Below are 56,526 nucleotides of genomic sequence, written 5' to 3'. Positions count from 1 at the left end.
CGGGGATCACCTTGGTGTTGTTCAGCACCAGACGGTCGCCGGGGCGGAAGATTTCCACCAGGTCGCGCACATGCAGATCGCAAATCGCCTCCCCCGTCGCCAGCAGCAGCCGCGCCGATGTGCGCGGTTTTGCGGGCCGCGTCGCGATCAGGTCTTCGGGAAGGTGGAAATCGAAATCGGAAAGTTTCATTCGGCCAGCCGTGGCGGAGGATTGCGGAAAATCTCGCGGAAGGCACCGGGGGTCAGCAGCGACAGCGGGTTGACCGAGACCTGCGGATCGTCCGCCGTCCCCGACAGGCGATAGTTGAAGCCGAAAAGCCCCTCGCCCCGCTGCGAGACAAGCTCGCCGATCCCGTTCAGCAGATAGATCGGAGAGATCACGCCCTGCATCATGAACCGCTTGTCCGCCATCCCGTAAACCCCGGCCAGCGACACCCCAAGCGAGGCACCGACCGCAGCGCCCCTCGTGACCTCGATCGCGGCGGGGGTCAAGCGGAACTCGGCATCGACGTTCTGGAACAGGATGCCCGAGCCGTTCAGCTGCTCCAGCAGCCCGACGACAGACACTGCGTTCAACAGCGCAGCCAGCACCGGCACGTTCTGCACCCTCACGCCGCTGGCCCGTGCCCGGCCCCGGTAATATCCGTCACGCCCTTCCGGCTCCAGCACGACATCCAGGGCGCCGCCGCGTGCGTTCGGGAACAGACCCGCCGAGGCGAGGACCTGCCCCGCATCCGCAGCCGTCAGTTTGACGCCGGTGCCGCCCTTGACCGGGCCGACGATACCGCTGACCGGCGCGCCGCCGTTCACCAGCCCCGAGAACCGCCCGTTGAACCCGTCCCGTGTGTTGAAATCGCCCGAAACCCCGGTCAGGGCCAGCTTCTCGCCGATGCGCAATTCGTCCAGCCGCAGCCGCACCGGGGTCGGATCGCCACCACCGCCCGACCCCGACGCGCCAAGCTTCAACTGCCGCAGGTCGATCCGCCCGCCATTCACGTTGACCTGCGGCGAGCGCCCCTGCCCGCGACCCGAAAGCGTCACCGGCGCATCGAGCCAGCCGTTCAGCCGCACCCGGTCGAACCGCGCCGCCTCCAGCCCCGTATCGGTCAGCGACACGCTGCCCGCAGCGGTCATCCCGCCGCCCTCGACCTCCAGCCGCTGCACGGCAGGTGGATCGGACAGGGTCGCCCCGACCGATAGCCGCCCGGCGGCGCCCGGCGATTTCTGCCAGCCGATCGCGGGCAGTGACACCCCAACGCCCCGCAGATCGGAAGACAGCGTCAACTCCGGCGGCACCCCCTTCGCCAGATCGATCCGCGCCCGCCCTTGCCCTTGCCCCGAGATCATCCCGGCGGGCAGGCCCAGCCGAAACTCCTCGACCGCCGCTTCGGACAGCACCACGTCGCCTTCGACGAAGGCGCGGCCCTGATCCTCGCGCTTCAGAGAAAGCTGATAGGCGCCGTCGAAGCCGACCTGGCCGAGCCGTCCCGGCCCGCCGATCCGCAGACGGTCCGGGTCCGCCGTCAGGTGCAACTCGTCCGAGGACAGCGCCCGCCCCGGCACCAGCACATCGGACGAAAAGTCCCGGATCGTTCCCGCCACGTCGAAATCGACCTGATCGACCTTGATCCCGCGCACCAGCGGGACATGCAGGGTGGCCGCGACCTCGGCCTGCCCGGTTCCCACATGGACCGAGCGCCCTGCCTTGGTCATGAAGCCAAAGGGCGGCTGGTCCAGCAGCGACAGGGCGGCGGTGACGGAACTGCGGGTGCGCAGACGTATCTCGGCCATGGTTGGCTTTTCGCGGATGTCGCGCACCAGAAACACCGAGTCCGCCGCATCGACCGCGCCGCCTTCGGGCGGCATCACGCGCCCCCGCTCCAGCGTCATGGAATAGCGGTCACGGTCGATGGAGGCATAGCCGCGCCCATCCTCGATCGGAGGCAAGGTGCGCAGGAACCGCGCCTCGGCCCCGTCGAACTCATAGCCCAGCGAAAGCTTCGGCTCCTGCCCCGGATCGAGCCGGATGACGGCATCGACGTTGCGCAGATCCGCCTCCAGCACGTTTTCCGACAGCCATTCGCGGGTGCGGGGAACCAGAGCCACCGGCCAAAGCGCCAGCAGATCGCTCCGCTCGATCTCGTTCAGCGCGGTGTCGAAGGCGACGCGCCAGCCGCCCGGAGCCGCCTGCACATGACCATGGCCGCGCAGGTGCCGGTCGCCCTCGACCAGCGCCAGCTGGCCTATGTCCACGGTGAACGGGTTCAGCCGCAGCCGCGCATCCAGCCAGCCGCCGGAAAAGCGCACCGGCTCGGTGAACAGCCCCTCGGGATCGACCGAGATGTCGGCAAAGCGGATCTGCCCGATCACCGTCTCGGGCAGCCCGCCACGCAGATCCTTCAGATAGGAATGACCCGTCGCCTTGACCCGCAGCGTCTTGCTGTCGACCGTCATATCCACCAGCGACACCTTTTGCGCCGATGGGTCATAGGTCAGCGCCATCGACGCCGCATCGAAGGCGATGGGCCGCGTCTCCTCGGTCGGGGAAAGCGCGCCGGGGCCGAGGTTCAGCGAGGCGGCGAATTGCGACAGCACCCCCTCCGCATCCACCCCCGCCGTAACGTGCCCCGAGACATTGGCATCCAGAACCGCCAGCGGGGCCAACGGGGCGGCCTGCTCTGCAATGTCGGCGGCGGCAATATCCTCGACCATCGCGGTCATGCGGGTTTCGGTCGATCCGCGCTGCGTCAGGAAGGTCATGCCGATGCGGCCTTCCTCGCTGCCATGGACGCGGGCGGACAGGCCCGCCTCGATCTCGGCATCGCGCACCTCGATCTTCAGCGCGCCCTCGTCCAACTCCCACGTGCGTTGCGCGCGGGCGTCCTGAACGGTCAGCGTCAGATCCTCCGCCTCGACCCGGCGCAGGCTGGACAGGGCGGGCAGCGTGAACAGCCGGTCGATTTCCGCCATGGCGGCGGAATAGCTGTCGATCCGCGTGCCGCCGGGATTGACGCCGAAGGCCAGATCGAAGCTGCCATCCTCTTGCCGCCGCGCGAACAGTTTGGCCCCCGACAGCAGCACCAGACGCGGACGCGGGACCAGATCCCACGGGTTCGGGCGGTCGAAGGCGACGCGCAGTTCGGGCAGGATCAGCATCGGCGTGCCCGAAGCCTCCAGCAGCCGCAGATCGTAAAGTCGCAGGCGCGGCATCAGGCGGCGGTCGATCACCAGCCGCACGTCGCCGATGCTGACCTCGGCGCCGACGGTTCCGGCGGATTGCAGCGCGCGGTTGGCTCGCGCCTCCGCCTCGGCCAGAATCCATCCCGGCATCGGCAGCGCAGTGCCCGTCATCGCCAGAAACCCGACGCCCCCGGCGACCACAGCGACCGGAATCCCAAGCGCAAGCCAGATTTTCCTCACGCGCCGCCTTTCCTGCTCCATCCCCGGGGCTTGCCTTTATCCTGCCGCGAAGGCAACAAAAACCCGATCCGCAAAAGGAAGGAATGGCCATGTCCCGCCCAAGCCCCGATTTTACCCTGCCCTCGACGGAAGGCGAAATCACGCTTTCGGCGCTGCGCCCGCAGGTGGTGGTGCTTTATTTCTATCCCCGCGACGACACGCCCGGCTGCACGCTGGAGGCGCAGGATTTCAACCGCCTGAAGCCCGAATTCGACGCAGCGGGCGTGCGGGTGATCGGCATCTCCAAGGACAGCCTCGCGGCGCATGAGAAGTTCTGCGACAAGCACGGGCTGGGGATCACGCTTGCCTCGGACACCGGCACCGTGGCCGAGGATTACGGCGTCTGGGTCGAAAAGAACATGTATGGCAAGAAATCCATGGGCATCGAACGCGCGACCTTCCTGATCGACGGAAGCGGCGAGATCGTTCGCGATTGGCGCAAGGTCAAGGTCGCGGGGCATGCCGAGGAAGTTCTGGCCGCGGCGCGCGGGCTGTGACGCTTTCGGAAATGGCCGTCGCGGTGCTGAATACTGCGGATGGGCGGGCAAAGACGGCACTGTCGCGGCGTTATGCGGCGGAATGGTTCGCCTCGCGCGAGGCGGGGCGCCCGCTGGCCATCGGCTCCGCCCTGCCGCCCGAACAGCCCGCACGGCCGGATCGCCCGGAATTGCTGGCCCCGCGCGACGTGCCGAGGCGTGGGCCGGGAACGCCTGCGGGGCGAATCGCCCTTCTCCATGCGGTCGCGCATATCGAGTTGAACGCCGTGGACCTGCATTGGGACATCGTCGCGCGCTTTGCCGACGTGCCGATGCCGCTTGGCTGGTTCGATGACTGGGTGAAGGCGGCGGACGAGGAATCCAAGCATTTCAATCTGATGTGCGACTGTCTGGAAGCCGAGGGTTCGCATTACGGCGCGTTGCCCGCCCATGCCGGGATGTGGCGTTCCGCCGAGGAAACCGCAGGCGATCTGATGGGCCGTCTTGCCGTGGTGCCGATGGTGCTGGAGGCGCGCGGGCTGGATGTAACGCCCGGAATGATCGAAATTTTCCGCAAGGCGAAGAACGTAGACGCGGTTTCCGCGCTGGAAACGATCTATGCCGAGGAGGTCGGCCACGTCGCCTACGGGTCCAAATGGTTCAACTTTTTGTGCGGGCGGCAGGATATGGACCCGAAAGAAGTGTTCCACGGCCTCGTGCGCCGATATTTTCACGGATCGCTGAGACCGCCGTTCAACGACGAGAAACGTGCAGAAGCCGGACTTCCCTTGGATTTCTATTGGCCGCTCGCCGACGGCAAAACCTGAAGTTGTGCTCACTGCGCGAAAATCCGCTCATACAGGCAGGGTTTCGCCGCAGGACCGGAACCCGTCCCCAAACGGGTTGCCCCGGACGCCCCCGCTGCCGTAATCAGACTGTGGGACAGGAAACGACGAGTCAGGCATCTGCCGCACGTCGATGACCGTGCGGCCGCTTCCGGTCGGGCGACCCCGATCTTGGAAACAACGAACGGAAAAACAACCCGTGCTGACCCGTCTGACCTATCGGCTCAACACCTCGCTGGAACGCTGGCTGCCCGAGCAGCGCCTGTTCCTGAAATCCGGCAGTCAGACCCGCTTCATCCGTATCAGGCCGCTGACGCAGATCGCGCTGCTGACAGGGTCGGTCGCGGTTATCGGCTGGACCATCGTCGCATCCTCGATCGCCATGATGGACGGGGTTTCGACCGGATCGGGCAAGGTTGCCGCCGCCCGCCAGCAGGCCCTGTTCGAGACGCGCCTGAACGCGCTGTCCGCCGACCGCGACCTGCGGGCCGAGGAAGCCGCCCGCGCGCAGGATCGCTTCAGCCTCGCCCTTGCCGAAGTCTCGCAGATGCAGGAACGCCTGCTGAAATCCGAAGACCAGCGACGCGAGATGGAAACCGGGATCGAGGTGATCCAGAACACCCTGCGCCGCACCATCGACGAACGCGACGAGGCCCGCGCCGAAGTGGACCGCGTGACGCTTGCCATGGCCGGGCAAACGGGTGGCGACAATGCCGACGCAGGCGAAACGCTGGAGATGGTGACCGAAGCGTTGAACGCCACCGCCCGTCAGCGCGACGATCTTGCCGAAGCGGCCCTTGTTGCCAAAGCGGAAACGGAGCGGGTCATCCAGGAGAAGACCGCGCTGGAGGCCCGCAACGACGTCATCTTCTCGCAGCTTGAAGATGCGGTATCCGTGTCGATGGAACCGCTGGACAAGATGTTCGCCGCAGCCGGTTTGAACACCAACGATCTGCTGCGACAGGTGCGCCGCGGTTACTCCGGCCAGGGCGGCCCCCTCGCCCCCGTCAGCCTTTCGACCATGAGCGGTGCGGCCTTCCCCGAGGAATCGCGTGCGAACGCGATCCTCGAAGGGCTGGACCGGATGAACATGTATCGCCTTGCCGCCGCCAAGGCGCCGCTGGCCATGCCGGTCACAGATCGCTTCCGCTACTCCTCCGGCTTCGGGTATCGCCGCGATCCCAAGGGCGCGGGACGCCGGATGCATTCGGGCATCGACATGGCCGCCCCGATCGGAACGCCGATCCTCGTGACCGGCGACGGCGTAGTGACGCAGGCGGGCTGGGCGAACGGATATGGGCGCATGATCACCGTCCGCCATGACTTCGGGATCGAAACCCGATATGCGCATTTGTCGAAAATCGATGTCAGCGTGGGCGATAGGGTATCGCGCGGGGATCATATCGGTGATATGGGCAGTTCGGGCCGTTCCACCGGCAGTCATCTTCACTACGAGGTGCGCATCGGAGGCGAATTCGTCAATCCGATGACCTTCATCAAGGCGGCGAAAGATGTTTTCTAAAAGCAGAGTTAATGAACCCGGACCGAAAGCCGAGGGCGACAAGCCCCGCAGCGAATTTACCGCGCCGACTACGGATACAGCAATGAATACCCCCAAAGGCAAGGCCACGACCTCGATCCTGTCGTCGGACCTGACGGTGACCGGCAACCTGAAGACCTCGGGCGACATTCAGGTCGAAGGCACGGTCGAGGGTGATATCCGTGCCCATCTGCTGACGGTCGGCGAAAGCGCGACCATCCGGGGCGAGATCGTGGCCGACGACATCGTCGTGAACGGCCGCGTCATCGGTCGTGTCCGCGGGCTGAAAGTGCGCCTGACCTCTACCGCGCGGGTCGAGGGTGACATCATCCACAAGACCATCGCGATCGAATCCGGCGCGCATTTCGAAGGCTCGGTCCAGCGTCAGGACGATCCGTTGCAGTCGGGCCGCACGGGTGCCCCGCCGGTTCCGCAGCCGGTTGCCAAACCGGCAGACGTTTAAGAAAGGGCGCCTCCGGGCGCCTTTTTCATTACTCGGACTGCGGCCCAGATCACGATGGCAATTTCGACTGCGAAAGCCAGTGGTGGATAAAGCTCCAGACCCACCAGTCATGGCGCGCGGGAATCTCGATCAGGTTCACTGTCTGGTCGGAAAACGGGGCCAGCGAGATGACATGGCCCGCGACGCTGTTGAGCGCGAGATGCAGCAGCAACGAAGCCAGCGCCATCCAGAACAGCGGCCAGTGGAATACGAAGTCGTGGTGGAGGTTCTGGCAGTCGTTGACGAAATGGAACCAGAACATATCCAAATCGGGCAGGACGGCAGCGAACATCCCTGCCGCGATCAGCGCCCTTCGATCCGAACGCGCGCGTGAAAGCCCACCTTCCAGCAGATACTCCGCTGGAAGATGGGCGAGCGGTGTTACTCGGCGTTGGCTTCGGCGCGGCTTTTGCCCGCCACGTCCTGCGCAAGCGTTGCGGCCATGAACTTGTCCAGATCGCCGTCCAGCACGCCTTGGGTGTCCGAGGTTTCGACGCTGGTCCGCAGGTCCTTCACCATCTGGTAGGGTTGCAGCACATAGGAGCGGATCTGATTGCCCCACCCCGCATCGCCCTTGCTTTCATGTTGGGCGTTGATGGCCGCGTTGCGGCGGTCCAGCTCCAGCTGATACAGGCGCGATTTCAGCGCGGCCATACAGTTGGCGCGGTTCTGGTGCTGCGATTTTTCCGAACTGGTCACGACGATGCCAGTCGGAATATGCGTGATCCGCACGGCCGAGTCGGTGGTGTTGACGTGCTGCCCGCCCGCGCCCGACGAACGGTATGTGTCGATACGGATGTCGCGGTCGGGAATGTCGATCTCGATATTGTCGTCCACGACCGGATAGACCCAGACCGAACTGAACGACGTATGCCGCCGCGCCGCCGAATCATAGGGCGAGATGCGGACCAGACGGTGAACGCCCGATTCCGATTTCAGCCAGCCATAGGCGTTCAAACCCGAGATCTTGTAGGATACGGATTTGATCCCCGCCTCCTCGCCCTCGGACAGTGACTGCGTTTCGACCTTGTAGCCTTTCTTCTCGGCCCAGCGGACATACATCCGCGCCAGCATCGAGGCCCAATCGCAGCTTTCCGTGCCGCCCGCGCCCGCGTTCACTTCCAGGAAGGTGTCGTTGCCATCAGCCTCGCCATCCAGAAGCGCCTCCAGTTCCTTCGCGCGGGCCAGTTCTACCAGTTCGCGGATCGCGTTCTCGGCCTCGGTCACGATCTCGGCGTCGCCCTCGGCCTCGCCCAGCTCGATCAGCTCGGCATTGTCGCGCAGCCCCGCGTCGATCAGGTTGTAGGTCGAGATCTGGTCCATCAGCGCCTGACGGTCGCGCATCAGCTTCTGCGCCTTGGCCGGGTCCGACCAAAGATCGCCATCCTCGATCAGCGCGTTGAACTCCTCCAGCCGGTGATCCGCCGTTTCGCGGTCCATGCGCTGTGCCAGCAGCGCAAGCGTCTTGCGGATCGATTCGACATGGTGCTGGATTTCGGTACGCATCTTGAACCTCGGGGTATCTCAGGCGGCGGTGATAACCGTTCCGCGCGAACGCTTCAAGGCGGGCCTAGTAAAGCCCGCCAGAGCTGAGCGTCCCGAAGGCCGCATTGTTCTTGGGAATGACGCGCACCTCGCCCGACGACGTGGTGACTTCCTGCCCTTGATCCGTCTCGCCGCGTGCGAACAAGGGGAGGTTTTCGCCCACCGCGAAACCACCATCGACGAAGGCGCCAAACATCGGCTCCACCCCGTCACGGAAGTATTCGGCGATCACGTTGGGGCCAGAGGCGTCCTGCGGCAGACGTGCGCCGGTGAAGCGGTCGATTTTCAGGAAATAGCCGCCCGGCGGCACCTTGAAGGCCGATCCGCCATATTCCTTCACCGCCTGCTCCATGAAGCTCTGGAACACCGGAACGCAAAGCGTGCCGCCATAGGCAGATGCGCCCAGCGTGCGCGGCTGGTCGAAGCCGATATAGCAGCCCGCAACGATGTTCGAGGAATAGCCGATGAACCAGACGTCCTTTGCATCGTTGGTCGTGCCGGTCTTGCCTGCGACGGGAACCGGCAGGTTGACCCCCGTGGCCGATCCGCGCTGCACGACGCCTTCCATCATCGAGGTCAGCTGATAGGCCGTGATCGGGTCCATCACCTGTTCATGATCCGCGACGATGCGCGGCTCCTGCCCCGCACCCAGCGTGGGCAGGGTGCAGTTTTCGCAGTTGCGCTGATCGTGGCGATAGATGGTTCGCCCGAAACGGTCCTGCACGCGGTCCACCAGCGTCGGCTCCACCCGCTGCCCGCCATTGGCGAACATGGCATAGGCCGACACCATCTTCAGCAGCGTCGTCTCCTGCGCACCAAGCGAGTTGGCAAGGAAGGTGCTCATCGGGGAATAGACGCCGAACCGTTCGGCATAGCCGGCGACGACATCCATCCCGACCTCTTGCGCCAGACGGACGGTCATCAGGTTCCGCGACTGTTCGATCCCGGTCCGCAGCGGCGTCGGCCCGTAGAAGCGGTTGGAGGCGTTCTTGGGCGTCCACAGCCCCTGCGGCGTCTGCACCTCGATCGGGGCATCGACGACGATGGTGGCGGGGGTGTAACCACTGTCCAGCGCGGCGGCATAGACGAAGGGTTTGAAGGCGGAACCCGGCTGGCGCTGCGCTTGCGTTGCACGGTTGAACACGCTGTCCTGATAGGAGAACCCGCCCTGCATCGCCAGAACGCGACCGGTGTTCACGTCCATTGCCATGAAGCCGCCCTGCACCTCGGGCACCTGACGCAGGCTCCACCGAACGAAGCTGCCGTCGCTGTCAGAGGTGACCGCGCGCACCATGACCAGATCGCCGGTCGCAACCAGATCGCCCGGCACCTGTGCCTTGCGGCCCAGCGTCCCGTCCGCATTTCGCTTGCGCGCCCATGTCACGTCGTTGGCCGGAAGCGTGCCCGTGCCTTCCTCGCCCTCGATGCCAAGGGTGGCGGTGTCGCCGTCCGCTGCCAGCACCACGGCGGGTTTCCAGCCGGGAATGTCGCGCGGAAGGCCCGAGGCCCCAAGCGCCGCGCGCCATTGCTCCTCGCTCGCCATATCTTCGGCGGGCACGGTCTTGCCGGTGCCGCGCCAGACGCCCTGATTGCGGTCGAACCGCTCCAGCCCCGCGCGAAGCGCCTCGGCGGCTTCGGTTTGCAGGTCGGGATCGACGGTCGCACGAATGCTCAGCCCGCCGCCGAAGAACTGCTCCTCGCCAAAGGTGCCGGACAGCTGGCGGCGGATTTCGTCGGTGAAATAGTCGCGCGGCGGCAGCGTTTCGCGGAAGGGCTCGTAATCGCCGTTCTGCACGCTGCGCAGCGGTTCGGCGATCGACGCCTCCATCGTCGGCTGGTCGATATAGCCGTTATCCTCCATCTCGCGCAGGACATAGTTCCGGCGCTCCGTCACCCGCTCCTTGGCGGTAACGGGGTGATAGCGGCCCGGCGCTTGCGGCATCGCAGCCAGCATCGCCGCCTCGGCTGGGGACAAGTCCGCCAGCGACTTGTTGAAATAGGTCTGCGCCGCCGCCGCGACGCCGTAGGAATTCTGGCCGAGGAAAATCTCGTTCAGGTAAAGTTCGAGGATCTTGTCCTTGGGCAGCGTGTCCTCGATCCGCGTCGCGAGGATCAGTTCCTTGATCTTGCGCTCGCCCGTCCGGTCCGACGACAGCAGGAAGTTCTTCATCACCTGCTGCGTGATCGTGGACGCACCGCGCACATTCTGCCCGCGCGAACGCACCGCCTCGACCGCCGCCGCAATGATCCCGCGCGCATCATAGCCGTGATGGGTATAGAAGTTCTTGTCCTCGGCCGAGATGAAGGCATCCTTCACCAGATCCGGGATTTCCTCGATCGGGACGAAGATGCGCCGTTCATGCGCGAATTCGTCCATCATCCGGCCTTCGCCGTTATAGACGCGGCTGATGGTCGGGGGCGTATACTGCGCAAGGCTTTCGTGGCTGGGCAGGTCGCGCGAATACATCCAGAACACCGCGCCGATGACCAGCGCGCCGAACAGGATGCCAAGCGTGATCGCGGTGAAGATCGCCCCGATGAAGGAGCCGATGAACCTGAACAATGAAAACCCTCGCTGGCCTTAGGCGTTCCATATACGCCCAAGGGGGGCCAAGGTCAAAAAGTCGCGCCTGACGATTGCGCGATTATCGGCGCAAGAGCGGACGCAGCGCCGCATCCTCGGCCGCCCATGCCTTGAGCCCGTCGCGGATCGCGCTGGTCATCCACGATCGCCAGCCGGGATCTTGCAGCCGCCGCAGATCGCCGGGGGACGACATGAAGCCCAACTCGATCAGGATCGACGGGATTTCCGGCGATTTCAGGACCGAGAAATTGGCAGATTGGCGCGGCCGCGGATGCATCGTGATCCCCCGCGCGCCCATCGCCCGTTCCAGCGACAGCGCCAGCCGCTCGTTGCGCGGCCCCGTCTCCTGCCGCGCGATGTCCATCAGCACCGAGGCCACGATGTCGTCCTGCCCCGTCAGATCCACCCCCGCCAGAAGATCGTCGCGGTCGTGCCGTTCGGCCAGCGCCTGCGCGGCCTTGTCGGACGCCTCCTCGGCCAGCGTGTAAAGCGTCGCACCCGTCGCCTGCCCCTCGGCCAGCGCATCTGCGTGAAGCGAGATGAACACCGTCGCCCCCGCCTCGCGCGCCATGGTCAGGCGGGTTTCCAGCGGCACGAACACATCGTCGTCGCGGGTCATCGCCACGCGGAAGATGCCGTCGCGCAGCAGTTCTTCCTTCAACTGCCGTGCGAAGGACAGCATCAGCGTCGCCTCGTTGGTGCCGCCCCGTTCGGCGCCCGGATCGATGCCGCCATGGCCGGGGTCCAGCATGACCGTCAGCGGCCCGCGCCCTTCCGGCTGGGGCAGATCGGCGGCAGGCGGCAGCGACCAGCCGGGCGGCTCGGGGCGGCTTGCCTGCGCGGCGAAATTGGCATCGCCAGCGCGTTCCACCCGCACCGAAATCCTTGTGCCGTCCGCCGTGTCCATCCCTGCGCGCGCGATCACATACGGCCCGTCCAGCCCCAGAACCAGCCGCGACCAGCCCGCACGCACGCTCCCGGCGCGCAGCGAAGTGACGCGCTTGCCGGGGGTCACGCCCTCGATCCCGGCGAAATCCAGCTCGCGGAAATCCAGCACCAGACGCGGCGGGTCGGCCATCACCCGCGCCCGCCACGGCACGGGCTGCGAGATGGTCAGGTCCATCTCCACCGCGCCCCAGCGGTCGATGATGCGCGACTGCGCCGGGTCCAGCCGGGCAAGCCCCGACAGATCCTGCGCCGACGCCGCGCCACAGATCAGCAGAAGAAACGCGATCAGCCGGATCATCGCGCGGCCATGAAGGCTTGCAGCCGCGCCAGCCCCTCGCGGATGTCGTCGGTGCCGCGGGCATAGGAAAACCGCAGCCACCGCGCGCCGCGCACCGGGTCGAAATCCAGCCCCGGCGTCACCGCCACCCCCGCGCCATGCAGGATTTCCGAGGCAAAACGCAGGCTGTCATCGGTCAGGTCCGACACCTCGGCATAAATGTAGAACGCCCCGTCCGGCGGCGCGATCCGGGTGAACCCCGCGCGCGGCAATCCCTCCAGCATCAGGCGGCGGTTCTCGGCATAGACGGCGCGGTTCGCCTCCAGTTCCGGGATGCAGTCCAGCGCGGCAAGCGCGGCGATCTGGCTGGCATGGGGCGGGCAGATGAACATGTTCTGCGCCAGCCGTTCCACAAGCCGCACATGATCGGGCGGCACGACCATCCAGCCGATCCGCCAGCCGGTCATCGAGAAGTATTTGGAGAAGGAGTTGATGACATAGACGTCGTCCGACACCTCCAACGCCGACACGGCGGGGGTGTCGTAATGCAGCCCGTGATAGATCTCGTCCGAGATGAAGGCGATGTCGCGCTGTGCCGCTTGATCGATCAGAGCCGCCAGCGCCTCGCGGTCCAGCATCGTGCCCGAAGGGTTGCCCGGGGACGCCACGATCAATCCCCGCAGATCGTCCGGCAGGTCGGCGGGAACGGGTCGCAGACGGTTCGCCTCGGACGCCGGAATGCCCACCGGGTCCAGGCTCAGCGCCTTGAGGATCTGGCGGTAGGAGGGATACCCCGGCTCGCCCAGCCCCACCCGGTCGCCCGCGTCGAACAGCGCCGAGAATGCCAGCAGGAACGCGCCCGACGATCCGTTCGTGACGATCACGCGCGACGGGTCCAGATCGACGCCATACCAGCGCCGGTAAAGCGCGGCGATCCCGGCGCGCAGCTCCGGCAGGCCCAGGGCAACGGTATATCCGAGCGGGTGCTCCAGCGCCTTGCCCAGCGCGACACGGGCACCTTCGGGAGCGCCGGTCCCCGGCTGGCCGACCTCCATGTGGATCACCCGCGCGCCCGAGGCTTCCAGCAGCCGCGCCTGTTCCATCACATCCATCACGATGAAGGGATCGACCGCCCCACGCCTTGAAACCCGCATCGTATCCCCTCACTCTGCCGATGGCTTTCTGTCGGACACATGGCGGCAGAGGTCAATGCTTGCCATTCCACCCCGAACCGTGTTGCTTGCCTGCGCATACAGGAGCCTTTCATGACCCGCCTCGCCCTCGCGCTTGCCGCCACCCTCGCCCTTCCCGCCGCCGCGCAGGAGATGACCGAGCCTCAGCGCGAGGCCTTCCGCGCCGAGGTCCGCGCCTATCTGCTGGAACATCCCGAGGTTCTGATGGAATCGTTCCAGGTGCTGGAAAGCCGCCAGATGGAACAGCAGGCCGATGCCGACCTGAAGATGCTGGAAGACAACCGCGCCGCGCTGACCGAAGACCCGGCAAGCTGGGTCGGCGGCAATCCCGAAGGCGACGTGACGGTGGTGGAATTCGCCGACTACCGCTGCGGCTATTGCCGCCGCGCCTATTCCGAGGTCGAGGATCTTGTGGCGAAGGACGGCAATATCCGCCTGATCCGCAAGGAATATCCGATCCTCGGGCCGCAATCGGTGCTGTCGTCGCAATTCGCCATCGCCGTGCTCCAGACCGCCGGGGCCGAGGCTTATGACAAGGTCCACGAGGCGCTGATCACCATGCGCGGCGAGGCCACCAACGATTCGCTGCGCCGTGTCGCGGTTGATCAGGGACTGGATGCGGATGCGATCATGGCCAAGATGAACTCGGCCGAGGTGGCGCAGGTCATTCAGGCGAACCATGCGCTGGGCCAGACGCTCCAGATCAACGGCACCCCGACCTTCGTGATCGAAAAGACGATGGTGCGCGGCTATGTCCCGCAGGATTCGATGGCCCAGATCGTGGCCGAGATGCGCGCTAAGTGATCGAAAGCCATTCGGTCGGCTGGCCATCCACCAGCCGCCAGTAATGCCCCTGCCCGGGCTGATCGTCATCGCGAGAGATCGGCAGCCCGGCCAGATGACAGCGCAGAAGCGTGCCGACCGCACCATGTGCGACGATGGCGACGTCTTCGCCTTGGATGTCCCGAAACGCAGCTACGACGCGATCCTGCGCCGCACGCGCCGTCTCCCACCCGCGAAAGCTCAGCTCCGGTTCGGCGAAGAACATGTCCGCTGCAGCCTCGAACTCTGGCGGAGGCAGAAAGCCGGCGGAGGACCGGTCGTTTTCGCCCAGCCCCGGATGAACGCGGATGCCGCATCCCTGCGCAGCGGCAAGGATGCCCGCCGCTTCGATCGCCTTGGTCTCGGCGCTGGCCCAGATCGCGCGGAAGGGCGGCGCGGTTTCGGCAAAGGTACGCATCCGGGCGATGCCCTTCTCCGACAGGCGCCAACGCGTCACCGGGCGGTCGGGATCGACCTCGACCTCCGGGTGGGTGATGAAGATCACTCGGCGGCCTGCGCGGAGGCCTCGATCTCGGCGGCCTTTGCTTCGACCATCTCGACGATGTGGTCGATCATCTTTTCGTTGCCCAGCTTGTGAATCTGCTTGCCGGCCTGATAGACCATGCCGCTGCCCGCCCCGCCGCCGGTGAAGCCGATATCGGTCATCAGCGCCTCGCCCGGCCCGTTCACGACGCAGCCGATGATCGACAGGCTCATCGAGGTGGTGACATGCGCGAGCCGATCCTCCAGCGTCTGCACGGTCTTGATGACGTCGAATCCCTGACGCGCGCAGCTTGGGCAGGAGATGATCGTGACGCCGCGATGGCGCAGGCCCAGCGATTTCAGGATCTCATACCCGACCTTCACTTCCTCGACCGGATCGGCGGACAACGAGACGCGGATCGTGTCGCCGATCCCCATCCACAGAAGGTTGCCCAGACCGATTGCCGATTTCACGGTGCCGGAAACAAGCCCCCCCGCCTCGGTGATGCCAAGGTGGATCGGGGCATCGGTCACCTCGGCCAGCGCTTGATAGGCCGCGGCCGACAGGAACACGTCCGACGCCTTCACGCTGATCTTGAATTCGTGGAAATCGTTGTCCTGCAGAATCTTGATGTGGTCCATGCCGGATTCGACCATCGCATCGGGGCAAGGCTCGCCGTATTTCTCCAGCAGGTGCCGTTCCAGCGAGCCGGCATTCACGCCGATGCGGATCGAGCAGCCATGGTCCTTGGCCGCCTTGATGACCTCGGCCACGCGTTTCGCATCGCCGATATTGCCGGGGTTGATCCGCAGGCAGGCCGCGCCCGACTCCGCCGCCTCGATCGCGCGTTTGTAGTGAAAGTGGATGTCGGCCACGATCGGCACCGGGCTTTCGGCGGTGATCTGCTTCAGCGCACGGGCCGATTCCTCGTCCGGGGTCGAAATCCGCACGATGTCCGCACCCGCCGCCGCCGCGGCCTGAACCTGCGCGATGGTCGCCTTGATGTCGGTGGTGATCGTGTTCGTCATCGTCTGCACCGAGATCGGCGCATCGCCCCCCACCGGCACGTTGCCGACCATGATCTGGCGCGACTTGCGACGGTAGATGTTCTTCCAGGGGCGGACGTGGTTCAGCGACATGGGACGGCTCCGGCTTGCGTCATCGCCAAGATAGGCGCAGCGGGCGGCAGGGGCAACCTGACGCGCCGATCATTCGCCCGCGTCCGCCGTCACATAACGGGCAAGATCGGCATCGCCCGTCAGATCCGCGACCGCGTATTTGCCGGTCAGCGCATCCGGGGTCAGTGCGACGTTCTTGACCACCTGCGCGCCGCTGGCGGCGGGGCCGTAAGCCTTGCCGTTCACCGCGAAATAGACCGATCCGGAATTGCCCGCACGCAAGACCGCCGGGGCCTCCATCTGCGGAACCTCGTAACGCTCGCCCGCTTCGAGGATCTTCTCGAACAGCACCGTGCCATCTGCCGACTGGACGCGCACCCAAGACGGGCGGACGGCCAGAATCTCCACCGCCGGGGCGGCGGCGGCGACGACCTGCGGCACCTCCATCCCCTCGGGCATATGTGGGCCGAACATCTCGGCCTCGGCCAGTTCGACCGGATCGCCCGCGCGTTGCAGGGCGGAACCGGGGCGGCGCGGGTCGATGGCCGCGATCGGCCCGTCGCGCGCGACCAGCACCGGCACGTCCAGCGCCTGCGCCTGCGGGCGATAGAGGCGCCCCATCAGGTCGCCCTGCGGCTTCTCCGGCTCGACGATGGCCAGACCGCCGCCCGCCTCGACGCTGGAAAGCGGGTCCATCTCAGCCACCACATCCGGCGCCTGGTTGACGGGTGCAAGCTGCACGCGCTGCACTTCTTGCAGCACGGACCAGCCGCCGTAACCGATGCCGCCGATCAGTGCTGCCAGCACCAGCACCGAGCCCACGGCGCGCAGGTCGATCTCGGCCCCGAAGCGTTTGCCGCGCGGGATGAACTTGGCGTTCGGATCGGCCAGCGGATCGCGGAACTCGGAACCCCGCTTGGGCACAGGACGCTGTGGCGAGGCACCAGCCGACATCCCGTGATGCAGGGTGAAATTCGCCTCGGCGCAGAACTTCTGATAGGCCCATTCCGGGTCCATTCCCAGATAACGGGAATAGGACCGGATGTAGCCCGCGATAAACCCCTGACTTTCGAAGGCGGACGTGTCGCAATTCTCGATCGCGGCGATATAGGTCGCCTTGATCTTCAGCTCGCGCTGCACGTCCAAAAGCGACTTGCCCAGCGTTGCACGTTCGCCGCGCATCAGGTCGCCAAGGCGCAACTCGAAATCGTCGAAACCCTTGGGTTTATCGACTTCGGCCGTCGAAGGTGCGTTCCTCCGCCAGATCATGCGTGTTGTCTTCCTGCCCCAGAATGCCCGAGCCGTTCTGACGACGACTCATGGCTGCCTATTCGCCGAAGCCTTACCACAGGGCAAGGGCAAATGCATCTGCCGATGCTATCAGGCGGAGATTTCGGCGCGATTCAGCGCGCAATGTCCCCACAGGCTGTCCATCGCCCGAACCAGCGCATCGACCTCTTTCGGGCCATGCACCGGCGAGGGGGTGAAGCGCAGCCTTTCCGTCCCGCGCGGCACGGTCGGGAAGTTGATCGGCTGGACGTAAATGCCGAACTGTTCCAAGAGCATATCCGACAGCATCTTGCAGTGGACGGGGTTGCCGACATGCACCGGGACGATGTGCGATCCGTGGTCGATGATCGGCAAGCCCAGCCCTTTCAGCCGCATCTTCAGGATGCGCGCCTGCGTCTGATGCGCTTCGCGCAGCGCCCGGTCGGTTTTCAGGTGCCGGATCGAGGCCGCCGCACCCGCCGCAACCGCAGGCGGAATCGACGTGGTGAAGATGAAGCCCGGCGCATAGGAGCGCACCGCGTCGCACATCTTGGCGCTGGCCGCGATATAGCCGCCGAAGACGCCGAATGCCTTGCCCAGCGTGCCGTTGATGATGTCGATCCGGCCCATCAGCCCGTCACGTTCGGCCACGCCCGCGCCGCGGGGGCCATACATGCCAACGGCGTGGACTTCGTCCAGATAGGTCAGCGCGCCGAATTCGTCAGCCAGATCGCAGATTTCGCGGATCGGCCCAAAATCACCATCCATCGAATAGATCGATTCGAAGGCGATAAGGATCGGCCGACCCTTCTCGATTCCCTCAAGGATTTCGCGCAGATGCGCGACGTCGTTATGGCGGAAGATGATCTTCTCGCACCGTCCCCGCTTGATCCCCTGGATCATCGAGGCGTGGTTCAATTCGTCCGAAACGATGACCAGATCGTGGAACAACTGCGGCAGGGTCGAAAGCGTCGCATCGTTCGCGATATAGGCCGAGGTGAAGACCAGCGCGGCCTCCTTCCCGTGCAGGTCCGCGATCTCTGCCTCCAGCCGCTTGTGATACAGCGTGGTGCCCGAGATGTTGCGCGTGCCGCCCGATCCCGCACCCGTCGCGTCCAGCGCCTCGTGCATCGCGGCCAGCACGGCCGGATGCTGGCCCATGCCCAGATAGTCGTTTCCGCACCAGACGGTGATGTCCCGCTCGGTCCCGTCCGGGCGCTTCCACACGGCGTGCGGATAGGCACCCTTGCGTCGCTCGATGTCGATGAAGGTGCGGTATCGCCCCTCCTCGTGCAGCCGGTTCAACGCGGTGTCGAGTGCCTGATCGTAGTCCATCTTCCGTCTCCCTGACACCCGATGCCGGGTTTCGCTGGGGTTTTCATGCCGCCGTCATATTAGGCATTGGCGGTGGACGGAACTGGACATTTTGCCCCGTCCGCCAAAAGTCTCATCTCTGCTGCATCAGAACATGGCAGTTCGCGCCGCATTCCGCCAGCGCGGCGTCGGGTGTCTCGGCCAAGGCCCAGTCGCCGGTCGTTCTGGAAATCGCAAAGGCCTTCGGGCCGCGGCCGCGATAGTTCGCCTCGAAATCCTCGGTCGCCGCTGCCGAAAGCTGGACCGGGTGCGGCTGCCATCCGCGCGGACGGATCAGCGCGACCACCTCGCAGGGCCGCGCGCCCTTGCGCGCCTCGTTGCAGCCCGCAAGCGCGGCCACGGATGCCGCCTCGGTCGTGTGGTAATTCGCCGCCGCCACGGTCGCCTCGACCATGATCCCTTCGTCCGGCGATACCGCGATCGCCCCGTAATAGGGCTGCGAGACGCCGACCGTCTTCAGCAGCGCCGCCTGATCATCGGGCAGAAAGTCCTGCGGCATCAGCTCCACCTCGGTCCTCGCATTGGGATAGAGCATGTCCGAAATCGCGCCCCGGTTCATTTCCTGACCATGGGCGGCACCCGCCGCAAGGATCGTCAGCACTGCAAGATATCGCATCGAAAACCTCCGTTTGGCCCCACAGATAGCGCATCGGGGCGGGTCTGGACAGGGGCGGTGGGGCTGATACCCTTCGCGCGACGAAGAAGGAGAACCCCATGTCCCTGTCAGCCGTGCTGGACAAGATCGACACATCCCTGCCCGAGGCGACGGATCGCCTGCTTGATCTGCTGCGCATTCCGTCGATCTCGACCGATCCTGCCTTCAAGGGCGATTGCGACCGGGCGGCGGATTGGCTGGTGGCGGAACTCGCCTCGCTTGGATTCGAGGCGGCGAAGCGCCCGACCCCCGGCCATCCGATGGTCGTCGCCCATGCCGGGACGACGGGCCCGCATGTGCTGTTCTATGGCCACTATGACGTGCAGCCGGTCGATCCGCTGAACCTGTGGGACCGCGACCCCTTCGATCCGGCGGTCGAGGGTGGCGTGATCCGTGGCCGCGGCGCATCGGACGACAAGGGCCAGCTGATGACCTTCATCGAGGCGTGCCGCGCGTGGAAATCCGTTCACGGCACCCTGCCCGGCCGCATCACGATCTTTCTGGAAGGCGAGGAGGAATCCGGCTCGCCCTCCCTCATCCCGTTCATGCAGGAAAACGCGGACGAGTTGAAAGCCGACATCGCGCTGATCTGCGACACGGGCCTGTTCGAATCGAAGACCCCCGCCATCGTGACCATGCTGCGCGGGCTGGCCAAGGCCGAGTTCACCATCCGTGGCCCGAACAAGGACCTGCATTCGGGCATGTTCGGCGGCATCGCCGCCAACCCGCTGCATGTCATGACCCGCATTCTGGCCGAGTTGCACGACGACACGGGCCGCGTCACCGTTCCCGGCTTCTATGACGGGGTCGAGGAGTTGCCCGACGCGATCCGCCAGCAGTGGCAGGCACTGGCCTTCGATCACGCCACCTTCCTTGGCGACGTGGGCCTTTCCGTCCCCGCAGGCGAACAGGACCGCACCCCGCTGGAGATGATCTGGTCGCGCCCGACGGCCGAGGTGAACGGCCTCTGGGGCGGCTATAACGGTGCGGGGTTCAAGACCGTGCTGCCGTCCGAGGCCCATGCCAAGGTCAGCTTCCGGCTGGTGTCGAAACAGGACCCGGACGCGATCCTGCCCGCGTTCGAGCAATGGATCCGCGATCGCCTGCCCGCCGATTGCAGCGTCGAATTCCACGACGTCGCCGGATCGCCCGCCGGGATCATGCAGATCGACCACCCGGCCTTCGAAAAGGCCCGCATCGCCCTGTCCGAGGAATGGGGCATCCCCGCCGCCTATGTCGGCTGTGGCGGCTCGATCCCGATCGCGGGTTATTTCCAGACCTATCTGGGCATGGACGCGATGCTGATCGGCTTCGGCAAGGATGACGACCAGATCCATTCGCCGAACGAGAAATACGACGTCGAAAGTTTTCACAAAGGCATCCGGTCCTGGGCGCGGGTGCTGGACAAGATGCTGTAGGCGCATCCCCTTGGAGTATAAGAAATATCTTATACTAAGTTCATGTTAATAGTTTATTGACCACCACTCTCTCGCGTGGACAGATGTGCCTGCCAAGCCGAAATGATCATCTCGGCTTGGCCCAATAAAGGCGCAAGTCAGGGGTCCATATTGACGTACCGCCCCGCCCAATCCGCGCCATCAAGTCACAACGGAAAGGACCAATGAAGACCAGCATGGTTCTGCCGGCACTTGTGCTGGCAGCAACGAATGCTTTTGCCGCGACCGTCCCGTCTCAGGCCGACTGGGTCGATGCAAAACGCTTCGTCACCCTGCCGAACGGAATGCAAATGGCCTATGTCGAGATGGGCAATCCCGAAGGCAATCCAGTGTTGATGATCCACGGCTATTCCGACAGCAGTCGGACGTGGTCGAACGTGGCACCCTATCTTTCCGACAACCGCCTTCTCGCAATAGACCTGCGCAGCCACGGCGACAGCAACACTCCGGAATGTTGCCATACGCTGAACGATTTCGCCAACGATGCGTCGCTGTTCGTTTCCGCCATGGGACTGGAAAAAGTCGATGCCCTGGGTCACTCGCTAGTCGGGATGGTGTCGCAAGCCTTTGCAGCCCTGCATGGGGATCGAGTGGACAATCTGGTGCTCCTCGCGACCTCGCTGGGCAAGGGTGAAACCGGCGGCTAGCCGTGGGACAATGTCATGGCGATGGAGGACCCCATCGACCCCGACGGTGACATCATGAACGCCTGGTTCTCGCGCTCAAAGCCGCTGGACCCGCCCGAGATGGACGACTACGCCAAGGCAGCGGCGGCAGCCATGCCGGCCGAGGTGTGGCAAAGCGTCCTTCTTTCTGTGCGACGACCGATCTTACGCGGACCGGCGCACCAATCACCGCACCGACGGGATTCCCCACGCCGAATACCTGCTCTATCCCGAGATGATCGGCGCCGCCATTGGTGCCTTCATCGCCTCAGAGGAAGTTGCACCGGCTCGCCTGCCCGGCTCGCTTCCGTTGGCAGGCTCGGGACTTCTTGGCGGATTGCGCTTGCGACGCCGGAAGTGCTGAAAAATACGAAAGCCGCCCCGAAGGGCGGCTTTTGAAAATGGCGCGGTTGACGGGGCTCGAACCCGCGACCCCCGGCGTGACAGGCCGGTACTCTAACCAACTGAGCTACAACCGCACAGCGTTCTTCGGGACCTTTGGCGAAATGGCGCGGTTGACGGGGCTCGAACCCGCGACCCCCGGCGTGACAGGCCGGTACTCTAACCAACTGAGCTACAACCGCACAGCGTTCTTCGGGACCTTTGGCGAAATGGCGCGGTTGACGGGGCTCGAACCCGCGACCCCCGGCGTGACAGGCCGGTACTCTAACCAACTGAGCTACAACCGCACAGCGTTCTTCGGGACCTTTGGCGAAATGGCGCGGTTGACGGGGCTCGAACCCGCGACCCCCGGCGTGACAGGCCGGTACTCTAACCAACTGAGCTACAACCGCACAGCGTTCTTCGGGACCTTTGGCGNCTACAACCGCACAGCGTTCTTCGGGACCTTTGGCGAAATGGCGCGGTTGACGGGGCTCGAACCCGCGACCCCCGGCGTGACAGGCCGGTACTCTAACCAACTGAGCTACAACCGCACATTTCGTCGTCCGGTCCCACCGAACGTTGGGGGGTAATACGCAGAGCCATCGGCCCCGTCAAGCGCCGTTCAAAGGAAAAATGCATCCGCCCGAAATTTCCTGAAATCCCCGCAATCGCTTGACACAAAAAGGGAACACGGGCAGAACAGGAAAGGAACCAAAGCCTAGGGGGATGCGATGCTGACGCGCAAGCAGATGGAACTGCTGGATTTCATCAAGCAACGGATGGATCGCGACGGTGTCCCCCCTTCTTTCGACGAAATGAAGGAAGCCTTGGACCTGCGGTCCAAGTCCGGCATCCACCGCCTGATCACTGCGCTGGAAGAACGCGGCTTCATCCGCCGCCTCGCCCACCGCGCCCGCGCGATCGAGATCGTCAAACTGCCCGAAGCGATGGAAAAGCCCGGCTTCGCCCCCCGTGTGGTGGCTGGCGACCGGACGAACCCGCCGCGCGGCGCGATGCAGGTCACGCCCATCGACGCGCTGGAACTGCCCGTCATGGGCAAGATCGCCGCCGGCATCCCGATCGAGGCGATCCAGCAGGTCACCCACCATATCGCGGTTCCCGGCACGATGCTTTCGGGCCGCGGCCAGCATTATGCCCTGACCGTCGAAGGGGATTCGATGATCGAAGCGGGGATCAACGACGGCGATACGGTCGTGATCCGAGAGCAATCGACGGCGGATAACGGCGACATCGTGGTTGCGCTGGTCGATGGCCACGAGGCGACCCTGAAACGCCTGCGCCGCAAAGGCGGGATGATCGCGCTGGAGGCTGCGAATGTCGCCTATGAAACCCGCATCCTGCCCGAGTCGCGTGTGAAGGTGCAGGGACGCCTGGTCGGCCTGATCCGCAGTTACTGACGCATCCAGAGGCGGCTGCCGTCCAACGCGTTTCGGAACAGCAACCGACCGTCGTCGGGCCAGACCGCAATCGCCCCGGTTTCGGCGAGCCTCGCCCGGTCGATCACGAGGCATCCTTCCGGGGTGTCCTCGACTTCGGCAGCCAGGATCACGAGGAGGGATTCGGCGCAGGCATCGGCCACCAGATCGCGCGCGCCGCGGCCCTTCAGATGGATCGCAGGCCGATCGCCCAGCATGAAACGGCGCGCGCCTTGCGGTCCGGAAAACCCCCCGCGTTCGGCGGCATCTGCCTGCGAGGCCAGATCGCCGTCATCCTCCAGCCAGACACCCGCGGCGAAACCGGACCCTTTCGGCGCCGAGAAGACCCGCCCCTCGCGCCCCATGATCCCGACCAGCGCGCCATCCGCTGAGATCAGAACCGGCGGACGTTGATGCCCGCCCCAGACCAGCAACGCGATCCCGAGGGCAAGCGCCCCGCCCCACCGCGCCCGCCCCGGCCACAGCATCAGCCACAGCGCACCCACCGACATCAGCGGCAAGACCAGCGGCCCGGGCGACTTGATCCCTGTCACCGCCCCCTCCCACCCCGCGATCAAATGAGCGACGGCAAGAATCCACCGCGCGCCCAGCTCCATCAAAAGCAATCCGGGCTGCGGCAGGCCGAAGGGTGACAAAAGTGTCGCGACGACCGCCCCCGGCATGATCAGCGTGCCCATCGCCGGAACCGTCAGCAGGTTTGCCAGCAACCCATAATCGGTGAAACGGTTGAAATGCACCGCCGCGATCGGCCCCGTCGCCAGCCCGCCCAGCACAGAGGACAGCACCGCGGTATAGACCGGCAACAGCCAGCGCGGCGCGCGTTCAGTGAAAGTGCGCCGGTCGATCACGCCAAATCCCCAGACCAGCATCACCGTTGCCGCCATCGACATCTGGAACCCGGGGTGCAGCAAGGATTCCGGTTGCCACAGCAGCAGCATGACCGCCGACAGCGCCACCGTCCGCATCGACAGCGCACGGCGGTCGCACAAAATCGCGCCCAGCATCACCGCCGACATCAGGAACGCCCGCTCGGTCGCGACATTGCCGCCCGACAGCGCCAGATAGAAGCCCGCAACCCCAAGCGATGCTGCCGCCGCCAGCTTCTTGGTGTTCAGCCGCAGCGCCAGCGGTGGCACCAGTGCAAAGCCATAACGCAGGATCGCGAATGTGAACGCGACGAGAAAGGCGAGGTTCATCCCCGAGATCGCCAGCAGGTGCGAAAGGTTCGAATCGCGCAGCGCATCGGTCGTCTCATGCGTGATGCCCGAGCGATCCCCTGTCACAGACCCCGAGGCGAAGGCCCCTGCCTGCCCCGGTATTCCCGCCTGCACGCCCGCCGACAGATAGGCGCGCAGGCGGTTGATCCATTGTGTCCCGGCCTCGGGCGCGGCGAGGGTCAGGACCGGGGTGCGGGAATAGCCGATGGCACCCAGCCGGTCGAAGAAGGCCATGCGGCGAAAATCGAATCCTCCCGGTTCTGCCGGGCCCATGGGCGCATCAAGATGCCCCGTCAGGATCACGGTCGAGCCGGGGCGGATGGGCGCAGGCGGCTCGGCATGAAGCGACAGGCGGACCTTGGCGGGGGTGCGGTCCGGCGCGGTCCGCTCCAGCACCACCCTGTCCAGCGTCAGGCGCAGGCGGTCCGATTGCGAGCGGTCCACCTCGATCACCCGCCCCTCGATCGCGCCATAATATCGGAACCCGATGATCGGAGCCTTTTGCACATGCGCCCGCACTCCCGCAGCGAGAAATCCGAGCGCGATGCAGATCGCGGCGATCCCCAAAGGGTGCAGCAAAGGACGGAAGACGAGCAATATCCCCGCGGCCAGCAAGACCAGCGCCGCACCATAGGATCGCGGCCCCGGCTCCCACCCCGGCAGGAACCACAACCCGATCCCGGTGGCGATCAATACCGGCACGAAGGGAAAAAGGTGACCCCGCGCGCGTTCCAGCGCCAGAAGCGGATGGCCCCACACCTTGTTTCCCGCCCCCGGATTGCCTAATCAGTTGGCGCAGAACCTAGCCTCAGCATGGTTTCCGAAAGGTTAACGTCCCGATGTCCCAACAAGTCGTCACCCGCTTCGCTCCCTCGCCCACCGGCTATCTTCACATCGGCGGCGGGCGGACGGCGCTGTTCAACTGGCTGTATGCACGCGGGCGCGGCGGCAAGTTCCTGCTTCGGATCGAGGATACCGACCGCGAACGGTCCACACCCGAGGCGACGGAGGCGATCCTGCGCGGTCTGACATGGCTCGGGCTCGACTGGGATGGCGACGTCGTCAGCCAGTTCGACCGGAAGGACCGCCATGCCGAGGTTGCGCATCAGATGCTGGCCAAGGGCGCGGCGTTCAAATGCTTCTCGACGCAGGACGAGATCGAAGCCTTTCGGGAGGCCGCGCGCGAAGCCGGCACTTCGACGTTGTTCCGCTCTCCCTGGCGCGACGCGGACCCGTCCACCCATCCCGACGCGCCCTTCGTCATCCGAATGAAAGCCCCGCGCGAGGGCGAGACCGTCGTGCAGGACGAAGTCCAAGGCACGGTGCGATTCCGCAACGACCAGCTTGACGACATGGTGGTGTTACGTTCGGACGGCACACCGACCTACATGCTGGCCGTGGTGGTGGACGATTACGATATGGGCGTGACGCATGTGATCCGGGGCGACGACCACCTGAACAATGCGGCCCGCCAGCAGATGGTTTATGACGCGATGGAATGGACTGTCCCGGTCTGGGCGCATATTCCCCTGATCCACGGGCCGGACGGCGCAAAGCTGTCGAAACGCCATGGCGCGCTGGGCGTCGAGGAATATCAGGCGATGGGCTACCCGGCATCGGGGATGCGCAACTATCTTGCGCGGCTGGGCTGGAGCCATGGCGATGACGAGATCTTCACCTCGGATCAGGCCAAGGAGTGGTTCGATTTCGGCGGCATCGGCAAGGCCCCGGCGCGACTCGACTTCAAGAAGCTGGAGAATGTCTGCGGCCATCACATCGCGATGACCGACGATGCTGCGCTGTTGCAAGAACTTGAGGCATTCCTCGCGCGGACCGGCGCTGCGGAACTGACGGGAAAGCAGCGCGAGTTGTTCCTGCAAGGGATGTATTGCCTCAAGGAACGCGCGAAGACGTTCCCGGAACTTCTTGATAAGGCGCAATTCCTGATGGCCGACCGACCGATCGTTCCGGACGCTGCTTCGGCCAAATCCCTGGATTCGGCATCCCGCGGTATACTGTCAGATTTGACGCCGCGCCTGCGAGATGCTAGCTGGAACAAGGAAGGTCTGGAGCCAGTTCTGACAGGTCTGGCATCCGATCACGGAATAGGTTTCGGCAAGCTCGCCGGCCCGATCAGGGCGGCACTTGCAGGGCGCAGCGCGACGCCCAGCGTCTACGACATGATGCTGGTCATCGGTCGCGACGAAACGATTGCGCGGCTGGAGGATGCGGCGGCCTGACCGCCCTTCTTCGGCCTTGGGTTTGCGGGGGCCATCGCGTCCCCTGAAGTGGAGAGGGACGACCCTATGACGAAAAGCGCCTCACTGACCTTTGGTGACAAGACCGTGGAGCTTCCGGTCCGCAGCCCTACGGCAGGACCCGATGTGCTCGACATTCGCAAGCTGTACGGCGAGCTGGACGTCTTCACCTATGATCCGGGCTTCACCTCGACCGCCTCCTGCGACAGCTCGATCACCTATATCGACGGCGATGTGGGCGAGCTTCTGCACCGCGGCTATCCCATCGAGCAGCTGGCAGAAAAGTCCTGCTTCCTCGAACTGTGCTATCTGCTGCTTTACGGCGAACTGCCGTCCCCCGAGGAGATGGACAAGTTCCGCACGACCGTGACCCGTCACACGATGGTGCACGAGCAGATGCACAACTTCTTCCGCGGTTTCCGTCGCGACGCGCACCCGATGGCCACAATGGTCGGCGTGGTCGGCGCGATGTCGGCTTTCTATCACGACTCGACCGATATTTCAGACCCGTGGCAGCGTGAGGTCGCAGCCTTCCGCCTGATCGCGAAACTGCCGACGATCGCCGCGATGGCCTATAAATATTCGATCGGCCAGCCATTCGTCTATCCGCGCAACGATCTGGATTACGCGTCGAACTTCCTGCACATGTGTTTCTCGGTCCCGGCCGAGACGTATGAGGTGAACCCGATCCTGTCCAAGGCCATGGACCGGATCATGATGCTGCACGCCGATCACGAACAGAACGCCTCGACCTCGACGGTGCGTCTGGCGGGGTCTTCGGGCGCGAACCCCTTCGCCTGCATCGCGGCCGGCATCGCCTGCCTCTGGGGCCCGGCCCATGGCGGCGCGAACCAGGCCTGTCTGGAAATGCTGCGCGAAATCGGGACGGTGGACCGCATCCCGGAATATATCGAAAAGGCGAAGGACAAGAACGACCCGTTCCGCCTAATGGGCTTTGGTCACCGCGTCTATAAAAACTTCGACCCGCGCGCCAAGGTCATGAAGGAAAGCGCCGACGAAGTGCTGGAGCTGATGGGCATCCACAACAACCCGACGCTGCAAGTGGCGAAGGAGCTGGAGCGGATTGCGCTGGAGGATGAGTATTTCATCTCCAAGAAGCTGTATCCGAATGTCGATTTCTACTCTGGCATCATCCTTGACGCGATGGGCTTCCCGACGTCGATGTTCACGCCGATCTTTGCGCTGTCGCGCACGGTCGGCTGGATTTCGCAATGGAAAGAGATGATCTCGGACCCGGCGCTGAAGATCGGCCGCCCGCGCCAGCTTTACACCGGCCCGGCCAAACGCGATTATGTCGATCTGGCCAAGCGCTGACAAAGAAGCCCGCCGAAAGGCGGGCTTTTGCTTTGCCGGGGACGTTTAATCAATTTTTAACATGAACGTCACTCGACCGTCATACGGGACACCTAGGCCCGTTGCAGGGATTTTATCCCTCAACTGACGGATATCGAAGGATTTCACCATGAAGCACCTGCCGCATGTCGCGGGCGGGGCGCTGATGGCGCTTGCGCTCTCGGCCCCTTTTGCCCAGTCAGCCACAGTGAACACCCTGTCGGGCAACGCCCCGGCCGTGATCGCGCATCGCGGAGCTGCAGCCTACCTGCCTGAAAACTCCACCGGCGCTTACGAGCTTGGCGCGTTCCAAGGCGCGGAATATATCGAAACCGACGTGATGATGTCGTCTGATGGTGTCGGCATCATCATGCATGACGCGACATTGGACCGGACCACCAATGTTGAAGAGCTGTTCGCGCCCCGCAACGGCGGATATGCCGTCGGCGATTTCACCGCAGCCGAGATCCAGACCCTGACCGCGCAGCCCACCGGCCCTGCGGATTGGACCTATCCCGGCTTCACCCCCTCGCACCCCGACCCTTATCGCGTCACGACCTTTGCCGAGTTCCTCGACAACGTGACCGCCTATAACGAAGCAAACGGCACCAATGTCGGCATCGTGGTCGAGGCGAAGGAAGCGGAATATCGTCCCGACATGAACCGCCACATCGCCGAGACTCTGGCGGCAAAGGGCTTCACGGGTGCCGAGGACAACGTGATCCTTCAGGCGTTCTCGTTCCAGAACACCGCCGAACTTGCCGATCTGGCCAACGAGTTCAGCATCGATGCAGGCATCCACCAGCTTGGCTCGCCTGGTTTCGAGGATGGCGAATACGGTGTGAACTGGGCGGGCACGTTCCTGAGCCTGCTGGACCTGTCGGCCTATGTGGACAGCGTTGCGGTGCATATCAGCGATATCCTCGGCGCGGAATTCGTGTCGGCTGCGCATGACCTCGGCCTTGGCGTCAACGTCTGGACGCTGCGCCCGACGAGCCTGGAGGAAGCCTTCGCCCAGATCCAGCCGCTGATCGACATCGGCGTGGATGGCATCATCACCGACAACCCCGACTATGCCCGTGCGGTCGTCGATTCGCAGGTCCCGGCCCCGGTTCCGGTCCCCGCCGCACTGCCGATGCTCGTGGGTGGTCTGATCGTTTTGGGCGGGCTTGCCCGGCGCCGCAAACATTGACCAATCAAGGTCCGCCTCAGGGCGGACCTGTCTCATTAGCCATGTCTGAACAAGCAACTTGGCGACGTGATTTTTGCGCGCCAATAATGCCAACGCGGACGGCCCGGATTGGTTCGCATATGTATTGTTTTCAGCTTTTTCGCCCCTCAGTTGGAAACCGTCCGGGCCACCCTTGCGGGGCTGAAATATGATCGGGATGGTGGGCGATGAGGGATTTGAACCCCCGACATCTTCGATGTGAACGAAGCGCTCTACCACTGAGCTAATCGCCCGATGCGCGGGGTTTAACCGCTCGCTCCGGCGGCTGCAAGAGGAAAAAACCGCGCCTTTTCAGGCGCGGTTTCTATTTTCAGTGGGCAGTCTGGCTGGGTTGGTTTTCCGCGGCAGCCTTGCGCGCAAGCGCCGCGGCCTCCTCGGCTTCCTCGTCCCACTCCACAGGCTCGGGCTGGCGAACCAGCGCCTCGCGCAGAACTTCGCGGACATGCGTGACGGGGATGATCTTCAGCCCTTGCTTCACGTTCTCCGGGATCTCGGCCAGGTCTTTTTCGTTCTCGGCCGGGATCAGCACCGTCTTGATGCCGCCGCGCAGCGCGGCCAGCAGCTTTTCTTTCAAGCCGCCGATCGGCAGCGCGTTGCCGCGCAGCGTCACCTCGCCCGTCATGGCGATGTCCTTACGCACCGGGATGCCGGTCAGCACCGACACGATGGAAGTCACCATCGCCAGACCGGCGCTCGGGCCATCCTTGGGCGTCGCGCCTTCGGGAACGTGGACGTGGATGTCCATCGTCTCGAATTTCGGCGGCTTCACCCCAAGCTGTGGGCTGATCGAACGGACGTAGCTGGAGGCAGCCTCGATCGACTCCTTCATCACGTCGCCCAGTTTCCCGGTCGTCTTCATCCGACCCTTGCCCGGCAGGCGCAGCGCCTCGATCTGCAGAAGCTCGCCCCCGACCGAGGTGTAAGCCAGACCCGTGACGACGCCGACCTGATCTTCCTTCTCGGCCAGACCATGCTTGTGACGTTTCACGCCAAGGAAATCGCCGACCGTTTCCGCAGTCACTTCGACCGTGGTGGCCTTGCCCTTCACGATCTCGGTCACGGCCTTCCGGGCCAGTTTAGCCAACTCGCGCTCCAGCGAGCGCACGCCCGCCTCGCGGGTATAGGACTGGATGACTTCGGTCAGCGCCTCGTCGGTCACGCTGAACTCGCCTTTCTTCAGGCCGTGGTTCGTGACCTGCTTCGGCACGAGGTGCGTCTTCGCGATCTCGCGCTTCTCATCCTCGGTGTAGCCGGACAGCGGAATGATCTCCATCCGGTCCAGAAGCGGCCCCGGCATGTTGTAGCTGTTGGCCGTGGTCAGGAACATCACGTTCGAAAGGTCGTATTCGACCTCAAGATAATGGTCCGCAAAGGTTGCGTTCTGTTCCGGGTCCAGCACCTCCAGCATGGCCGAGGCAGGATCGCCGCGGAAGTCCTGACCCATCTTGTCGATCTCGTCCAGAAGGATGAGCGGGTTGGTGGTCTTGGCCTTCTTCAGCGCCTGGATGATCTTGCCGGGCATGGAGCCGATATAGGTCCGGCGGTGGCCGCGGATCTCGGATTCGTCTCGCACGCCGCCCAGCGAAATGCGGATGAACTCGCGCCCCGTCGCCTTCGCAACCGACCGCCCCAGCGAGGTCTTACCCACACCCGGAGGGCCGACGAGGCACAGGATCGGCCCCTTCAGCTTGGTCGCACGCGCCTGCACCGCCAGATACTCGACGATACGTTCCTTGACCTTTTCAAGCCCATGGTGATCGGCGTCGAGGATTTCCTGAGCCTTGCCCAGATCCTTCTTCACCTTCGATTTCACGCCCCACGGCACACCCAGCAGCCAGTCGAGGTAGTTGCGAACCACCGTCGCCTCGGCGCTCATCGGCGACATGGATTTCAGCTTGCGAACCTCGGCATCAGCCTTCTCGCGCGCTTCCTTCGACAGCTTGGTCGCGGCGATGCGGGCTTCCAGCTCGGCAACCTCGTTCTGGCCGTCCTCGCCGTCGCCAAGTTCCTTCTGAATGGCCTTCATCTGCTCATTCAGGTAATACTCGCGCTGCGTCCGCTCCATCTGCGACTTGACGCGGGTCTTGATCTTCTTCTCGACCTGCAGAACGGACATCTCGCCCTGCATGTGGCCATAGACCTTCTCAAGCCGCTCGGCGATGTCGAGCGTCTCCAGCAGCGCCTGTTTCTGCGCCACGTCGATGCCAAGGTGACCGGCCACGAGGTCGGCCAGACGCGCAGGGTCGCGCGCCTCGGACACGGCGGAAAGCGCCTCCTCGGGGATGTTCTTCTTGATCTTGGCGTAACGCTCGAACTCGTCGGCGACCGCGCGCAGCATCGCCTCGACGGAATCCGCGTCGCCGGGCAGCTCGGTCAGCTCCTGGGCCCGCGCTTCGAAGAAGGCGTCGTTGGGGATGAAATCGGTGATCCGCACCCGCTGCTTGCCTTCGACCAGCACCTTCACGGTCCCGTCGGGAAGCTTCAGGAGTTGCAGGACGTTCGCCAGAACGCCGGATTTATAGATACCGTCGCTGCCCGGATCGTCCACGGACGGGTCGATCTGCGACGACAGCAGGATCTGGCGATCCTCGCTCATGACTTCTTCCAGCGCGCGGACCGATTTCTCACGCCCGACGAACAGCGGCACGATCATGTGCGGGAACACCACGATGTCGCGCAGGGGCAACACGGGATAGCTGTTGGCGAATGCTTCGTTCATTCTTTGTCCTTTCGCAGGAAGGCTCCGGTCCCGATCATCGGCGACGCACGGCCCTCCCCGGTGGTATGCCACCATATCTGGTAGCCCTGCCCCCGACTGTCAACCACGCCGCAGCGATCGGGCATTCTGCGCGGATGGCAGGTCGGGGGCAAGGGATCATCGGGCTCATATTGCCACGATTCGGTTACTTTTTCGCAATAAATGCGATCATCCGGCCAGTTTGGGATAATCGGTGTAACCTTTCGCCCCACCACCATAGACATTTTCGGTCGCGGGCGGGTTCAGGGGTGCATTCTTCGCCAGACGCTCGGCCAGGTCGGGATTCGAGATATAGGGCCGCCCAAAGGCCACCGCATCCGCCTCGCCGCTGTCCACCGCACGGATCGCCAAGTCGCGGTCATAACCGTTATTGGCGATATACGGCCCCGAGAAACGCTTGCGCAGCGCCTGCATCGCGCCCTCCGGCCAGTCGCGTCCGCCCCCCGTCGCACCTTCGATGGCATGCAGATAGGCAAGGCCCAGCGGCTCCAGCGCGTCGATCACCTGCTCATACAGTTCCACCGACTCCGCATCCGGGCCGATCCCGTTGCCGGGCGAGAAGGGGCTGATCCGCACACCCACGCGGTTCGCATCCCAGACCGTCAGCACGGCATCCATCACCTCGCGCAGAAGGCGCAGGCGGTTGTCCACCGGACCACCATAGGCATCGTCGCGCTTGTTGGTGCCCGAGCGAAGGAACTGCTCGATCAGGTATCCGTTTGCGGCGTGAATCTCGATCCCGTCGAAGCCCGCCTCCTTGGCATTCACGGCGGCCTGACGATATTCCTCGACCAGACGCGGCATCTCGGACGTCTCCAACGCGCGAGGGGTCGATGCCGGAACGTAATCCGTCCCGTCATGCGACATCGCCTCCGCGCGGATGGCCGAGGCTGAAACCGGCGCCTGCCCGTTCGGCTGCAGATTCACATGCGAGATGCGCCCCACATGCCAGATCTGAAGCACGATCTTGCCACCCTTGGAATGAACAGCCTCCGTCACCTTCTTCCAGCCGGCAATCTGCGCGGGGCTGTAGATGCCGGGCGTCGCGATGTAGCCCTTCCCTTCGGGAGAGATCTGCGTCGCCTCGGCGATGATCAGGCCCGCACCCGCGCGCTGGGCATAGTATTCGACATGCAGGTCGTGCGTCACATCACCGTCGCCCGCGCGGCTGCGGGTCAGCGGCGCCATGACGACACGGTTCTTCAGGTGAATCGCACCAAGTTCCACCGGCTCGAACAACTTATCCGACATGAGGCTCTCCATTCGTTGCCCATGTCATCTAAGCGCGGCATCGCGCCGCACAAGTCACAGCCGTTCGATATCGCCCGCCGCCCGCGGGGCATGGAAAGCCGTGACGAACGAGGGCAGATACCCGCCCGCGATCGCGTCGCGCAGACCCTGCATCAATTCCTGATAGTAATGCAGGTTGTGCCACGTCATCAGCATCGACCCGATGATTTCCTGCGCCCGCGTCACGTGGTGCAGATAGGCGCGGGAATAGTTGCGGCAGGCCGGGCAGGTGCAAGCCTCGTCCAGCGGGCGCGGGTCGTCCTGATGGCGGGCATTGCGGATGTTGACCACCCCGTGCCGCGTGAACGCCTGCCCCGTCCGCCCCGAACGTGACGGCAGAACACAGTCCATCATGTCGATCCCGCGCTCCACGGCGCCCACGATGTCGTCGGGCTTGCCCACGCCCATCAGATACCGTGGCTTGTCTTCGGGCAGCATATCGGGCGCGTAATCCAGCACAGAGAACATCATCTCCTGCCCCTCGCCCACCGCCAGACCGCCGACAGCATATCCGTCGAAGCCGATCGCGCGCAGCTTCTCGGCGCTCTCGGCCCGCTGATCGGGGAAGACGCTGCCCTGCTGGATGCCGAACAGCGCATGGCCCGGGCGGTCGCCGAACGCATCGCGCGAGCGTTGCGCCCAGCGCATCGACAGTTCCATCGACTTCCTCGCCACCGCTTCCTCGGCCGGGAACGGGGTGCATTCGTCAAAGGCCATCACGATGTCAGACCCCAGAAGTCGCTGGATTTCCATGCTGCGTTCGGGCGTCAGGTTGTGGGTGGAGCCGTCGATATGGGATTTGAACTTCACCCCCTGCTCGGTCAGCTTGCGCAGGCCGGTCAGGCTCATCACCTGAAACCCGCCGCTGTCGGTCAGGATCGGGCGTTCCCAGTTCATGAACTTGTGCAGGCCGCCAAGCCGGTCGATCCGTTCGGCGGTCGGGCGCAACATCAGGTGATAGGTGTTGCCCAGCAGGATGTCGGCCCCGGTCTGGCGCACGCTTTCGGGCATCATCGCCTTGACGGTCGCGGCAGTTCCGACGGGCATGAAGGCGGGCGTCCGGATCTCGCCACGCGGGGTGGAGATGACCCCCGTTCGCGCCTTGCCATCCGTTGCGGCGATGCTGAATCCGAACCGTTCCATTCTGCTGCCCCCGTTGCTGCAAGCGCCCCTCTTGTGCCAAAAATCCCGTTTTGGAAAGGCCCGCCCCGCCAGATTATTTTTCGCCCCTTCCCCGCAGAAAACGCATAGCGGCCATGCATTTCGCGCGTTTTCAACCACTTGCCACTTTCTGACGCCTTCCTGACGGGCGGTATCTAAGCCCTTCCATGTGCTGTAGAAACCCCCTCCAGCGCGAGGACCGCGAGGAGGAAATACGTTGCATATCGACCACACGGCCCCCGAGGCGGGCGGCCCGAAACCGTTCTACAGCCATCTTTACGTTCAGGTGATCGTCGCCATCGTCGCAGGCATCACCCTCGGGCACTTCTATCCGCAGATCGGCGAAAGCCTGAAGCCGCTGGGCGATGCGTTCGTGCGGCTGGTCAAGATGATCATCGCGCCCGTCATCTTTCTGACCGTCTCCACCGGCATCGCCGGGATGAGCGATATGAAGAAGGTGGGCCGCGTCGCGGGCAAGGCGATGATCTACTTCCTGACCTTCTCGACCCTTGCGCTGGTCGTGGGTCTGGTGGTCGCCAACCTGATCCAGCCGGGGTCGGGGATGAACATCGACCCGGCAACGCTGGATGCGGGCGCGGTGTCGCAATACACTCAAAAGGCCCATGACACGACGATCACCGGGTTCCTCATCAACATCATCCCGCTGACCGTGGTGGGTGCCTTCGCCTCGGGCGACATTCTGCAGGTTCTGTTCTTCTCGGTCCTGTTCGGGGTTTCGCTGGCTATGGTCGGGGATCGCGGCAAGCCGGTTCTGGATTTCATGCAGGCGCTGACCTATCCGATCTTCCGGCTGGTCGCGATCCTGATGAAGGCGGCACCCATCGGGGCCTTCGGCGCGATGGCCTTCACCATCGGGGCCTATGGCATCTCGTCGGTGATCAACCTCGCCTTCCTCGTGCTGTGCTTCTATCTGACGGCGCTGCTGTTCGTGCTGGTCGTTCTGGGCGCGGTCGCGCGCTACAACGGGTTCTCGATCATCAAGCTGATCAAGTATCTGAAAGAGGAACTGCTGCTGGTCCTCGGCACCTCGTCCTCCGAAGCCGCCCTGCCTTCGCTGCTGCAAAAGATGGAACGTGCCGGCGCGTCGCGTTCGGTCGTGGGTCTGGTCGTGCCGACCGGGTATTCGTTCAACCTCGACGGCACCAACATCTATATGACCATGGCGGCGCTGTTCATCGCGCAGGCGACGAACACCGAACTGACGCTGGGGCAGGAAATCCTGTTGCTGGCCGTGGCGATGCTGTCGTCCAAGGGCGCGGCGGGCATTACCGGTGCAGGCTTCATCACGCTGGCGGCGACGCTGTCGGTCGTGCCGACCGTTCCGGTCGCGGGCATGGCGCTGATCCTTGGTGTTGACCGCTTCATGTCCGAAGTGCGCGCGCTGACCAACTTCATCGGCAACGCGGTCGCCACGCTGGTCGTCGCCCGTTGGGAAGGCGAGCTGGACGAAGCGGCGATGAACGACGCGCTGAACGGCAACCCGCGCCCGCTGGCGTCCGAGGCTCCGACGCCGAACCAGCCCGCGTTCAAGGATGGTGTGCTGTCTGCCGACTAAGACAAAAGCCGCCCTTCGGGGCGGCTTGCACAAGGAACAAGAAAGCCGCTCGAAAGAGCGGCTTTTTATTATTCGGCGGGGTGATGGTGTTTCCGGCGGGCAATCTCTGCCATTTCCCGGTCCACGCGGCGCGACATCTCGCGCACGATCAGCAGACCGCCTGCGCCAAGCGCCAGCGCAACAAGCGGGATACCGTAGTTGAAGAATTCCATGGTCATCACTTAACCCCTTTCTTCACATACCGTAGTATATAGACCCCAAACGCATGAAAAGCGAGTCCGCCGAACACCCAAAGCGCCATCGACTTGATAGGCACATCATAGCCGGCGGCGGCGGGCCTGAAAATCCCGCCGATGATCAGACCAAGGCCCAGCGCATTATAGAAGGACGCGACCAGTTTCACCCGCTCGTTGAAGCCGAGGATCGGGTCGCGTTCCATCAAAGACCCAGCTTGCGGTTCACCAATTCGTTCACCGTCGCGGGCGCGGCCTTGCCGCCGGTGGCCTTGATGACCTGACCCACGAACCAGCCCGCCAATTTGGGGTTGGCCTTGGCCTTTTCCACCTGTGCGGGGTTGGCGGCGATGATCTCGTCCACCGCAGCCTCGATCGCGCCGGTGTCGGTCACCTGCTTCATGCCGCGCGCGGCGGCCACTTCGGCCGGATCGCCGCCTTCCGTCCAGACGATCTCGAACAGGTCCTTGGCCATCTTGCCCGAGATTTCGCCCTTGGCCATCAGGTCCAGGATACCGCCAAGCTGCGCCGCGGAAACCGGAGACGCCTCGATCGACAGCCCTTCCTTGTTCAGCCGTCCGAACAGTTCGTTTATGACCCAGTTCGCAGCCTGCTTGCCGTCACGGCCCTTTGCGACCTCCTCGAAGAAGTTCGCCGCATCCAGTTCCGCCGTCAGCACGTTGGCGTCATAGTCGGTCAGCCCGAAATCGCCCATGAACCGCGCCTTCTTGGCGTCGGGCAGTTCGGGCATCGTGGCGGCGATACCATCCACCCAAGCCTGCTCGATCTCCAGCGGCAGCAGGTCGGGATCGGGGAAATAGCGGTAGTCATGCGCCTCTTCCTTGGACCGCATCGACCGCGTCTCGTTCCGGTCGGGATCGTAAAGGCGCGTTTCCTGCGTGACGGTTCCGCCATCCTCCAGAATGGCGATCTGGCGACGCGCTTCGTAATCGATGGCCGCCTGGATGAACCGCATGGAGTTCATGTTCTTCAACTCGCAGCGCGTTCCCAGATGCGAGAAGTCCTGCGTCGCCTGATATTTCTCATACTGGCCCGGGCGGCAGACCGACACGTTCACGTCGGCGCGCAGGTTGCCGTTCTGCATGTTGCCGTCACAGGTGCCAAGATAGCGCAGGATCTGGCGCAGTTTCACCACATAGGCCGCGGCTTCCTCCGGCCCGCGGATGTCGGGGCGGCTGACGATCTCCATCAGCGCGACGCCCGTGCGGTTGAAATCGACGAAGCTGCTGTTCGGGTCCATGTCGTGGATCGACTTGCCCGCGTCCTGTTCAAGATGGATGCGTTCGATCCGCACCACGCGCCCGACGCCCGGCCCCATCTCGACCAGCACCTCACCCTCGCCCACGATGGGGTGGTAAAGCTGACTGATCTGATACCCCTGCGGCAGGTCGGGATAGAAGTAGTTCTTGCGGTCGAAGGCCGAACGCAGATTGATCGCAGCCTTCAGCCCCAAACCCGTGCGCACCGCCTGCTCGACGCAGAATTCGTTGATGACCGGCAGCATCCCCGGCATCGCGGCGTCCACGAAGGCCACATGGCTGTTCGGCTCTGCCCCGAATCCGGTCGATGCGCCCGAAAACAGCTTGGCGTTGGAGGATACCTGCGCGTGGATCTCCATCCCGATGACCAGTTCCCAGTCATGCAGCGCACCCGCGATGACTTTGGGTTTCGGGTTCTCGAAGGTCAGGTCCAGCATCGTCACATCCTTTTTCGCACGGTCTTTCTAGGCCCTGACGCCCCCATCGGCAAGGGCGGGCATCCGCCCGAGACATGAGCAAAAGCGGCGGATTCACGCCGAGCGGAATCCCGCGTCTTGCCAGCCCCCCGTCAGATCGTCAGAAGCACAAGGCCGCGCACGGACGCGGTGCCACGTTTCCGGACCAATGCAAGCCAAGACCCTTTTCCTCGGTGCCCTCCTCGCGCTGCCCATTTCCTGCGGTGCGACCTCCACCACCTCGGCCCCCGTCGTCGATACGACCCCGGCCATGCGGTGGGACTTCCGCCCCGAGGCGAAGACATGGACCGCGACGACCCTCGACGCCATCGGGCAGAAGGATCTGACCTCGCTGGTGCCGTCCGACATCGAGACATGGTGCCCCGGATACGAGAATGCCAGCGAAACCGACCGTCAGGCCTTCTGGTCGGGCATCCTGTCGGCGCTGGCGAAGCACGAATCCACATGGAACCCGCAAGCTTCGGGCGGCGGCGGCAAATGGATCGGCCTGACACAGATCGCACCCTCTACCGCCCGCGCCTATGGCTGCGAGGCGACCAGCACCGGCGCGCTGAAGAACGGCGCCGCGAACCTGTCCTGCGCGGTCGAGATCGCAGCGGTGCAGGTCAGCCGCGACAACATGGTGGCCGGCGGCGGCAACCGGGGCCTCGGCCGCGACTGGGCTCCCTTCCGCAGCGATGCCAAACGGTCCGAGATGGCCGCCTGGACGCGCTCGCAATCCTACTGCCGCGCCTAGATCAGGCGCAGCCCCGCCGTCGCGATGATCACGCAAGCGACGGCGACCATCAGCGGCTTCACCGGAACCTTCTTCAACACGAAGGCCCCCAGCGGAGCCGCCAGCACCCCGCCCACGATCAGCCCCGCCGCCGACGAAAGCTCGGCCCAGCCAAGCGAGGCGATGAACGTGGCCGAGATCACCAGCGTCACCATGAACTCCGTGAGGTTGGTCGAGCCGATGACCTTCTTGATGTCATGCCCCCGGCCCACCAGCGTCGAGGTCACCATCGGTCCCCATCCGCCACCGCCGATCGCATCCAGAAACCCGCCGATGCTACCGATGAACGGCACCGCGCGGTCGTGCATCTTGCGCTGGCGCAGCGGGCGCAGCGCCTTCCACAGGATGAACACCCCGATCCCGATCAGATAGACCGAGATGAACGGCTCGATCACCGATCCGTCGATGTTCGACAGAAGGAACGCGCCCAGTGCGCCGCCGATCATCCCCGCCGGGGCCAGCCGCCGCACCAGTTTCCAATCCACATTCCGATGCAGCGCGTGCGACGTTCCCGAAGCCGCAGTGGTGAAGCATTCGGTCACATGGGTCATCGCGCTGGCCGTCGCGGGCGGCACGCCCATCGCCAGAAGGCTGGAAGTCGCCAGCACACCGAAGGCCATGCCCAGCGCCCCATCCACGATCTGTGCCGCAAAGCCGATCAGCAGGAACAACGCGAAATCGCTTGTCAGAAATTCCATTCACTCTCCCAGAGCGTCGAACCGAATCTGGTCGAGCAGTCGAAAATTTCAGGGGCTGGTCAGGCGGGCGGCGGGCCGCTCGCCCCAAAGGCGGGTCATCTGCACAAGGCTGACGGCGGGGGCATATTCGCCGCCCAGCGCCAGCGTTTCGGCACGCAGCATCTCGATCCCCTCTTCGGACTTGGCGGGGATGCGGTCTGCCGGAATCGGGTGGCCCATCGTCAGCCGATAGGGCTGGCGGTGCTTGTTCAGCACCTCGTGGAACAGGGTGATGTCGCGCAGGGTCGGGTGGATCAGGTCGAACAGATAGAACAGCGTCGAATTGCGCGCCCGGATATTCAGCGGGATCACCGGCAGATCGAACTTGCGCGCGATCATGGCCGCCGACGCCATCCACGGACGCTCCATCAGCTTCAGCCCGGTCCGTTTCGCCAGCCGCCCGGACGGGAAGATGACGCCAAGCCGCCCGGCCTCGATAGCCTTGCGGGTGTAATCCATCGTCTCGCGCGTCTTCTGCATCGACCGTTTCTCGGGCCGCCATTCGACGGGCGCGATCAGGTCAGCCATCTGCGGCATGACGCGCAGGATGTCGCTGTTGGCATAGAAGAACAGGTCCGGCCGCAGCGGCTGGATCAGGTGATGCAGGATCACCCCGTCCGCGATTCCCGTCGGATGATTCGCCACGATCAGCGCAGGCCCGTTGCGCGGCAGGTTTTCCAGCCCGGTGATCTGGATGTCCTTGGCGATCAGCTTCGCAACCTCGCCCATCAGCTGCGGGGTGGTCAGGTCACGATACTGTTCGGCCAGAGCCAGCGTTCTTGGATAACCAAGAACGCGGGTCAGGGCGTTGTAGGCAAGACGATGATGCGGACGACCGGAGAACAACCAGGGTGCCCGTTCCGCAATGAGGGGGTCGATACGTTCTCTCATCTTTCTACCTGACGGCGACGATCTTTCATGACATGGCGCGCCGCCCCCCGCAAGGCAAGCCGCGTCATCCCACCATCCGCCCCGCCATCTCGGCCAGATCGCGCGAAAGGCCGGGGGTGGCAAGAATGCGCCGAAGCTGATCTTTCATCATCGCCTGCCGGTCCGCATCGTAACGCGACCAGCTGTCGAAGGCCGAGGACATCCGCGCCGCTGTCTGCGGGTTCACCGGGTCCAGCCGGATCAGCCAGTCGGCCAGCAGCCGATACCCCGCCCCGTCCGCACGGTGGAACCCCGCATGGTTCGCCGCAAGCGCGGATATGACGGCGCGGAAACGGTTCGGGTTCTTCATGTCGAACAGCGGATGCTGCACCAGCCGTCCGGTCATCCCCACCGCGTCATCCGAATGCAGGATCTGAAGGGTGAACCACTTGTCCATCACGATCCGGTCGTGCCGCCACTTCGCCTCGAACGCCAGCGCGGCGTCGGCGCCGACCCCGACCTCCAGCAGACAGGCCAGCGCGCCCGCCTCTTCGGTCATGTTGTCCGCCGCGGCATAGGCACGCGCAGCCTCCGCCCCGCCATCCAGACGCGACAGAAGCGACAGCGCCGCAAGCCGCAACGCCCGCCGGCCAGCCTGCGCAGGATCGGGCGACCAAGGCTCGGGGCTGCCGATCAGGGCCGAAAGATCGCCGCGCAGCCGTTCGGCCAGCGCCTGCGCCATCGCCTTGCGCGCGGCGCGGATGCGATCGGGGTCCGGCACCACGCCCGAGGCATGAAGCGTCTGCGCCATGTCATCCTCGCCCGGCAGGCGCAACGCCAGCGCGCGAAACGCCGGGTCCATATCGCCCGTCACCAGCGCCGCCAAACCGTCCAGCCAATCCGCCCGCACCGGCGCACCCGCGATGACGCCCGCCATCACTTCCTTGGCCAGCGCCCGCCCCGCTTCCCAACGGTTGAACGGGTCGGTGTCATGGGCCAGCAGGAACGCATGGTCGCGCTGCATCTCCAATTCGACCGGGGCCGAGAAACCGCGCAGCACCGACGCCACCGGACGCGCCGCGGCCGGGAAACGGAAGGTTTGCACCGGCTCTGTCAGCTCCAGCACCGTGGTCGGCAGAACCTCGTCGCCATTCGCGCCCAGCAGCCCCAGCGCGATGGGGATGACCTTGGGACTGCCCCCCTTTTGCGACAGGGTCAGCGCATATTCGCCGTTCTCATAGGCTTCCTCGACATGGACGCGCGGGGTGCCAGCCTCGGTATACCAACGCTTGAACTGGGCCAGATCGCGTCCCGTCGCGTCTTCGAACACGCGCAGCCAATCCTCGATGGTGCAGGCCTGCCCGTCATGCCGGTCGAAATAAAGGTCCAGCGCCCGCGCATAGCCCTCGTCCCCGACCAGCAGCTTCAGCATCCCGATCACCTCGGCGCCCTTTTCATAGACGGTCGCGGTGTAGAAGTTGTTGATCTCCTCATATGCCTCCGGCCGCACCGGATGCGCCAAAGGCCCGCTGTCCTCGCGGAACTGGCGGGCGCGCAGCATCAGCACATCCTCGATCCGCTTGACCGCGTGGCTGCGCATGTCGCCCGAGAATTGCTGATCGCGGAATACGGTCAGCCCTTCCTTCAGACACAGTTGGAACCAGTCGCGGCAGGTGATGCGGTTGCCGGTCCAGTTGTGGAAATATTCATGCGCGATGATCGCCTCGATCCGGGCGAAATCCTCGTCCGTCGCCGTCTCGGGCCGGGCAAGGACGTATTTGGAGTTGAAGATGTTCAGCCCCTTGTTCTCCATCGCGCCCATGTTGAAATCATCGACCGCGACGATGTTGAACACCGACAGATCATATTCGCGCCCGTAAACCTGCTCGTCCCATTTCATCGACCGGATCAGCGCGCCCATCGCATAATCGCAGCGATCCTCGTCGCCCGGACGCACCCAGATGTTCAGCGCGACCTCGCGCCCCGACATGGTGGTGAAGCTGCCCCGATGCGCGACCAGATCGCCCGCCACCAGCGCGAAAAGATAGGACGGCTTGGGCCACGGATCGTCCCAGCCGCCATCCACCGGATCGCCGTTCGACAGCAGCACCGGCAGATCACTTTCGATGCGCACCCGGAACGGGGCCATCACGTCGGGACGGTCGGGATAGAATGTGATCTTGCGAAACCCCTCGGCCTCGCACTGGGTGCAATACATGCCGTTCGACATGTATAGCCCCTCCAAAGCGGTATTCTCGGACGGAGAAATCTCCACCTCCGCCTCGAAGGTGAAGGCGGCTTCGGGAACGGCCAGCGTCAGCCCCGTCTCGTCCGGCTGCTCGGCAATCGCCACCCCATCGACACGCGCCGAAATCAGCCGCAACTTTTCCCCGTCCAGCCGCAGCACCGGCCCGCCCGCCGCGAACCGGATGCGAGAGATCACCCTCGTCTGCGTCGGGTGCAGCCGGAACGTCAGATCGACATGTTCGACGATGTGGCTGGGGGGCGTGTAATCGGCAAGACGAACGGTCATTGGGGTCTCCTGTTGCGCCCAAGCTAACCCGAAGCCGCGCAGGTGCAAGCTGCCGTTGCGCGCCGGCAGGCTATGCCGCTACTCTGACGCCGCAAAAGGGAGAATGCGCATGAAAGATCGCCACGGGCTTCAGGTGGACGAACGGTTGGCAAGCTTCATCGAGGAGCGCGCCCTTCCGGGGCTTTCCGTTACGGCGGACACGTTCTGGCAGGGCCTGTCGGATGCGGTGCACCGGCTTGGCCTCGAAAACCGCGCCCTGCTGAAGACGCGCGACCAGCTGCAGGCGCGACTTGATTCGTGGCACCTGTCGCGGCGCGGCCAGCCTTGGGACGCCGAAGCCTATACCGCCTTCCTGCGCGAGATCGGCTATCTGGTCGATCAGGGGCCCGAATTCCTCATCCAGACCGAAAACGTCGACCCCGAGATCGCGACCATTCCCGGTCCGCAGCTCGTCGTGCCGATCAGCAACGCGCGCTATGCCCTGAACGCGGCGAATGCGCGGTGGGGTTCGCTTTACGACGCGCTCTATGGCACCGATGCCTTGGGCGACGCGCCTTCGGGACGCGGCTATGACGCGGATCGGGGCGCACGTGTGATCGCATGGGGTCGCGATTTCCTCGATCGTGCCGTGCCGCTGGCAACCGGGTCCTGGGTCGATCTGGCCGAACCGCGGATCGAGGATGGGCTGCGCCTGCATCTCGTCCATGACCGCGGCCCGGTGGAGACGACCCTGCGCGACCCGTCGCAATTCATCGGCTGGTCCGGCGCCGCATCCGACCCCTCGGCCATCGTGCTGCGCAGCAACCACCTGCATATCATCATCGAGATTGACGGCGCCCATCCCATCGGCACGACCGACCGCGCCCATATCGCCGACATCCGCCTCGAATCCGCCGTCACCGCGATCATGGACCTTGAAGATTCCATCGCCGCCGTCGATGCGCCCGACAAGGTGCTGGCCTATTCCAACTGGCTGGGCCTGATGACGGGCGATCTGACCGAGGAGTTCGTCAAAGGCGGTGAAACCGTCACCCGCCGCCTGAACCCGGACCTGACCTTCTTGGGCCCGGATGGCGATGTCACGCTGAAGGGCCGCGCACTGATGCTGGTGCGGAACGTCGGTCATCTGATGACCAACCCCGCCATCCTCGACCGCGACGGGCGCGAGGTGCCGGAAGGCATCATGGACGCCTTCGTGACCACCCTTTGTGCCATGCACGACCGCACCAACTCCGCCACCGGGGCTGTCTATGTCGTGAAACCCAAGATGCACGGCCCCGAGGAAGTCGCCTTCGCCGCCCGCATCTTCGACGCGGTCGAAGACACGCTCGGCCTGCCCCGCAACACCGTCAAGCTGGGCATCATGGACGAGGAACGCCGGACCTCGGTGAACCTTGCCGAATGCATCCGCGCAGCCCAGCATCGCGTCGCCTTCATCAACACCGGCTTCCTCGACCGGACGGGCGACGAGATCCACACCTCGATGGAAGCCGGTCCGATGATCCGCAAGGGGGACATGAAATCGGCGGCATGGATCAAATCCTACGAGGATCGCAACGTCGATATCGGCCTTGCCTGCGGCTTGAAGGGCCGCGCCCAGATCGGCAAGGGCATGTGGGCGATGCCCGACAAGATGGCCGACATGCTGGAGGCGAAGATCGGCCACCCCAAGGCGGGCGCAAGCTGCGCGTGGGTGCCTTCGCCCACCGCCGCCACGCTGCACGCGACCCACTACCACCAAGTTGACGTCGCCGCCCGGCAGGACGAGATCGCGGCCGGCGGTCCCCGCGGCACGCTTGAGGACCTGCTGACCCCGCCCCTGTCCCACGGCGCCAACTGGTCCCCCGACGAAATCCGCGCCGAGGTGGAAAACAACGCCCAAGGCATCCTCGGCTATGTCGTCCGCTGGGTGAACCAGGGTGTCGGCTGTTCCAAGGTGCCGGACATCCACGACGTCGGCCTGATGGAAGATCGCGCCACCTGCCGCATTTCCTCGCAGGCGCTGGCGAACTGGCTGCATCACGGCGTGGTGGACGAGGCAAGCGTGATGAGCGCGATGCGCAAGATGGCCGCCGTGGTGGACCGTCAGAACGAGGGCGACGCGGACTATCTGCCCATGACCCCCGGCTTCGACGGTATCGCCTTCCAGGCCGGCTGCGATCTGGTCTTCAAGGGCCGCAATCAACCCTCCGGCTATACCGAGCCGGTGCTGCACCAGCGCCGCCTGCAGCTCAAGGCGCAACTCTGAAATCGCAGATTTCAGGGCGCGGCGCGAATGCTCCCCAAAGGGGGGCGTGAGCGTCGCGCCACCCTACCCCAGATCCAGCGACAGCGCGTGAATGCGCGCGACAAGCTCCGGCCCCAGCGCCTGATGCACCGCCCGATGCCGCGCCACCCGCGACATCGGCCCCAGCGCATCCGCCCGCAGCGTCACGCGGAAATGCGTCTCGCCGCCTTCCTGCCAGCCGCCATGGCCACGGTGCTGCTCGCTCTCGTCCTCGATCTCCAGAACGGTCGGCTGAAACACCGCCAGCCTTGCACGAATTTCGTCCGCTTTCCTCATCGTGACCCTCCACCCCCTTCAATCCGGCGCGCAAATGTCTAAACTCTCGCCTCCGACTCGGAAAGGCCCTGACATGAGCAAACCCCCCTTCGAATTCGACATTCGCGTTTCATCCGACAAGAAGCGCCGCAAGACGGGGCGCCGGGGCATGTCGGGCGCGCAGGAGACGTCCACCCGCGAATGCGCCTTTCCGGGCTGCAAGGAAGCGGGGCTCTACCGCGCGCCCCGTTCACCTGACCACCTCGATGAATACGTCTGGTTCTGCAAGGACCACGTCCGGGAATACAACCTGAAATGGAACTTCTTCCAGGGCAAGACCGAGGAAGACTTTGCCGAGTTCATCGACAAGGACCGGGTCTGGGGCCGCGAGACGCGCCGCCCTGACGAAGGCCATGTCTGGTCGCGCCTTGGCGTGAATGATCCCATGGAAATCCTTGGCGACAAGGCCACGCAGAATCCCGGACGCCAGCCCGTATCCGGCGCGACGCGCAAATTGCCCCCGACCGAGCGCAAGGCGCTGGAAATCCTCGACGCCCGCGACACATGGACCCGCGTGGAAATCCGCAAGCAATACAAAAGCCTCGTGAAAGACCTGCACCCGGACATGAACGGCGGCAATCGCGACGACGAGGATCGGCTGCAGGAAGTCGTTTGGGCGTGGGAGCAGATCAAGGACAGCCGCAACTTCCGCGACTGACTTCTGGGTTCCGCCCTTGCACCGCCGGATGGATTGTTCCATCAACATGGGCATGTGAAGAAAGAGGATATCATGTTGGATCAGCCCGCCAAACCTACCGAGGAAATCTCTGTCCGCGAGGTTTTCGGCATCGATACCGACATGAAGGTGAAGGGCTTTGCCGAACGCACCGACCGCGTGCCGGATCAGGACAGCACCTACAAGTTCGATCCCGACACCACGCTCGCGATCCTTGCGGGTTTTGCCTATAACCGCCGCGTGATGATCCAAGGGTATCACGGCACCGGCAAATCCTCGCATATCGAACAGATCGCCAGCCGTCTGAACTGGCCCTGCGTGCGCGTGAACCTCGACAGCCACGTGTCGCGGATCGACCTGATCGGCAAGGACGCGATCAAGCTGATCGATGGCAAGCAGGTCACGGCGTTTCAGGAAGGCATTCTGCCCTGGGCGCTGCGCAACCCCTGCGCCATCGTGTTCGACGAATACGATGCGGGCCGCGCCGACGTGATGTTTGTGATCCAGCGCGTGCTGGAGGCTGACGGCAAGCTGACCCTTCTGGACCAGAACGAGGTCATCACCCCCCACCCGTCCTTCCGCCTGTTCGCGACTGCGAACACCGTGGGTCTGGGTGACACGACCGGCCTTTACCACGGCACGCAGCAGATCAACCAAGGCCAGATGGACCGCTGGAGCCTTGTGGCGACGCTCAACTACCTGTCCCACGATGCCGAAGCCGCGATCGTTCTGGCGAAGTCGCCGCATTACAACACCGAAAAGGGCCGCAAGACGATCAACCAGATGGTGACCGTGGCGGACCTGACGCGGACGGCCTTCATGAACGGGGATCTTTCCACCGTCATGTCGCCGCGCACCGTGATTGCCTGGGCGCAGAACGCGGAAATCTTCCGCAATGTCGGCTACGCCTTCCGCCTGACCTTCCTGAACAAATGCGACGAGCTGGAACGCCAGACGGTGGCGGAGTTCTACCAGCGGTGCTTTGCCGAGGAGCTGCCGGAAAGCGCAGCCTCGATGGCGATGCGCTAACCGCGCGCCGCCTTCGTCGCCTTCGCCCACCAGACGATGTCATCGAGCAGACCCTTCGCGGACGGCTCGATGATCTCCGAAATCTCGGACATCGGCAGGTCTTTCCCCGAGGGGGAGACCTTCATGAACTCTCCCGCGCCGATATGGACGGCGTTGCGCACGGGGACCATCTGAAGCTCCACCGCGATGGCGCGCAGATGTTCGACCGCCCGCGCACCGCCCACGCCGCCATAGCCGACCGCGCCCACTGGTTTGTGCACCCATTCCTTATAGGCCTGATCCAGCGCGTTCTTCATCGATCCGGTGATCGAGTGGTTGTATTCCGCCGTGATCCAGACATACCCGTCGAATTCGCCGATCTTCTGCTGCCACGCGACGGCGCGCGGGTCTTCCGACGGCATCCACAGGTTCGACGCCTTTTCGGCAAAGAACGGCAGGTCGAAATCGCGCAGATCGACGAGTTCGACCTCCAGATCCTCGCGCGTCGATGCGATGTCGAGGAACCATTGCGCGGGCTTGTCGGCGAACCGCGTCGGCCTGACAGAGCCGATGATGACGGCAATCTTAGGGATCATGTCTCATCTCCGTTGCTATGCGCAGGAAGGTGGCGCGCAGATTGGCACCGACAACCCTTGCCGCGCGGCGCGGCGGGTGCTTTATCTGGGGCATGAGCAAGCCAGCCGACAACCCCGCCGATCCGTTCAAGAAAGCCTTGGCCGAGGCCACCAAGACGCTGGCCCATGACCCCGAGATGACGGTGACCTATTCCGTCGATCCGCCGGGCATGAACCGCGACGGGATGCGTCTGCCGCAGGTGTCGCGCCGCATGACGCGGGACGAGGTGCTGCTGGCCCGCGGCACCGCCGACGCCTTCGCCCTGCGCCGCCGGTATCACGACGAAGGGCTGTCGGCCCGCTATGCCCCCACGGGCCAGCTTGCCCGCGACATCTATGACGCAATGGAAACCGCACGGTGCGAGGCGATGGGCGCGCGTGACATGCCCGGCACCGCTGGCAACATCGACGCCAAGATCGGGCACGAGGCCGAACGCAAGGGCTATGCCGGGATCAAGTCCCCCGCCGATGCGCCGCTGGCGGTTGCCGCCGGCTATCTGGTGCGCCAGATGGCGACGGGCCGCGACCTTCCGCCGGGGGCCGAGAATATCGCGAACCTCTGGCGCGACAAGATCACCGCCGATGCAGGCGAGACGCTGCGGGCGCTGGATGCGAACCTGTCCGATCAGGCCGCCTTTGCCCGGATGGCGCGCAAGATGATCGCCGACCTCGGCTACGGCGACCAGTTGGGCGACGATCCCGACACGGACGAGCTTGGCGACGAGCCGCCCGAGAATGCCGAGCAGGACGAGAGCGAGCCCGACAGCACCGGCGAGGAACAGGGCGAGCAGGACGAGGCCGACGCCTCGCCCGAGCGCAGCCAGGAGGAACAGCAGGACCAGTCGCAGGCGCAGGTGTCCACCGAGGACAGCGCCGAGATGGAGGAAGGCGAGGAGGCCGAACTGCCCGAGGGCGACGCCCCGCAGGACCCGCCGCCGCCGCCCACCTATTCCGACGCCGATCCGAACTATGCCGTCTTCACCCCCCAGTTCGACGAGGAGATCGCCGCCGAGGATCTGGCCGAGGCGGCAGAGCTGGAACGGCTGCGCGCCTATCTGGATCAGCAGCTGGAGCCGCTGAAGGGCGCCGTCAGCCGTCTGGCCAACAAGCTGCAACGCCGACTGCAGGCACAGCAGAACCGCAGTTGGACCTTCGACCGCGAGGAAGGCATCCTCGACGCGGGCCGTCTGGCGCGCGTGGTGGCGAACCCCACCACGCCCCTGTCGTTCAAGGTGGAAAAAGACACCGAATTCCGCGACACCTGCGTGACGCTGCTGCTGGACAATTCCGGCTCCATGCGCGGGCGCCCCATCTCCATCGCCGCGATCTGCGCCGATGTTCTGGCCCGCACGCTGGAACGGTGTCAGGTAAAGGTCGAAATCCTCGGCTTCACCACCCGCGCGTGGAAAGGCGGGCAAAGCCGCGAGAAATGGCTGGCCGAAGGGCGCCCGCAAACGCCGGGCCGCCTGAACGATCTGCGCCACATCATCTACAAGGGCGCGGACAGCCCGTGGCGGCGGTCCCGCGCCAACCTTGGCCTGATGATGAAGGAAGGGCTGCTGAAGGAGAACATCGACGGCGAGGCGCTGGAATGGGCGCACCGCCGCACCGCCGCCCGCCCCGAAGCGCGGAAGATCCTGATGGTGATTTCGGATGGTGCGCCGGTGGACGATTCGACCTTGTCGGTGAACCCCGCCAACTATCTGGAAAAGCACCTGCGCGACGTGATCGCGATGGTCGAACGCCGCCGCGCGGTCGAACTGATCGCCATCGGCATCGGCCATGACGTGACCCGCTATTACCAGCGTGCGGTCACGATCACCGATGTGGAACAGCTTGCCGGGGCCATGACCGAGCAGTTGGCAAGCCTGTTCGACAGCGATCCGCGCAAACGCGCGCGCGTTCTTGGCATGAAGAAGGTCGGCTGATGTTCCAGACCTTCACCACCGCCGCCTCCCCGGAACACGGGGCGGCGCGGCTTGCCGCCCTTCGCGCGCAGATCGCGGCCGAGGGGCTTTCGGGCTTCATCATCCCCCGTGCCGACGCGCATCAGGGCGAATATGTCGCCGCCGCAGATGAACGGCTGCCGTGGCTGACGGGCTTCACCGGGTCGGCGGGCCTGTGCATCGTGTTGCCGGATGTCGCGGGCGTGTTCATCGACGGTCGCTATCGCACGCAGGTGAAAACGCAGGTGGACCTGTCGGTGTTCACGCCCGTGCCGTGGCCCGAAGTCAAGCCCGGCGAATGGCTGGCCGAGCATGGGGCCGGAGAGATCGGCTTCGATCCGTGGCTGCATACCCCGGACGAGATCGCCAAGATCGAGGCGGCAGGCGTGCGCCTGCGCCGGGTGCCTAACCTCGTGGACCGCATCTGGCCGGACCGTCCCGCGCCGCCGCAGGGCCGCTCATTCATCCACCCGGATGCGCTGGCGGGCGAAAGCTCGGCCGCGAAACGTGCCCGCATCGCCGCGACCATCGGCGCAAAGGCCGCCGTTCTGACCCTGCCCGACAGCATCTGCTGGCTTTTGAATATCCGCGGGGCGGATGTGCCGCGCAATCCGGTGCTGCATGCGTTTGCGATCCTGCACGATGATGGCCGCGTGGATCTGTTCGCCGACCCGGCCAAGTTCGACGATGCGGTGATCGCCCATTCCGGCGCGACCCTGCACCCGTCCGAGGCGTTCCTGCCTGCGCTTGCCGCGCTGGAGGGTCCGGTGCGGCTTGATCCGGCAACCGCGCCGCTGGCACTGCGCGATGCCCTCGGCACCGTCACCGCGGGTGACGATCCCTGCCGCCTGCCCAAGGCCCGCAAGAATGCTGCCGAAATCGCCGCCACGCGCGAGGCGCATCTGCGCGACGGGGCGGCGATGGTCGAATTCCTTGCATGGCTGGACGGGCGCGAAGGGCTGACCGAAATCGATGTGGTCACCACGCTGGAGGGCTTCCGCCGCGCAACGAATGCGCTGCACGACATCAGCTTCGACACGATCTGCGGTGCGGGTCCGAACGGCGCGATCATCCACTACCGCGTGACTGAATCGACGAACCGGCCCCTTGGCACCGACACGCTGCTGCTGGTGGACAGCGGTGCGCAATACCCGGACGGGACGACCGACATCACCCGCACCATCGCGATCGGCGATCCGGGGGACGAGGCGCGCGACTGTTTCACCCGCGTGCTGCAAGGCATGATCGCCATGTCGCGCGCGCGCTGGCCCAAGGGGCTCGCGGGGCGCGATCTGGATGCGCTGGCCCGATACCCGCTCTGGCTGGCGGGGATGGATTACGACCACGGTACCGGCCATGGCGTCGGCGCGTTCCTGTCGGTGCACGAGGGGCCGCAGCGCCTGTCGCGCCTGTCGGATGTGCCGCTGGAGCCGGGGATGATCCTGTCGAACGAGCCGGGATATTACCGCGAAGGTGCCTTCGGCATCCGCATCGAAAACCTGTTGGCGGTGCATGAGGCCGAACGCCTTTCCGACGACCGCGCCCAACTGGCGTTCGAGACGCTGACCTTCGTGCCGCTTGACCGTCGCCTCATCCTCGCGCATCGCCTTTCGCCGGGCGAACGGGACTGGATCAACGCCTATCACGCGCAGGTGCTGGAAAAGATCAGCCCCCGCGTCGCCGGTCTGGCGCTGGCATGGCTGCGGCAGGCCACCCAGCCGATTTGAGGGTTGGCAGCGCTAACGCCAATGGTTAATCATGCCGCATCGCAGCATGAAAGGTGACCCCATGATCGATGAAATCCGCATCCGCAAGGTGTCGGGCCTTTGGGTCGTGCGCAGCGAGGATGCCATCCTCGCCGAAAGCCGCGACGTGCTTGAACTGGACGAGCCGGGGCGCGACGCCGTCGTGCTTTTCCCGCCCACCGATATCGCGATGGAACTGCTGGACCGGACGGGCGACAGCTTCACGCTGGTGACTGCATCCGGCACCATTCCCGATGTCGCCCATGCGGTGTCGGACCGTCTGGCCTTCGATCCCACCAAAGTGACGATCGAACGGCTTTAGGCCGTCACCTCGCGGATACGCTGGACCATCGCCCGCACTCCGTTGGACCGTTGGGAGGAAAGGTGACGGTCCAGCCCCAGCCGGGCAAGCTCCGCCGGGGCGTCCACGCCCTGAACCTCTGCCGGGGTCAGCCCGGAATACAACGCATGCAGCACCGCGATCAGCCCACGCACGATCATCGCATCGCTGTCGCCTTCGAAATCGAACCGTCCGCCGTCCATCTTGGGGTGAATCCAGACCTGGCTGGCGCAACCTTCGACCTTGGTGGCCGGAACCTTCAGGGCGTCGGGCATGGCGGGCATCGCTTTGCCCAGTTCGATCACATGGCGATAGCGGTCCTCCCAATCGTCAAGGAATTCGAAAGTGTCGGCGATGTCCTCGAAGGCTTGGGTGGCCATGTCTCTCTCCGGTATTCTGCGCAGCACAAGTAAGGTGCGCAGGGGGAAAGGTCCAGCTTTTCAAAGCGCCGCCGATCCGCTAGGCAAGGGCAAACGAAGGGGACAGGCATGAGAAAACCGCTTCTGGCCGCATTGGCGCTGACGATGACCCTTGGCGCCTGCGGGCGGCTGAACCCGGCCAACTGGGGCGGTGGCCGCCCGGAGCCGGTGGACCCCGCATTCGCCCCCGTGGTCGCGACGGTCGATCCCCGCCCGCTGGTGGCGCAGGTCACGTCGCTCAGGGTCGAACAGACGCGGGACGGCGCCATCGTCCGCGCGACCGGCCTGCCGCCGACTCAAGGCTACTGGCAGGCGGAACTGATCGCCCGCCCGCTGGCGGAAGGGGTGCAGGTCTATGATTTCCGCATCGTGCCGCCTGCGCCGGGGCAACGGGTGTCCACCCAAGCCTCGCGCGAGGTGACGGTAGCTGCGGGGCTGAGCCGCAGCGATCTGGCAGGCATCCGCCAGATCGTCGTGCAGGGCGCCGGAAACTCGCTGTCCAGCGTCAGATAGCGATCACACGCACGTCGTTGCCCTTTGCCGACAAGGCGATCTCGCCCCGGCAAAGGCGCAGCGCATCTTCGCCGAACGCCTCGCGCCGCCAGCCTTTCAGGCTCGGCAGATCCCGCTCGCCGGCCGCGATGGCGTCCAGTTCGGACGAGGACGCGACCAGCTTCGACGCGACCCCCAGCGATTCCGACTTGGCCTTCAGCAGTACGCGCAGCAGGTCGGCCAGCGCCGGGTTCACCTGCATCTGCTCGCGCAGGTCGGGCTTCGGCACCGCTTCGGGCGGCATCTCCTGACCGGCTTTCACCGCGGCAAGGATGCCGTCCGCAATGTCGCCCCGCCGCGCCTCGCGCAGCAACAGGCGCGATTTGCCCAGATCTTCAAGGCTCGCAGGCCGGGTCGAGGCGACTTCCAGCAGCGCATCATCCTTCATCACCCGCGAACGCGGCACGTTATGGCCTTGGGCATATTCCTCGCGGAACTTCGCCAGCGCCTTGACCACTGCAAGGAACCGGCCCGAGGTCGTCCGCGTCTTCACCCGCTGCCACGCATCGTCGGGATGGGTGGTATAGGTGGCGGGATCGGTCAGCAGCGAAAGCTCCTCGGCCACCCAGCGTTCGCGGCCGTTCTTGGCGATCTGCGCGGCAAGGCTTTCATAGATCACCCGCAGATGCGTCACGTCGGCCAGCGCATATTCCTTCTGCGCCTCGGACAGCGGGCGGCGCGACCAGTCGGTGAAGCGCGAGGTCTTGTCCAGCCCCTCATGCGCGATCTTGCGCACCAGCGTCTCGTATCCGACCTGCTCGCCGAAGCCGCAGACCATGGCGGCAACCTGCGTGTCGAACAGCGGTTTCGGGAACACGCCGCCTTCGACAAAGAAAATCTCCAGATCCTGACGCGCAGCGTGGAAGACCTTCACCGTCTGCTCCCACCGGAACAGATCATACAGCGGATCGAGCGACATCTCCGGCCCCGCGATGGGATCGACCAGAACGGCGTCGCCCTTCTTTCCCGGCAACGCAAGCTGGATCAGGCACAGCTTTGCCCAATAGGTCCGCTCGCGCAAAAATTCGGTGTCGATGGTGACATAGCGTTCGGCCTTGGCAGCCTCGCAAAAGGCTGCCAGTTCCTCGGTGGTGGTAATCGTTCGCATGGGCTTGGCTTTCAGGAACCGCCGGGTCATCCGGCTTTTTCCCTGATTAGCGGATGCCTGCCCCAATGGGAAGGCGATCCGCAAAGGCGCGCAGGCATGTGGGATACAGAATGTGCTCCTGCACCAGAACCCGAGCCGCCAAGGCGTCAGGCGTATCGCCCGGCAGGATCGGCACACGCATCTGCCCCAGCATCGGCCCGTCATCAAGGATCGCGGTGACCTCGTGGACGGTGCAGCCCGCCTCGCTGTCGCCCGCCTCGATCGCGCGGCGATGGGTGTGCAGGCCCGGATATTTCGGCAAAAGCGACGGGTGGATGTTCAACATCCGCCCCTCGAACCGCTGCACGAAGGCCGGGGTCAGCACGCGCATGAACCCGGCAAGGCAGAGAATGTCCGGCTCGGCCGCAAGGATCGGCTCCAGCAGCGCGGCCTCGAACGCGGCGCGGTCACCCTTGAAGGGGCGATGATCGACCGCCGCCGTGGCGATGCCCATATCCCGCGCGCGCACCAGCCCGCCCGCATTCGGATCGTTCGACGCGACCAGAACGGGCCGCGCCGGGTGATCGCCCACCATGCTTTTCGCAAGGGCGACCATGTTGGAACCACCCCCCGAGATCAGGATGGCGACGCGTTTCACAGCAGCTTGCCAGAGTAGCTGACGCCCTCGCCCGCCGTCACATGGCCCAGACGGCAGACCGTCTCGCCCTGCTCGCGCAGCAGCGCCTCGATCGCATCCGCGCGGTCCGCCGCCACGACGACGATCATCCCGATGCCCGAGTTGAAGGTCTTGAGCAGCTCCGCCTCCGCCATCCCGGCGGTTTCGGCCAGCCAGCGGAACACCGGCGGCAGCGTCCACGCGCCCAGATCGATGGTCGCGCCAAGCCCTTCGGGCAGCACGCGCGGCAGGTTCTCGGTCAGCCCGCCGCCGGTGATATGGGCCAGCGCGTGGACGCCCCCTGCCCGCACCGCCGCCAGCGCCTGTTTCACATAGAGCCGAGTCGGCGTCAGCAGTGCCTCGCCCAAGCTACCATCGGCAAAAGGCGCATCCGCATCCCAGCCAAGACCCGACATCTCCACCACTTTACGCACAAAGCTGTAGCCGTTGGAATGAACCCCGTCCGAGGCCAGACCCAGCAGAACGTCACCCGCGACCACGCCCTCGGGCAGCGCAGTCCCGCGCTCCATCGCGCCAACCGCGAAACCGGCCAGATCGAAATCGCCCTTGTGATACATGCCCGGCATCTCGGCCGTCTCGCCGCCGACCAGCGCGCAGCCCGACGCCTCGCAGCCCGAAGCGATGCCTTCGATGATCTGCGTCGCCTGATCCACGTCCAGCTTGCCAGTGGCGAAGTAGTCGAGGAAGAACAGAGGCTCCGCCCCCTGGCAGACCAGATCGTTCACGCACATCGCGACAAGATCGATGCCGATGGTGCCGACATTGCCCGTGTCGATCGCGATCCGCAGCTTGGTGCCGACCCCGTCCGTCGCCGCCACGAGGATCGGGTCCTGATACCCCGCCGCCTTCAGATCGAACAGCGCGCCGAAACCGCCCAGCCCCGACACCGTGCCGGACCGTGCCGTGCGCTTCGCCGCGGGCTTGATCCGCTCCACCAGAGCATTGCCGGCATCGATGTCGACGCCTGCATCGGCATAGGTCAATCCGTTCTTGATCGTCATCGCTGGCCCCGCTGCGGTGGAAATCCTTGCGCGCTGCATTAGACGATCCGCCCCCGCTCTGCAACGCGGCTTGACCGAGACGGCGCTTGAGCATAGGCAAGGCGCGCCGGGCCTGTAGCTCAATGGTTAGAGCAGGGCGCTCATAACGCCTTGGTTGGGGGTTCGAGTCCCTCCGGGCCTACCAGAAAACCAAGGGCAGATCGGGCTAATAGCGGTCAGGTCGTAGGTTCAAAGAACCCACCCTTGGCCTTCGGCCTTGCTCCCAACAGCTTTCCGCCATGGTTCCTACACGCCAACACCTCGGGCGCCACTCTCCCACCCGTTTAGAAAAGCCACCTCCGCTCGGCACTCAGCGCCATCTTTGCTATGCCCGTCAGCTACGGAGCAAGCACAACCGAGCATTGAAGCGATGAACGAAGACGAGAAAGTTCAGATTTTTCTCTAATCCGACCTTGAACCAGAAAAACTACTGAGTAGATAGGGCCAGGAAAGCAGGGTAACGAATAAACGCGGACTTTTAAGACTTTTTCTTGACGACATCCTCAGGCGGTTCTTCGGGTATTTCGCTCGGTTCTTGTCCCTTGGCTGGGTTTCTACCTGTCAGACCAAGGAATCCGAAGCCAAATGAGTTAAAGATGAAGTACGATCAAGACGTCAATTCCGCGCTTAATAGCGGTCGTCGCCCGCTCCCGCCTTCGAAGTTGAGCGGGCGTCTTATGCCCACGCCAAGACCGCTCACGGGACCTGCTGAGGTGCTCAGCCCAAGCCAAGTAGCGGGCAGATGGGGTTGCTGCGCAAACACAGTGAGGACCCTGATCCGCACGGGTAAGCTTAAAGCCTTTCCGGTCGGATCCCGCCGCCTCGGCATCACCCGCCAATCGCTTCATGAATATGAGGAAACAAGCCATTCAGGTGCGAGAGCAACTGGAGGTGCTGCATGATGAACATATGTTGATTTCCACCGAGACGTGACCCGGGTTGGGGGTGAGCTACTCCCCGATCCTTGGACAGATTTC

At 64.6% G+C, this 56,526-nt stretch carries 49 protein-coding genes and 7 tRNA genes (1 of these 56 only partly in view); 22 read left to right on the top strand and 34 right to left on the bottom strand.

Going from position 1 to position 56,526, the window contains the following annotated elements:
• A protein-coding gene (queA, locus tag E2K76_RS16630; protein WP_136685572.1) for a tRNA preQ1(34) S-adenosylmethionine ribosyltransferase-isomerase QueA crosses the window boundary here: on the bottom strand, positions 1-190 show its start. The gene continues 854 nt to the left of window position 1, outside the view; the window shows 190 of its 1,044 coding nt (coding positions 1-190); the start codon lies at positions 188-190; its stop codon lies off the left edge, out of view.
• Complete coding sequence (locus E2K76_RS16625) at positions 187-3,420, bottom strand: DUF3971 domain-containing protein (protein ID WP_246032998.1); 3,234 nt, start codon at positions 3,418-3,420, stop codon at positions 187-189. The genes queA and E2K76_RS16625 overlap by 4 nt, the downstream gene beginning before the upstream one ends.
• A gap of 89 nt (positions 3,421-3,509) precedes the next feature.
• Between E2K76_RS16625 and E2K76_RS16620 the strand changes: the two genes are divergently transcribed.
• The 4 genes from E2K76_RS16620 (at position 3,510) to E2K76_RS16605 (ending at position 6,783) form a co-directional block, all read left to right on the top strand.
• The gene (locus E2K76_RS16620; protein ID WP_136685570.1) at positions 3,510-3,956 is read left to right on the top strand and encodes a peroxiredoxin; all 447 of its coding nucleotides are present in this window, start codon (positions 3,510-3,512) and stop codon (positions 3,954-3,956) included.
• An 11-nt stretch (positions 3,957-3,967) separates the two neighbouring features.
• Complete coding sequence (locus E2K76_RS16615) at positions 3,968-4,762, top strand: ferritin-like domain-containing protein (RefSeq protein ID WP_136685586.1); 795 nt, start codon at positions 3,968-3,970, stop codon at positions 4,760-4,762.
• 217 nt (positions 4,763-4,979) lie between these two features.
• Positions 4,980-6,302, top strand: coding sequence for a M23 family metallopeptidase (locus E2K76_RS16610; RefSeq protein WP_136685569.1), 1,323 nt, complete (start codon positions 4,980-4,982; stop codon positions 6,300-6,302).
• Positions 6,292-6,783, top strand: a complete 492-nt coding sequence (locus tag E2K76_RS16605) for a bactofilin family protein (protein WP_136685568.1) — start codon at positions 6,292-6,294, stop codon at positions 6,781-6,783. The genes E2K76_RS16610 and E2K76_RS16605 overlap by 11 nt, the downstream gene beginning before the upstream one ends.
• Positions 6,784-6,832: 49 nt before the next feature.
• Here the strand turns inward: E2K76_RS16605 and E2K76_RS16600 are convergent, their stop codons facing one another.
• The 5 genes from E2K76_RS16600 to E2K76_RS16580 form a co-directional block, all read right to left on the bottom strand.
• Positions 6,833-7,114 carry a hypothetical protein gene (locus E2K76_RS16600; RefSeq protein WP_136685567.1) on the bottom strand — a complete coding sequence of 94 codons (282 nt, stop codon included), beginning with the start codon at positions 7,112-7,114 and terminating at the stop codon, positions 6,833-6,835.
• An 89-nt stretch (positions 7,115-7,203) separates the two neighbouring features.
• Positions 7,204-8,328, bottom strand: a complete 1,125-nt coding sequence (gene prfB, locus E2K76_RS16595; protein ID WP_136685566.1) for a peptide chain release factor 2 — start codon at positions 8,326-8,328, stop codon at positions 7,204-7,206.
• Between the two features lie 64 nt (positions 8,329-8,392).
• The gene (locus tag E2K76_RS16590; RefSeq protein WP_136685565.1) at positions 8,393-10,930 is read right to left on the bottom strand and encodes a penicillin-binding protein 1A; all 2,538 of its coding nucleotides are present in this window, start codon (positions 10,928-10,930) and stop codon (positions 8,393-8,395) included.
• 82 nt (positions 10,931-11,012) lie between these two features.
• Positions 11,013-12,197 carry an N-acetylmuramoyl-L-alanine amidase gene (locus E2K76_RS16585; protein WP_136685564.1) on the bottom strand — a complete coding sequence of 395 codons (1,185 nt, stop codon included), beginning with the start codon at positions 12,195-12,197 and terminating at the stop codon, positions 11,013-11,015.
• The gene (locus E2K76_RS16580) at positions 12,194-13,330 is read right to left on the bottom strand and encodes a pyridoxal phosphate-dependent aminotransferase (RefSeq protein WP_136685563.1); all 1,137 of its coding nucleotides are present in this window, start codon (positions 13,328-13,330) and stop codon (positions 12,194-12,196) included. The genes E2K76_RS16585 and E2K76_RS16580 overlap by 4 nt, the downstream gene beginning before the upstream one ends.
• A 111-nt stretch (positions 13,331-13,441) precedes the next feature.
• Here E2K76_RS16580 and E2K76_RS16575 point away from each other — a divergent pair, with 111 nt between their 5' ends.
• The gene (locus E2K76_RS16575) at positions 13,442-14,173 is read left to right on the top strand and encodes a DsbA family protein (protein ID WP_136685562.1); all 732 of its coding nucleotides are present in this window, start codon (positions 13,442-13,444) and stop codon (positions 14,171-14,173) included.
• Here E2K76_RS16575 and E2K76_RS16570 read toward each other — a convergent pair.
• The 5 genes from E2K76_RS16570 to E2K76_RS16550 form a co-directional block, all read right to left on the bottom strand.
• Complete coding sequence (locus E2K76_RS16570; protein WP_136685561.1) at positions 14,166-14,696, bottom strand: histidine phosphatase family protein; 531 nt, start codon at positions 14,694-14,696, stop codon at positions 14,166-14,168. The two genes, E2K76_RS16575 and E2K76_RS16570, sit on opposite strands and share 8 nt — an antisense overlap.
• Positions 14,693-15,814, bottom strand: coding sequence for a flavodoxin-dependent (E)-4-hydroxy-3-methylbut-2-enyl-diphosphate synthase (gene ispG, locus E2K76_RS16565; protein WP_136685560.1), 1,122 nt, complete (start codon positions 15,812-15,814; stop codon positions 14,693-14,695). Before ispG ends, E2K76_RS16570 begins: the two co-directional genes overlap by 4 nt.
• Positions 15,815-15,883: 69 nt before the next feature.
• On the bottom strand, positions 15,884-17,062 hold the full coding sequence (locus E2K76_RS16560; protein ID WP_136685559.1) for a helix-turn-helix domain-containing protein: 1,179 nt from the start codon (positions 17,060-17,062) through the stop codon (positions 15,884-15,886).
• A gap of 111 nt (positions 17,063-17,173) precedes the next feature.
• Positions 17,174-18,397, bottom strand: a complete 1,224-nt coding sequence (gene hemA / locus E2K76_RS16555) for a 5-aminolevulinate synthase (protein WP_136685558.1) — start codon at positions 18,395-18,397, stop codon at positions 17,174-17,176.
• A 112-nt stretch (positions 18,398-18,509) separates the two neighbouring features.
• Positions 18,510-19,052, bottom strand: coding sequence for a 5-aminolevulic acid synthase (locus E2K76_RS16550; protein WP_246032997.1), 543 nt, complete (start codon positions 19,050-19,052; stop codon positions 18,510-18,512).
• Positions 19,053-19,150: 98 nt separating this feature from the next.
• On the opposite strand from E2K76_RS16550, the gene E2K76_RS16545 reads away from it, so the two are divergent.
• Both E2K76_RS16545 and E2K76_RS16540 read left to right on the top strand, forming a co-directional pair.
• The gene (locus E2K76_RS16545) at positions 19,151-20,509 is read left to right on the top strand and encodes a M20/M25/M40 family metallo-hydrolase (protein ID WP_136685557.1); all 1,359 of its coding nucleotides are present in this window, start codon (positions 19,151-19,153) and stop codon (positions 20,507-20,509) included.
• Positions 20,510-20,712: 203 nt separating this feature from the next.
• Positions 20,713-21,195 carry an alpha/beta fold hydrolase gene (locus tag E2K76_RS16540; RefSeq protein WP_136685556.1) on the top strand — a complete coding sequence of 161 codons (483 nt, stop codon included), beginning with the start codon at positions 20,713-20,715 and terminating at the stop codon, positions 21,193-21,195.
• A gap of 420 nt (positions 21,196-21,615) precedes the next feature.
• On the opposite strand, the gene E2K76_RS16535 is transcribed toward E2K76_RS16540, so the two are convergent.
• The 5 genes from E2K76_RS16535 to E2K76_RS16515 all read right to left on the bottom strand — a co-directional run bounded on the left by E2K76_RS16535 (position 21,616) and on the right by E2K76_RS16515 (position 22,148).
• Positions 21,616-21,692: transfer RNA gene (locus E2K76_RS16535), tRNA-Asp, on the bottom strand.
• Positions 21,693-21,720: 28 nt separating this feature from the next.
• Positions 21,721-21,797 (bottom strand) — tRNA-Asp (locus E2K76_RS16530).
• 28 nt (positions 21,798-21,825) lie between these two features.
• A tRNA-Asp gene (locus E2K76_RS16525) sits at positions 21,826-21,902 on the bottom strand.
• 28 nt (positions 21,903-21,930) lie between these two features.
• A tRNA-Asp gene (locus E2K76_RS16520) sits at positions 21,931-22,007 on the bottom strand.
• 64 nt (positions 22,008-22,071) lie between these two features.
• Positions 22,072-22,148: transfer RNA gene (locus tag E2K76_RS16515), tRNA-Asp, on the bottom strand.
• 180 nt (positions 22,149-22,328) lie between these two features.
• Between E2K76_RS16515 and lexA the strand changes: the two genes are divergently transcribed.
• Positions 22,329-23,015, top strand: coding sequence for a transcriptional repressor LexA (lexA, locus tag E2K76_RS16510; protein WP_136685555.1), 687 nt, complete (start codon positions 22,329-22,331; stop codon positions 23,013-23,015).
• On the opposite strand, the gene E2K76_RS16505 is transcribed toward lexA, so the two are convergent.
• Entirely contained in the window at positions 23,009-25,030 is a 2,022-nt protein-coding gene (locus tag E2K76_RS16505; protein WP_136685554.1) for a ComEC/Rec2 family competence protein, read from the bottom strand. The two genes, lexA and E2K76_RS16505, sit on opposite strands and share 7 nt — an antisense overlap.
• Positions 25,031-25,110: 80 nt before the next feature.
• Between E2K76_RS16505 and gltX the strand changes: the two genes are divergently transcribed.
• The 3 genes from gltX to E2K76_RS16490 all read left to right on the top strand — a co-directional run bounded on the left by gltX (position 25,111) and on the right by E2K76_RS16490 (position 29,074).
• Entirely contained in the window at positions 25,111-26,511 is a 1,401-nt protein-coding gene (gltX, locus tag E2K76_RS16500; protein WP_136685553.1) for a glutamate--tRNA ligase, read from the top strand.
• A 66-nt stretch (positions 26,512-26,577) separates the two neighbouring features.
• Positions 26,578-27,864, top strand: a complete 1,287-nt coding sequence (gene gltA, locus E2K76_RS16495) for a citrate synthase (RefSeq protein ID WP_136685552.1) — start codon at positions 26,578-26,580, stop codon at positions 27,862-27,864.
• A 148-nt stretch (positions 27,865-28,012) separates the two neighbouring features.
• Complete coding sequence (locus tag E2K76_RS16490; protein ID WP_136685584.1) at positions 28,013-29,074, top strand: glycerophosphodiester phosphodiesterase family protein; 1,062 nt, start codon at positions 28,013-28,015, stop codon at positions 29,072-29,074.
• 197 nt (positions 29,075-29,271) lie between these two features.
• Here the strand turns inward: E2K76_RS16490 and E2K76_RS16485 are convergent.
• From E2K76_RS16485 to tgt, 4 genes are all read right to left on the bottom strand, one after another.
• Positions 29,272-29,346, bottom strand: a tRNA-Val gene (locus E2K76_RS16485).
• A gap of 77 nt (positions 29,347-29,423) precedes the next feature.
• On the bottom strand, positions 29,424-31,832 hold the full coding sequence (lon, locus tag E2K76_RS16480) for an endopeptidase La (protein ID WP_136685551.1): 2,409 nt from the start codon (positions 31,830-31,832) through the stop codon (positions 29,424-29,426).
• A gap of 207 nt (positions 31,833-32,039) precedes the next feature.
• On the bottom strand, positions 32,040-33,122 hold the full coding sequence (locus E2K76_RS16475) for an alkene reductase (RefSeq protein WP_136685550.1): 1,083 nt from the start codon (positions 33,120-33,122) through the stop codon (positions 32,040-32,042).
• Between the two features lie 54 nt (positions 33,123-33,176).
• On the bottom strand, positions 33,177-34,304 hold the full coding sequence (gene tgt, locus E2K76_RS16470; RefSeq protein WP_136685549.1) for a tRNA guanosine(34) transglycosylase Tgt: 1,128 nt from the start codon (positions 34,302-34,304) through the stop codon (positions 33,177-33,179).
• Between the two features lie 235 nt (positions 34,305-34,539).
• On the opposite strand from tgt, the gene E2K76_RS16465 reads away from it, so the two are divergent.
• Positions 34,540-35,898: a dicarboxylate/amino acid:cation symporter gene (locus tag E2K76_RS16465; RefSeq protein ID WP_169053356.1), complete on the top strand. Its 1,359-nt coding sequence runs from the start codon at positions 34,540-34,542 to the stop codon at positions 35,896-35,898.
• Between the two features lie 68 nt (positions 35,899-35,966).
• Here the strand turns inward: E2K76_RS16465 and E2K76_RS20420 are convergent, their stop codons facing one another.
• From E2K76_RS20420 to gatB, 3 genes are read right to left on the bottom strand one after another with little or no spacing between them, the layout of a single operon-like run.
• A complete protein-coding gene (locus E2K76_RS20420) occupies positions 35,967-36,116 on the bottom strand; it encodes a hypothetical protein (protein WP_169053355.1) in 150 nt (49 codons plus the stop codon).
• Positions 36,116-36,337 (bottom strand): hypothetical protein, encoded by a 222-nt coding sequence (locus E2K76_RS16460; RefSeq protein WP_136685548.1) that lies wholly within the window; start codon positions 36,335-36,337, stop codon positions 36,116-36,118. Before E2K76_RS16460 ends, E2K76_RS20420 begins: the two co-directional genes overlap by 1 nt.
• Positions 36,337-37,848, bottom strand: a complete 1,512-nt coding sequence (gene gatB / locus E2K76_RS16455; protein ID WP_136685547.1) for an Asp-tRNA(Asn)/Glu-tRNA(Gln) amidotransferase subunit GatB — start codon at positions 37,846-37,848, stop codon at positions 36,337-36,339. The genes E2K76_RS16460 and gatB overlap by 1 nt, the downstream gene beginning before the upstream one ends.
• Before the next feature lie 187 nt (positions 37,849-38,035).
• Here gatB and E2K76_RS16450 point away from each other — a divergent pair, with 187 nt between their 5' ends.
• Positions 38,036-38,623 (top strand): transglycosylase SLT domain-containing protein, encoded by a 588-nt coding sequence (locus tag E2K76_RS16450; RefSeq protein ID WP_136685546.1) that lies wholly within the window; start codon positions 38,036-38,038, stop codon positions 38,621-38,623.
• On the opposite strand, the gene E2K76_RS16445 is transcribed toward E2K76_RS16450, so the two are convergent.
• From E2K76_RS16445 to pepN, 3 genes are all read right to left on the bottom strand, one after another.
• A complete protein-coding gene (locus E2K76_RS16445; RefSeq protein ID WP_220432274.1) occupies positions 38,620-39,360 on the bottom strand; it encodes a sulfite exporter TauE/SafE family protein in 741 nt (246 codons plus the stop codon). The two genes, E2K76_RS16450 and E2K76_RS16445, sit on opposite strands and share 4 nt — an antisense overlap.
• A 48-nt stretch (positions 39,361-39,408) precedes the next feature.
• Positions 39,409-40,290: a lysophospholipid acyltransferase family protein gene (locus E2K76_RS16440; protein ID WP_136685545.1), complete on the bottom strand. Its 882-nt coding sequence runs from the start codon at positions 40,288-40,290 to the stop codon at positions 39,409-39,411.
• 64 nt (positions 40,291-40,354) lie between these two features.
• Complete coding sequence (pepN, locus tag E2K76_RS16435) at positions 40,355-42,802, bottom strand: aminopeptidase N (protein ID WP_136685544.1); 2,448 nt, start codon at positions 42,800-42,802, stop codon at positions 40,355-40,357.
• Between the two features lie 109 nt (positions 42,803-42,911).
• Between pepN and E2K76_RS16430 the strand changes: the two genes are divergently transcribed.
• Positions 42,912-45,050: a malate synthase G gene (locus tag E2K76_RS16430; protein ID WP_136685543.1), complete on the top strand. Its 2,139-nt coding sequence runs from the start codon at positions 42,912-42,914 to the stop codon at positions 45,048-45,050.
• Positions 45,051-45,113: 63 nt separating this feature from the next.
• Here the strand turns inward: E2K76_RS16430 and E2K76_RS16425 are convergent, their stop codons facing one another.
• Positions 45,114-45,365 (bottom strand): BolA family protein, encoded by a 252-nt coding sequence (locus tag E2K76_RS16425; protein ID WP_136685542.1) that lies wholly within the window; start codon positions 45,363-45,365, stop codon positions 45,114-45,116.
• Between the two features lie 73 nt (positions 45,366-45,438).
• Here E2K76_RS16425 and E2K76_RS16420 point away from each other — a divergent pair, with 73 nt between their 5' ends.
• Both E2K76_RS16420 and cobS read left to right on the top strand, forming a co-directional pair.
• On the top strand, positions 45,439-46,062 hold the full coding sequence (locus tag E2K76_RS16420) for a J domain-containing protein (protein WP_136685541.1): 624 nt from the start codon (positions 45,439-45,441) through the stop codon (positions 46,060-46,062).
• Positions 46,063-46,134: 72 nt separating this feature from the next.
• Positions 46,135-47,109 (top strand): cobaltochelatase subunit CobS, encoded by a 975-nt coding sequence (gene cobS, locus E2K76_RS16415; RefSeq protein WP_136685540.1) that lies wholly within the window; start codon positions 46,135-46,137, stop codon positions 47,107-47,109.
• Here cobS and E2K76_RS16410 read toward each other — a convergent pair.
• Entirely contained in the window at positions 47,106-47,684 is a 579-nt protein-coding gene (locus E2K76_RS16410) for an NADPH-dependent FMN reductase (RefSeq protein WP_136685539.1), read from the bottom strand. The two genes, cobS and E2K76_RS16410, sit on opposite strands and share 4 nt — an antisense overlap.
• 92 nt (positions 47,685-47,776) lie before the next feature.
• On the opposite strand from E2K76_RS16410, the gene cobT reads away from it, so the two are divergent.
• The 3 genes from cobT to E2K76_RS16395 all read left to right on the top strand — a co-directional run bounded on the left by cobT (position 47,777) and on the right by E2K76_RS16395 (position 51,736).
• Positions 47,777-49,651, top strand: coding sequence for a cobaltochelatase subunit CobT (gene cobT / locus E2K76_RS16405; RefSeq protein WP_136685538.1), 1,875 nt, complete (start codon positions 47,777-47,779; stop codon positions 49,649-49,651).
• Complete coding sequence (locus E2K76_RS16400) at positions 49,651-51,396, top strand: aminopeptidase P family protein (protein WP_136685537.1); 1,746 nt, start codon at positions 49,651-49,653, stop codon at positions 51,394-51,396. The genes cobT and E2K76_RS16400 overlap by 1 nt, the downstream gene beginning before the upstream one ends.
• 61 nt (positions 51,397-51,457) lie before the next feature.
• On the top strand, positions 51,458-51,736 hold the full coding sequence (locus tag E2K76_RS16395; RefSeq protein ID WP_169053354.1) for a DUF427 domain-containing protein: 279 nt from the start codon (positions 51,458-51,460) through the stop codon (positions 51,734-51,736).
• Here E2K76_RS16395 and E2K76_RS16390 read toward each other — a convergent pair.
• On the bottom strand, positions 51,733-52,134 hold the full coding sequence (locus E2K76_RS16390) for a SufE family protein (RefSeq protein ID WP_136685535.1): 402 nt from the start codon (positions 52,132-52,134) through the stop codon (positions 51,733-51,735). The two genes, E2K76_RS16395 and E2K76_RS16390, sit on opposite strands and share 4 nt — an antisense overlap.
• A gap of 108 nt (positions 52,135-52,242) precedes the next feature.
• On the opposite strand from E2K76_RS16390, the gene E2K76_RS16385 reads away from it, so the two are divergent.
• Positions 52,243-52,686: a hypothetical protein gene (locus E2K76_RS16385; protein ID WP_136685534.1), complete on the top strand. Its 444-nt coding sequence runs from the start codon at positions 52,243-52,245 to the stop codon at positions 52,684-52,686.
• Here the strand turns inward: E2K76_RS16385 and rnd are convergent.
• Genes rnd through purM form a run of 3 tightly spaced genes read right to left on the bottom strand, consistent with a single transcriptional unit; the run spans position 52,679 to position 55,510 of the window.
• Positions 52,679-53,833 (bottom strand): ribonuclease D, encoded by a 1,155-nt coding sequence (gene rnd, locus E2K76_RS16380; protein WP_136685533.1) that lies wholly within the window; start codon positions 53,831-53,833, stop codon positions 52,679-52,681. The genes E2K76_RS16385 and rnd overlap by 8 nt on opposite strands.
• Positions 53,834-53,879: 46 nt before the next feature.
• On the bottom strand, positions 53,880-54,470 hold the full coding sequence (purN, locus tag E2K76_RS16375) for a phosphoribosylglycinamide formyltransferase (protein WP_136685532.1): 591 nt from the start codon (positions 54,468-54,470) through the stop codon (positions 53,880-53,882).
• Positions 54,467-55,510 carry a phosphoribosylformylglycinamidine cyclo-ligase gene (purM, locus tag E2K76_RS16370; RefSeq protein WP_136685531.1) on the bottom strand — a complete coding sequence of 348 codons (1,044 nt, stop codon included), beginning with the start codon at positions 55,508-55,510 and terminating at the stop codon, positions 54,467-54,469. Before purM ends, purN begins: the two co-directional genes overlap by 4 nt.
• Before the next feature lie 108 nt (positions 55,511-55,618).
• On the opposite strand from purM, the gene E2K76_RS16365 reads away from it, so the two are divergent.
• A tRNA-Ile gene (locus E2K76_RS16365) sits at positions 55,619-55,694 on the top strand.
• 451 nt (positions 55,695-56,145) lie between these two features.
• Positions 56,146-56,451 (top strand): helix-turn-helix domain-containing protein, encoded by a 306-nt coding sequence (locus tag E2K76_RS21135; RefSeq protein WP_350339353.1) that lies wholly within the window; start codon positions 56,146-56,148, stop codon positions 56,449-56,451.
• The last annotated feature ends 75 nt before the right edge of the window (positions 56,452-56,526 follow it).

This window comes from Falsirhodobacter xinxiangensis, assembly GCF_004959935.1.
Classification (GTDB): Bacteria; Pseudomonadota; Alphaproteobacteria; order Rhodobacterales; family Rhodobacteraceae; genus Falsirhodobacter; species Falsirhodobacter xinxiangensis.
This window is presented reverse-complemented; position numbering and strand designations above follow the sequence as displayed.

What these genes read in the sequence shown, in the direction of transcription:
- E2K76_RS16620 (WP_136685570.1), top strand. Translation starts at nt 3,510, where the DNA reads ATGTCCCGCCCAAGCCCCGATTTTACCCTGCCCTCGACGGAAGGCGAA.
- E2K76_RS16615 (WP_136685586.1), top strand. Translation starts at nt 3,968, where the DNA reads ATGGCCGTCGCGGTGCTGAATACTGCGGATGGGCGGGCAAAGACGGCA.
- E2K76_RS16605 (WP_136685568.1), top strand. Translation starts at nt 6,292, where the DNA reads ATGTTTTCTAAAAGCAGAGTTAATGAACCCGGACCGAAAGCCGAGGGC.
- E2K76_RS16600 (WP_136685567.1), bottom strand. Translation starts at nt 7,114, where the DNA reads ATGTTCGCTGCCGTCCTGCCCGATTTGGATATGTTCTGGTTCCATTTC.
- prfB (WP_136685566.1), bottom strand. Translation starts at nt 8,328, where the DNA reads ATGCGTACCGAAATCCAGCACCATGTCGAATCGATCCGCAAGACGCTT.
- E2K76_RS16585 (WP_136685564.1), bottom strand. Translation starts at nt 12,197, where the DNA reads ATGATCCGGCTGATCGCGTTTCTTCTGCTGATCTGTGGCGCGGCGTCG.
- E2K76_RS16580 (WP_136685563.1), bottom strand. Translation starts at nt 13,330, where the DNA reads ATGCGGGTTTCAAGGCGTGGGGCGGTCGATCCCTTCATCGTGATGGAT.
- E2K76_RS16575 (WP_136685562.1), top strand. Translation starts at nt 13,442, where the DNA reads ATGACCCGCCTCGCCCTCGCGCTTGCCGCCACCCTCGCCCTTCCCGCC.
- ispG (WP_136685560.1), bottom strand. Translation starts at nt 15,814, where the DNA reads ATGTCGCTGAACCACGTCCGCCCCTGGAAGAACATCTACCGTCGCAAG.
- E2K76_RS16560 (WP_136685559.1), bottom strand. Translation starts at nt 17,062, where the DNA reads ATGATCTGGCGGAGGAACGCACCTTCGACGGCCGAAGTCGATAAACCC.
- hemA (WP_136685558.1), bottom strand. Translation starts at nt 18,397, where the DNA reads ATGGACTACGATCAGGCACTCGACACCGCGTTGAACCGGCTGCACGAG.
- E2K76_RS16550 (WP_246032997.1), bottom strand. Translation starts at nt 19,052, where the DNA reads ATGCGATATCTTGCAGTGCTGACGATCCTTGCGGCGGGTGCCGCCCAT.
- E2K76_RS16545 (WP_136685557.1), top strand. Translation starts at nt 19,151, where the DNA reads ATGTCCCTGTCAGCCGTGCTGGACAAGATCGACACATCCCTGCCCGAG.
- E2K76_RS16540 (WP_136685556.1), top strand. Translation starts at nt 20,713, where the DNA reads ATGAAGACCAGCATGGTTCTGCCGGCACTTGTGCTGGCAGCAACGAAT.
- lexA (WP_136685555.1), top strand. Translation starts at nt 22,329, where the DNA reads ATGCTGACGCGCAAGCAGATGGAACTGCTGGATTTCATCAAGCAACGG.
- gltX (WP_136685553.1), top strand. Translation starts at nt 25,111, where the DNA reads ATGTCCCAACAAGTCGTCACCCGCTTCGCTCCCTCGCCCACCGGCTAT.
- gltA (WP_136685552.1), top strand. Translation starts at nt 26,578, where the DNA reads ATGACGAAAAGCGCCTCACTGACCTTTGGTGACAAGACCGTGGAGCTT.
- E2K76_RS16490 (WP_136685584.1), top strand. Translation starts at nt 28,013, where the DNA reads ATGAAGCACCTGCCGCATGTCGCGGGCGGGGCGCTGATGGCGCTTGCG.
- lon (WP_136685551.1), bottom strand. Translation starts at nt 31,832, where the DNA reads ATGAACGAAGCATTCGCCAACAGCTATCCCGTGTTGCCCCTGCGCGAC.
- E2K76_RS16475 (WP_136685550.1), bottom strand. Translation starts at nt 33,122, where the DNA reads ATGTCGGATAAGTTGTTCGAGCCGGTGGAACTTGGTGCGATTCACCTG.
- tgt (WP_136685549.1), bottom strand. Translation starts at nt 34,304, where the DNA reads ATGGAACGGTTCGGATTCAGCATCGCCGCAACGGATGGCAAGGCGCGA.
- E2K76_RS20420 (WP_169053355.1), bottom strand. Translation starts at nt 36,116, where the DNA reads ATGACCATGGAATTCTTCAACTACGGTATCCCGCTTGTTGCGCTGGCG.
- E2K76_RS16460 (WP_136685548.1), bottom strand. Translation starts at nt 36,337, where the DNA reads ATGGAACGCGACCCGATCCTCGGCTTCAACGAGCGGGTGAAACTGGTC.
- gatB (WP_136685547.1), bottom strand. Translation starts at nt 37,848, where the DNA reads ATGCTGGACCTGACCTTCGAGAACCCGAAACCCAAAGTCATCGCGGGT.
- E2K76_RS16450 (WP_136685546.1), top strand. Translation starts at nt 38,036, where the DNA reads ATGCAAGCCAAGACCCTTTTCCTCGGTGCCCTCCTCGCGCTGCCCATT.
- E2K76_RS16445 (WP_220432274.1), bottom strand. Translation starts at nt 39,360, where the DNA reads ATGGAATTTCTGACAAGCGATTTCGCGTTGTTCCTGCTGATCGGCTTT.
- E2K76_RS16440 (WP_136685545.1), bottom strand. Translation starts at nt 40,290, where the DNA reads ATGAGAGAACGTATCGACCCCCTCATTGCGGAACGGGCACCCTGGTTG.
- pepN (WP_136685544.1), bottom strand. Translation starts at nt 42,802, where the DNA reads ATGACCGTTCGTCTTGCCGATTACACGCCCCCCAGCCACATCGTCGAA.
- E2K76_RS16430 (WP_136685543.1), top strand. Translation starts at nt 42,912, where the DNA reads ATGAAAGATCGCCACGGGCTTCAGGTGGACGAACGGTTGGCAAGCTTC.
- E2K76_RS16425 (WP_136685542.1), bottom strand. Translation starts at nt 45,365, where the DNA reads ATGAGGAAAGCGGACGAAATTCGTGCAAGGCTGGCGGTGTTTCAGCCG.
- E2K76_RS16420 (WP_136685541.1), top strand. Translation starts at nt 45,439, where the DNA reads ATGAGCAAACCCCCCTTCGAATTCGACATTCGCGTTTCATCCGACAAG.
- cobS (WP_136685540.1), top strand. Translation starts at nt 46,135, where the DNA reads ATGTTGGATCAGCCCGCCAAACCTACCGAGGAAATCTCTGTCCGCGAG.
- E2K76_RS16410 (WP_136685539.1), bottom strand. Translation starts at nt 47,684, where the DNA reads ATGATCCCTAAGATTGCCGTCATCATCGGCTCTGTCAGGCCGACGCGG.
- cobT (WP_136685538.1), top strand. Translation starts at nt 47,777, where the DNA reads ATGAGCAAGCCAGCCGACAACCCCGCCGATCCGTTCAAGAAAGCCTTG.
- E2K76_RS16400 (WP_136685537.1), top strand. Translation starts at nt 49,651, where the DNA reads ATGTTCCAGACCTTCACCACCGCCGCCTCCCCGGAACACGGGGCGGCG.
- E2K76_RS16395 (WP_169053354.1), top strand. Translation starts at nt 51,458, where the DNA reads ATGATCGATGAAATCCGCATCCGCAAGGTGTCGGGCCTTTGGGTCGTG.
- E2K76_RS16390 (WP_136685535.1), bottom strand. Translation starts at nt 52,134, where the DNA reads ATGGCCACCCAAGCCTTCGAGGACATCGCCGACACTTTCGAATTCCTT.
- E2K76_RS16385 (WP_136685534.1), top strand. Translation starts at nt 52,243, where the DNA reads ATGAGAAAACCGCTTCTGGCCGCATTGGCGCTGACGATGACCCTTGGC.
- rnd (WP_136685533.1), bottom strand. Translation starts at nt 53,833, where the DNA reads ATGCGAACGATTACCACCACCGAGGAACTGGCAGCCTTTTGCGAGGCT.
- purM (WP_136685531.1), bottom strand. Translation starts at nt 55,510, where the DNA reads ATGACGATCAAGAACGGATTGACCTATGCCGATGCAGGCGTCGACATC.
- E2K76_RS21135 (WP_350339353.1), top strand. Translation starts at nt 56,146, where the DNA reads ATGAAGTACGATCAAGACGTCAATTCCGCGCTTAATAGCGGTCGTCGC.